Source organism: Pandoraea pneumonica (assembly GCF_049918595.1).
Classification (GTDB): Bacteria; Pseudomonadota; Gammaproteobacteria; order Burkholderiales; family Burkholderiaceae; genus Pandoraea; species Pandoraea pneumonica_A.
Genome location: NZ_JBNCRZ010000006.1, coordinates 115,344 through 171,225, shown reverse-complemented (window position 1 = coordinate 171,225; position 55,882 = coordinate 115,344). Strand labels below are relative to the sequence as shown.

Annotated in this window: 52 protein-coding genes (1 of these 52 running past the window's edge); 24 read left to right on the top strand and 28 right to left on the bottom strand. The window is 63.0% G+C overall.

What is annotated here, in order from left to right:
* Positions 1-32 precede the first annotated feature (32 nt).
* The 7 genes from ACPWR9_RS22580 to ACPWR9_RS22550 all read left to right on the top strand — a co-directional run bounded on the left by ACPWR9_RS22580 (position 33) and on the right by ACPWR9_RS22550 (position 6,783).
* Positions 33-590, top strand: a complete 558-nt coding sequence (locus tag ACPWR9_RS22580) for a ferritin-like domain-containing protein (protein ID WP_426301049.1) — start codon at positions 33-35, stop codon at positions 588-590.
* 63 nt (positions 591-653) lie between these two features.
* Positions 654-1,295 (top strand): response regulator, encoded by a 642-nt coding sequence (locus ACPWR9_RS22575; RefSeq protein WP_150681842.1) that lies wholly within the window; start codon positions 654-656, stop codon positions 1,293-1,295.
* A 12-nt stretch (positions 1,296-1,307) separates the two neighbouring features.
* Positions 1,308-1,739 (top strand): response regulator, encoded by a 432-nt coding sequence (locus ACPWR9_RS22570; RefSeq protein ID WP_426300904.1) that lies wholly within the window; start codon positions 1,308-1,310, stop codon positions 1,737-1,739.
* Positions 1,740-1,896: 157 nt separating this feature from the next.
* Positions 1,897-2,931, top strand: coding sequence for a methionine ABC transporter ATP-binding protein (locus tag ACPWR9_RS22565; protein ID WP_150681844.1), 1,035 nt, complete (start codon positions 1,897-1,899; stop codon positions 2,929-2,931).
* Positions 2,921-3,574, top strand: coding sequence for a methionine ABC transporter permease (locus tag ACPWR9_RS22560; protein ID WP_150681845.1), 654 nt, complete (start codon positions 2,921-2,923; stop codon positions 3,572-3,574). Before ACPWR9_RS22565 ends, ACPWR9_RS22560 begins: the two co-directional genes overlap by 11 nt.
* Before the next feature lie 68 nt (positions 3,575-3,642).
* Complete coding sequence (locus ACPWR9_RS22555) at positions 3,643-4,455, top strand: MetQ/NlpA family ABC transporter substrate-binding protein (protein WP_426300902.1); 813 nt, start codon at positions 3,643-3,645, stop codon at positions 4,453-4,455.
* A gap of 414 nt (positions 4,456-4,869) precedes the next feature.
* Positions 4,870-6,783: a GGDEF domain-containing protein gene (locus ACPWR9_RS22550; protein ID WP_426300900.1), complete on the top strand. Its 1,914-nt coding sequence runs from the start codon at positions 4,870-4,872 to the stop codon at positions 6,781-6,783.
* Positions 6,784-6,864: 81 nt separating this feature from the next.
* On the opposite strand, the gene ACPWR9_RS22545 is transcribed toward ACPWR9_RS22550, so the two are convergent.
* The 3 genes from ACPWR9_RS22545 to ACPWR9_RS22535 form a co-directional block, all read right to left on the bottom strand.
* A complete protein-coding gene (locus tag ACPWR9_RS22545) occupies positions 6,865-8,481 on the bottom strand; it encodes an APC family permease (protein WP_150681848.1) in 1,617 nt (538 codons plus the stop codon).
* Between the two features lie 299 nt (positions 8,482-8,780).
* The gene (locus ACPWR9_RS22540; protein ID WP_426300898.1) at positions 8,781-10,292 is read right to left on the bottom strand and encodes an NAD-dependent succinate-semialdehyde dehydrogenase; all 1,512 of its coding nucleotides are present in this window, start codon (positions 10,290-10,292) and stop codon (positions 8,781-8,783) included.
* A 232-nt stretch (positions 10,293-10,524) separates the two neighbouring features.
* Positions 10,525-12,075 carry a UbiD family decarboxylase gene (locus ACPWR9_RS22535; protein ID WP_426300896.1) on the bottom strand — a complete coding sequence of 517 codons (1,551 nt, stop codon included), beginning with the start codon at positions 12,073-12,075 and terminating at the stop codon, positions 10,525-10,527.
* Between the two features lie 569 nt (positions 12,076-12,644).
* On the opposite strand from ACPWR9_RS22535, the gene ACPWR9_RS22530 reads away from it, so the two are divergent.
* Positions 12,645-13,709 (top strand): transglycosylase SLT domain-containing protein, encoded by a 1,065-nt coding sequence (locus tag ACPWR9_RS22530; protein WP_426300894.1) that lies wholly within the window; start codon positions 12,645-12,647, stop codon positions 13,707-13,709.
* 183 nt (positions 13,710-13,892) lie between these two features.
* Here ACPWR9_RS22530 and ACPWR9_RS22525 read toward each other — a convergent pair whose 3' ends face one another.
* From ACPWR9_RS22525 to ribBA, 4 genes are all read right to left on the bottom strand, one after another.
* The gene (locus ACPWR9_RS22525; protein ID WP_426300892.1) at positions 13,893-15,095 is read right to left on the bottom strand and encodes a pyridoxal phosphate-dependent aminotransferase; all 1,203 of its coding nucleotides are present in this window, start codon (positions 15,093-15,095) and stop codon (positions 13,893-13,895) included.
* 88 nt (positions 15,096-15,183) lie between these two features.
* Positions 15,184-15,636, bottom strand: a complete 453-nt coding sequence (nusB, locus tag ACPWR9_RS22520) for a transcription antitermination factor NusB (protein WP_150681852.1) — start codon at positions 15,634-15,636, stop codon at positions 15,184-15,186.
* Positions 15,636-16,151, bottom strand: a complete 516-nt coding sequence (ribH, locus tag ACPWR9_RS22515; RefSeq protein ID WP_426300890.1) for a 6,7-dimethyl-8-ribityllumazine synthase — start codon at positions 16,149-16,151, stop codon at positions 15,636-15,638. Before ribH ends, nusB begins: the two co-directional genes overlap by 1 nt.
* A 142-nt stretch (positions 16,152-16,293) precedes the next feature.
* Positions 16,294-17,415 carry a bifunctional 3,4-dihydroxy-2-butanone-4-phosphate synthase/GTP cyclohydrolase II gene (ribBA, locus tag ACPWR9_RS22510; RefSeq protein ID WP_426300888.1) on the bottom strand — a complete coding sequence of 374 codons (1,122 nt, stop codon included), beginning with the start codon at positions 17,413-17,415 and terminating at the stop codon, positions 16,294-16,296.
* A gap of 240 nt (positions 17,416-17,655) precedes the next feature.
* On the opposite strand from ribBA, the gene ACPWR9_RS22505 reads away from it, so the two are divergent.
* Entirely contained in the window at positions 17,656-17,991 is a 336-nt protein-coding gene (locus ACPWR9_RS22505; RefSeq protein ID WP_426300886.1) for an ArsR/SmtB family transcription factor, read from the top strand.
* On the top strand, positions 17,991-18,488 hold the full coding sequence (locus tag ACPWR9_RS22500) for an SRPBCC family protein (protein WP_426300884.1): 498 nt from the start codon (positions 17,991-17,993) through the stop codon (positions 18,486-18,488). Before ACPWR9_RS22505 ends, ACPWR9_RS22500 begins: the two co-directional genes overlap by 1 nt.
* A 144-nt stretch (positions 18,489-18,632) precedes the next feature.
* Here the strand turns inward: ACPWR9_RS22500 and ACPWR9_RS22495 are convergent, their stop codons facing one another.
* The 6 genes from ACPWR9_RS22495 to ACPWR9_RS22470 form a co-directional block, all read right to left on the bottom strand.
* Complete coding sequence (locus ACPWR9_RS22495) at positions 18,633-19,334, bottom strand: ABC transporter ATP-binding protein (RefSeq protein WP_426300882.1); 702 nt, start codon at positions 19,332-19,334, stop codon at positions 18,633-18,635.
* On the bottom strand, positions 19,334-20,101 hold the full coding sequence (gene livG / locus ACPWR9_RS22490; RefSeq protein WP_426300879.1) for a high-affinity branched-chain amino acid ABC transporter ATP-binding protein LivG: 768 nt from the start codon (positions 20,099-20,101) through the stop codon (positions 19,334-19,336). Before livG ends, ACPWR9_RS22495 begins: the two co-directional genes overlap by 1 nt.
* On the bottom strand, positions 20,098-21,372 hold the full coding sequence (locus ACPWR9_RS22485) for a high-affinity branched-chain amino acid ABC transporter permease LivM (protein WP_426300877.1): 1,275 nt from the start codon (positions 21,370-21,372) through the stop codon (positions 20,098-20,100). The genes livG and ACPWR9_RS22485 overlap by 4 nt, the downstream gene beginning before the upstream one ends.
* An 8-nt stretch (positions 21,373-21,380) precedes the next feature.
* On the bottom strand, positions 21,381-22,304 hold the full coding sequence (livH, locus tag ACPWR9_RS22480) for a high-affinity branched-chain amino acid ABC transporter permease LivH (protein WP_150681860.1): 924 nt from the start codon (positions 22,302-22,304) through the stop codon (positions 21,381-21,383).
* A 104-nt stretch (positions 22,305-22,408) separates the two neighbouring features.
* A complete protein-coding gene (locus ACPWR9_RS22475) occupies positions 22,409-23,521 on the bottom strand; it encodes a branched-chain amino acid ABC transporter substrate-binding protein (protein WP_426300875.1) in 1,113 nt (370 codons plus the stop codon).
* A gap of 406 nt (positions 23,522-23,927) precedes the next feature.
* Entirely contained in the window at positions 23,928-24,833 is a 906-nt protein-coding gene (locus ACPWR9_RS22470; protein ID WP_426300873.1) for a LysR substrate-binding domain-containing protein, read from the bottom strand.
* Positions 24,834-25,018: 185 nt separating this feature from the next.
* Between ACPWR9_RS22470 and ACPWR9_RS22465 the strand changes: the two genes are divergently transcribed.
* Genes ACPWR9_RS22465 through ACPWR9_RS22455 form a run of 3 tightly spaced genes read left to right on the top strand, consistent with a single transcriptional unit; the run spans position 25,019 to position 26,795 of the window.
* Positions 25,019-25,228: a tautomerase family protein gene (locus ACPWR9_RS22465; RefSeq protein WP_023597244.1), complete on the top strand. Its 210-nt coding sequence runs from the start codon at positions 25,019-25,021 to the stop codon at positions 25,226-25,228.
* Positions 25,228-26,037: a 2-keto-4-pentenoate hydratase gene (locus ACPWR9_RS22460; RefSeq protein ID WP_426300871.1), complete on the top strand. Its 810-nt coding sequence runs from the start codon at positions 25,228-25,230 to the stop codon at positions 26,035-26,037. Before ACPWR9_RS22465 ends, ACPWR9_RS22460 begins: the two co-directional genes overlap by 1 nt.
* Entirely contained in the window at positions 26,034-26,795 is a 762-nt protein-coding gene (locus ACPWR9_RS22455; protein WP_426300869.1) for a 2-keto-4-pentenoate hydratase, read from the top strand. The genes ACPWR9_RS22460 and ACPWR9_RS22455 overlap by 4 nt, the downstream gene beginning before the upstream one ends.
* 129 nt (positions 26,796-26,924) lie before the next feature.
* Here ACPWR9_RS22455 and ribD read toward each other — a convergent pair whose 3' ends face one another.
* The 5 genes from ribD to hemL form a co-directional block, all read right to left on the bottom strand.
* Positions 26,925-28,022 carry a bifunctional diaminohydroxyphosphoribosylaminopyrimidine deaminase/5-amino-6-(5-phosphoribosylamino)uracil reductase RibD gene (gene ribD / locus ACPWR9_RS22450; RefSeq protein WP_426300867.1) on the bottom strand — a complete coding sequence of 366 codons (1,098 nt, stop codon included), beginning with the start codon at positions 28,020-28,022 and terminating at the stop codon, positions 26,925-26,927.
* Between the two features lie 6 nt (positions 28,023-28,028).
* Positions 28,029-28,547, bottom strand: coding sequence for a TPM domain-containing protein (locus ACPWR9_RS22445; protein ID WP_426300865.1), 519 nt, complete (start codon positions 28,545-28,547; stop codon positions 28,029-28,031).
* Between the two features lie 27 nt (positions 28,548-28,574).
* Positions 28,575-29,531 carry a TPM domain-containing protein gene (locus ACPWR9_RS22440; RefSeq protein ID WP_426300863.1) on the bottom strand — a complete coding sequence of 319 codons (957 nt, stop codon included), beginning with the start codon at positions 29,529-29,531 and terminating at the stop codon, positions 28,575-28,577.
* Between the two features lie 10 nt (positions 29,532-29,541).
* Positions 29,542-30,171 (bottom strand): LemA family protein, encoded by a 630-nt coding sequence (locus tag ACPWR9_RS22435; protein ID WP_426301047.1) that lies wholly within the window; start codon positions 30,169-30,171, stop codon positions 29,542-29,544.
* A 74-nt stretch (positions 30,172-30,245) separates the two neighbouring features.
* The gene (hemL, locus tag ACPWR9_RS22430; protein ID WP_426300861.1) at positions 30,246-31,550 is read right to left on the bottom strand and encodes a glutamate-1-semialdehyde 2,1-aminomutase; all 1,305 of its coding nucleotides are present in this window, start codon (positions 31,548-31,550) and stop codon (positions 30,246-30,248) included.
* A 436-nt stretch (positions 31,551-31,986) separates the two neighbouring features.
* On the opposite strand from hemL, the gene rnk reads away from it, so the two are divergent.
* Positions 31,987-32,412 (top strand): nucleoside diphosphate kinase regulator, encoded by a 426-nt coding sequence (gene rnk / locus ACPWR9_RS22425; protein ID WP_426300859.1) that lies wholly within the window; start codon positions 31,987-31,989, stop codon positions 32,410-32,412.
* Between the two features lie 138 nt (positions 32,413-32,550).
* Here rnk and ACPWR9_RS22420 read toward each other — a convergent pair whose 3' ends face one another.
* Positions 32,551-33,153 (bottom strand): phosphatase PAP2 family protein, encoded by a 603-nt coding sequence (locus ACPWR9_RS22420; RefSeq protein ID WP_426300857.1) that lies wholly within the window; start codon positions 33,151-33,153, stop codon positions 32,551-32,553.
* 590 nt (positions 33,154-33,743) lie between these two features.
* On the opposite strand from ACPWR9_RS22420, the gene ACPWR9_RS22415 reads away from it, so the two are divergent.
* On the top strand, positions 33,744-33,923 hold the full coding sequence (locus ACPWR9_RS22415) for a hypothetical protein (protein ID WP_426300855.1): 180 nt from the start codon (positions 33,744-33,746) through the stop codon (positions 33,921-33,923).
* A gap of 112 nt (positions 33,924-34,035) precedes the next feature.
* A complete protein-coding gene (gene mgtA / locus ACPWR9_RS22410) occupies positions 34,036-36,777 on the top strand; it encodes a magnesium-translocating P-type ATPase (RefSeq protein ID WP_426300853.1) in 2,742 nt (913 codons plus the stop codon).
* Positions 36,778-36,892: 115 nt separating this feature from the next.
* Here mgtA and ACPWR9_RS22405 read toward each other — a convergent pair whose 3' ends face one another.
* The 5 genes from ACPWR9_RS22405 to ACPWR9_RS22385 form a co-directional block, all read right to left on the bottom strand.
* A complete protein-coding gene (locus ACPWR9_RS22405) occupies positions 36,893-37,399 on the bottom strand; it encodes a hypothetical protein (protein ID WP_426300851.1) in 507 nt (168 codons plus the stop codon).
* Between the two features lie 84 nt (positions 37,400-37,483).
* The gene (locus tag ACPWR9_RS22400) at positions 37,484-38,011 is read right to left on the bottom strand and encodes a hypothetical protein (protein ID WP_426300849.1); all 528 of its coding nucleotides are present in this window, start codon (positions 38,009-38,011) and stop codon (positions 37,484-37,486) included.
* A gap of 25 nt (positions 38,012-38,036) precedes the next feature.
* Entirely contained in the window at positions 38,037-38,918 is an 882-nt protein-coding gene (dapA, locus tag ACPWR9_RS22395; protein ID WP_426300847.1) for a 4-hydroxy-tetrahydrodipicolinate synthase, read from the bottom strand.
* A gap of 77 nt (positions 38,919-38,995) precedes the next feature.
* Entirely contained in the window at positions 38,996-39,340 is a 345-nt protein-coding gene (locus tag ACPWR9_RS22390; RefSeq protein ID WP_426300845.1) for a hypothetical protein, read from the bottom strand.
* Positions 39,341-39,461: 121 nt separating this feature from the next.
* Positions 39,462-40,883 carry an aldehyde dehydrogenase family protein gene (locus tag ACPWR9_RS22385; RefSeq protein WP_426300843.1) on the bottom strand — a complete coding sequence of 474 codons (1,422 nt, stop codon included), beginning with the start codon at positions 40,881-40,883 and terminating at the stop codon, positions 39,462-39,464.
* Positions 40,884-40,983: 100 nt separating this feature from the next.
* Between ACPWR9_RS22385 and ACPWR9_RS22380 the strand changes: the two genes are divergently transcribed.
* The gene (locus tag ACPWR9_RS22380; RefSeq protein ID WP_426300841.1) at positions 40,984-41,973 is read left to right on the top strand and encodes a LysR family transcriptional regulator; all 990 of its coding nucleotides are present in this window, start codon (positions 40,984-40,986) and stop codon (positions 41,971-41,973) included.
* On the opposite strand, the gene edd is transcribed toward ACPWR9_RS22380, so the two are convergent.
* Positions 41,970-43,817 carry a phosphogluconate dehydratase gene (edd, locus tag ACPWR9_RS22375; protein WP_426300839.1) on the bottom strand — a complete coding sequence of 616 codons (1,848 nt, stop codon included), beginning with the start codon at positions 43,815-43,817 and terminating at the stop codon, positions 41,970-41,972. The genes ACPWR9_RS22380 and edd overlap by 4 nt on opposite strands.
* A gap of 193 nt (positions 43,818-44,010) precedes the next feature.
* Here edd and zwf point away from each other — a divergent pair, with 193 nt between their 5' ends.
* The 7 genes from zwf to ACPWR9_RS22340 all read left to right on the top strand — a co-directional run bounded on the left by zwf (position 44,011) and on the right by ACPWR9_RS22340 (position 52,355).
* The gene (gene zwf, locus ACPWR9_RS22370; protein ID WP_426300837.1) at positions 44,011-45,471 is read left to right on the top strand and encodes a glucose-6-phosphate dehydrogenase; all 1,461 of its coding nucleotides are present in this window, start codon (positions 44,011-44,013) and stop codon (positions 45,469-45,471) included.
* 77 nt (positions 45,472-45,548) lie between these two features.
* Positions 45,549-46,226: a 6-phosphogluconolactonase gene (gene pgl, locus ACPWR9_RS22365; protein WP_426300835.1), complete on the top strand. Its 678-nt coding sequence runs from the start codon at positions 45,549-45,551 to the stop codon at positions 46,224-46,226.
* On the top strand, positions 46,204-48,075 hold the full coding sequence (locus tag ACPWR9_RS22360; RefSeq protein ID WP_426300833.1) for a bifunctional transcriptional regulator/glucokinase: 1,872 nt from the start codon (positions 46,204-46,206) through the stop codon (positions 48,073-48,075). Before pgl ends, ACPWR9_RS22360 begins: the two co-directional genes overlap by 23 nt.
* Positions 48,076-48,184: 109 nt before the next feature.
* The gene (locus tag ACPWR9_RS22355; RefSeq protein ID WP_426300831.1) at positions 48,185-48,769 is read left to right on the top strand and encodes a MarR family winged helix-turn-helix transcriptional regulator; all 585 of its coding nucleotides are present in this window, start codon (positions 48,185-48,187) and stop codon (positions 48,767-48,769) included.
* 134 nt (positions 48,770-48,903) lie between these two features.
* Positions 48,904-49,113 carry a dodecin gene (locus ACPWR9_RS22350; RefSeq protein WP_150681882.1) on the top strand — a complete coding sequence of 70 codons (210 nt, stop codon included), beginning with the start codon at positions 48,904-48,906 and terminating at the stop codon, positions 49,111-49,113.
* 172 nt (positions 49,114-49,285) lie between these two features.
* Positions 49,286-50,785, top strand: a complete 1,500-nt coding sequence (locus ACPWR9_RS22345) for an AMP nucleosidase (RefSeq protein ID WP_426300829.1) — start codon at positions 49,286-49,288, stop codon at positions 50,783-50,785.
* 244 nt (positions 50,786-51,029) lie between these two features.
* Entirely contained in the window at positions 51,030-52,355 is a 1,326-nt protein-coding gene (locus ACPWR9_RS22340) for a gluconate:H+ symporter (RefSeq protein WP_426301045.1), read from the top strand.
* A gap of 99 nt (positions 52,356-52,454) precedes the next feature.
* Here ACPWR9_RS22340 and ACPWR9_RS22335 read toward each other — a convergent pair whose 3' ends face one another.
* The 3 genes from ACPWR9_RS22335 to ACPWR9_RS22325 all read right to left on the bottom strand — a co-directional run.
* Positions 52,455-53,708, bottom strand: coding sequence for an Hsp70 family protein (locus ACPWR9_RS22335; protein WP_426301043.1), 1,254 nt, complete (start codon positions 53,706-53,708; stop codon positions 52,455-52,457).
* A 149-nt stretch (positions 53,709-53,857) separates the two neighbouring features.
* Positions 53,858-55,246, bottom strand: a complete 1,389-nt coding sequence (locus ACPWR9_RS22330; RefSeq protein ID WP_426300827.1) for an MFS transporter — start codon at positions 55,244-55,246, stop codon at positions 53,858-53,860.
* A 191-nt stretch (positions 55,247-55,437) separates the two neighbouring features.
* Positions 55,438-55,882: the 3' portion of a cytochrome gene (locus ACPWR9_RS22325; protein WP_426300825.1), read on the bottom strand. Its footprint extends 749 nt past the window's final position; the window shows 445 of its 1,194 coding nt (coding positions 750-1,194); the start codon falls outside the window, past its right edge — the gene reads right to left on this strand; the stop codon is at positions 55,438-55,440.

Here is a 55,882-nt window from a genome sequence, read left to right as displayed (position 1 = left end):
AGCAACACGCCAAGACTTCGGGCAAGCACGCGATGAAAGGCAACGGTCATAGCGCTCATGCCGGTGAGGATTTCGAGATCGATGTCCGTGCCTTGCGCGAGCGTGCCCGTGAACACCTCGACGACGGCGCCGTGACGGAAGACTATCGTGCCGATCGCGACGCGGTCGTGCAGATGCTCAACGATGCGCTCGCCACTGAGCTGGTGTGCGTGCTGCGCTACAAGCGCCACCATTTCATGGCCACCGGCATTCACGCCGAGCCGGTCGCCGCAGAATTTGCCGAGCATGCGGCCCAGGAGCAGGATCACGCAGACCGCATCGCGACGCGTATCGTGCAGCTGGGCGGCGAGCCGGATTTTGCCCCGGACAGTCTTTCTGCGCGCAGCCACGCGGAATATGTCACGGGCAGCAGCCTGCGCGAGATGATTCGTGAGAATCTCGTCGCAGAACGGATCGCGATTGAGAGTTACCGCGAGATGATTCATTATTTGGGCGACCGGGATACCACGACGCGTCGTATGCTCGAGGAAATTCTGGCCGTTGAAGAAGAGCATGCCGACGATATGCGCGACTTGCTCGACCGGGAGTGAAGGTCATGGCGAACGCACCGAAGGGTAGCGACCGGACCGATGGGGACAGTCTCTGGAGCTTAGATGTCACTGACAATAAAAATTCTGATTGCCGACGACCACGCCATCGTTCGCACCGGCTTCAAGCAATTCATCGCGGACGAGTCGGACATGGAAGTGTTGGGCGAGGCAGCGAGCGGCGACGAAGTGATTCGTGCCGTGCGCGATACAGCATTCGATGTCGTGCTGTTGGATATCGCCATGCCTGATAAGAACGGTATCGACACCCTGCGCGTGATCAAGCAACTGCGGCCGCAGCAGGGGGTGCTGTTCTTGTCGACGTATCCGGAAGCGCAGTACGCAGTGAATCTGCTGCGCGCCGGTGCTAATGGCTATCTGATGAAAGATGCCGCCCCCGAGGAGATCATCCGCGCGATTCGCACGGTGGCGCGCGGCCACCGTTATGTGAGCGAAGTCACCGCGGATTTGCTCGCGCAGAAGCTCGACCAGCCCATCGACGAGCCGATGCACGAGCAACTCTCCGAGCGCGAGTTTCAGGTGTTCTGCAAACTCGCCCAGGGGCGCACCCCGACCGAAATCGCGGAGGAACTGCATTTGTCAGTGAAAACCGTGAGCACGTATCGCGCGCGCGTGCTCGAAAAGATGCATTTGAAAACCAATGCCGATCTGACGCTCTACGCGCTCAAGAACGGTCTGATCAGTTGATGAGAGGCAGTTATGTCAACCGGGAAGGCGACAACGCTCACGGGGTCCCGCTCTCCCCTTAAGGTGCTGTTGATCGAGGACTCTGCGGTCATTCGCGAGAGCCTGTCCGAAGCCCTCGGTTCGTCCGGGATGCTCGAGGTGACAGGCGTCGCGGAAACCGCCGACGACGCGGTGCGCACGCTTAAGGAGGATTCTTTCGACGCAGTGATCGTCGATATCCAACTGCGGCGCGGCTCGGGGATGGATGTGCTGTCCTACCTGCACGACGCCGGCCTTCTGCCGCATCTGATGGCGATCGTGCTTACCAATTACGCACTGGCCACCTACCGCAAGCGGTGCCAGCAGCTCGGTGTGCAGTATTTCTTCGATAAATCGCTCGAATTCGACCGCGTGATCGAGGTGCTAGACGATTTCGCGACGGGACGTCAGGCGTCCGCGACGTAATTTCCTAAAGCTTCTGTCGATTTCCCATATAAAGGGATCAAATTTTATTATTTTCAACTATTTAGATGCATGGGCTAAAATATCGCCTTTGCGCTAAATACCGGGTCAACGGCGGCGCACTGCGAGAGGTTTTGGCAGTGAGCTGCTATTTTTTTGCATGATCGAACTCCAGAACATTACCCAGCGCTTCGCTGGGCCCAAGGGGCCGATCGACGCGCTCTCCAATATCAGCCTGTCGATCGAGCGCGGCGAAGTTTTCGGCATCATCGGCCGAAGCGGCGCCGGCAAGAGCACGCTCGTGCGTGTGATTAACCTGCTCAACCGTCCGAGCGACGGCAGCGTTCGTGTCGAAGGGCAGGATCTGACGGCCTTGTCGTCCGATGAACTGCGTAAGGCACGCCGCCGCATCGGCATGATCTTCCAGCATTTCAATTTGCTCAGCTCGCGCACGGTGTACGACAACGTCGCGCTGCCGCTGGAGCTGGCGGGCCTGCCCGCGGCGGAAATTCGCGCGAAGGTGCTGCCGCTGCTCGAACTCGTGGGCCTGACCGCGCAGAAGGATCGCTATCCCGCGCAGATTTCCGGTGGCCAGAAGCAGCGCGTGGGCATTGCCCGTGCGCTCGCCAGCGAGCCGCAAGTGCTGCTCTCCGACGAAGCCACCTCGGCCCTCGATCCGGAAACCACGCGCTCGATTCTCGAGTTGCTCAAGCGTATTAACCGCGAACTCGGCCTGACCATCGTGCTGATCACCCACCAGATGGAAGTGATCAAGCAGGTGTGCGACCGCGTGGCCGTGCTCGACGCCGGTCGTGTGGTCGAACAGGGCCGCGTGATCGATGTGTTCCTGCGCCCGCGTCATGAAGTGACGCGCGCCATGATCGGCGATGTCATTGCGCAGGAATTGCCGCCCGGCGTGCGCGAGCGTATCGCATCGCGTATCGGCAATGGGCACGATCATTTGTACCGGCTCGCATTCTCGGGGGCAGGCGTCGATCAGCCGCTGCTCTCGGAAGCGATTCGCCGCTACGAGCTCGATTTCAATATCCTGCATGGCCAGATCGACGAGATCCAAGGGCAAGCATTTGGATCGCTCGCCGTGATGGCGGGCGGCACCCCGGCCCGTGTGGCCGAAGCCATGGCGTTCCTCGCCAGTCAAGGCGTCGTTGTCGAGGAGATGAGCCATGTGGAGTGAAATGTTCGACCTGTTTGTCTCGTCGTTCTGGGAAACGATCATCATGGTCGGCATCTCGGGCCTGATCGGGGCTGTCGTCGGCGTGCCGCTGGGCGTGCTGCTGTACCTGACCGATCGCAATGGCGTGCTGCAAAACCTGCCGACCAATCGCATCGTCGGCATTATCGTCAACGCCGTGCGCTCGACGCCGTTCATCATCTTGCTGGTCGCCGTGATTCCGTTCACGCGCCTGATCGTCGGCTCGTCGATCGGCACGATGGCGGCCGTGGTGCCGCTGACCATCGCCGCGGCACCGTTCGTCGCGCGTCTGGTCGAAACCGCGCTGCGTGAAGTCGACCGTGGGCTGATCGAGGCCGCGCAATCGATGGGCGCGACCACCGGCCAAATCGTCATGAAGGTGCTGTTGCCCGAGGCGCTGCCCGGTATCGTCGCGGGCCTGACCATCACGTTCGTGAGCCTGGTCGGTTATTCGGCCATGGCCGGTGCCATCGGCGGCGGCGGGCTGGGCGATCTTGGGATTCGCTACGGCTATCAACGTTTCCTGCCCGAAGTGATGATCACGGTGGTGTTGATCCTGATCGTCTTCGTGCAACTGGTGCAGACGTTCGGCGACTGGTTGGTGCGCCGTCTGAGCCATAAGTAAGTTCGGTTTTCATTTATAAAAACGTCGCCGGCGAACCGGCACTCACACACACACGCGAGGTTTTTCTCATGCAACGTCGTACGCTTTTCAAGCTGCTGGCCGGTGTCGGTGCCGCCACGGTTTTCGCCACGCAATTCGCCGCACCGGCCGCCGCTGCCGATGCCGTCAACCTGAAGGTCGGTGTGACGGGCGGACCGCACGCGCAGATTTTCGATGAAGTGAAGAAGGTCGCGGCCAAAGACGGCCTCAACCTCAAGGTCATCGAGTTCAGCGATTACGTGCAGCCGAACGCCGCCCTGTCGTCGGGCGACCTGGACGTGAACAGCTACCAGCACCAGCCGTATCTCGACGCGCAAGTGAAGGACCGCGGCTACAAGCTCGTGTCGATCGCCAAGACGGTGATCTTCCCGATGGGCGTGTATTCGAAGAAGATCAAGTCGCTGGCCGACCTGAAGGCGGGCGCGAAGGTGTCGCTGCCGAACGATCCGACCAACGGCGGCCGCGCGCTGCTGTTGCTGCAAAAGAACGGCCTCATCAAGCTGCGCCCGGACGCCGGTCTGAAGGCGACGCCGATCGATGTGATCGAGAACCCGAAGAAGCTGAAGTTCGTGGAACTGGATGCCGCCCAACTGCCGCGCTCGCTTGACGACGTGGATGTGGCTGTCATCAACACCAACTTCGCCATGGAAGCCGGTTTGAATCCGAAGCGTGATGCGATCGCCATCGAAGATGCCAATGGCCCGTACTCGAACGTGCTCGTCGTGCGCGCCGCCGACAAGGACAAGCCGTGGGTGGCCAAGCTGATCAAGGCCTACCATTCGCCGGAAGTGAAGGCGTTCATCGAGCAGAAGTTTGGCGGCTCGGTTGTGACGGCCTGGTAAGTCGGGTTGCATCGAGCGAGCGGCAAACGCTAGCGAGATTTCCCGAAACGGCAGCGCTTCACCGCGCTGCCGTTTTTTTTCGTCTGGACGAAGGCAATCGATGCGATGGGCTGACGGCGCATCGCCTGCCGCGGCGTGTGTGGCAATTCCGACACTGTCATGGTTTTGTCAAATTGCAGGGATAGCCTGTTAAACAACTAAAAGAGGGTGCCTGCGGGCGCCGTCACAAGACGCGGACATGGGCCTGAGAGCAGCGACCGCGAGCGTTGTACGGGGACCGGGTGAGAACGCCCATGGCATGCCATGGCGCAACGTCTCGCCCTCGGTGCGCAGGGGCGCACGATGCGACATGCCCGCACGACGCAATGCTGTTGGCATGACGCTCGCGCACCGCACCGACTTACGGAGTACCAGTTGAACCGTCCCCCGCCTGTTGCGATTCGTCCGTCGGAGCGCCTCAGTGCGTCCGCGACATCGCTCGATGCCTCTCCCGTTGGCGTTTCCGCAGCTGCGGCGGCGCTGGCCTCACTCTCCACCTACGATGAGCCCGACGAAGGCGTGATGCTCGCGCAACTGTGCGAGGGTATCGGGCTCACTTGCGTGTTTCAGCCGATTCTCGACTTCCGCACGTCGAGCGTCGCCGGTTACGAAGGGCTGGTGCGCGGCCCGGCGGGCACGTCGATTCATTCACCGCTGGCGCTGTTTGCCGCAGCGCGCCGCCATGGGTTGAGCGGCCCGCTAGAGTTGGCGTGCCGTCGCACGGTGCTGCGCGGCTTCGTCGATCAAGACTTGCCCGAGCGCCTGTTCCTGAACATTGGCCCGGTCACGCGCGCGCAACCCGGCGGCGGTGTGGTCGAATCGCTCGGCCTCGACGAAACGTTTGCGATGCTGCAATCGTTTCATCTACCTCCCGAGCGCGTCGTGCTCGAACTCACCGAACACGCGCCCACACTCGATATTGCAAGTACGCGCGCTTCGCTCGCCGCGTACCGGGCGCTGGGCTTCGAAGTGGCACTCGACGATATGGGCGAGGGCTATGCCAGCTTGCGATTGTGGTCGGAGCTGCGCCCCGATTACGTCAAGATCGACCGGCATTTCGTCGATGGCATCGATAGCGATACGGTCAAGCTTCAGTTCGTGCGCTCGATGCGCCAGATTGCCGAGACGAGCGGCACGCGCGTGATTGCCGAAGGTATCGAACACGCCGAAGAGCTTCAGGTGGTGCGCGATCTCGGGATCTTCCTCGGGCAAGGTTATTTCATTGCGCGTCCCGAAGCGCAGCCGCAGCGCGCCATCACGACGAATGTGCAAGACGTCGTGAACGAGCGCCGCGCGTATGTGCATCAGCAGCCGAGTCAACTCGGTGCGGGCAATGTCACGCTGGAGCGCATTGCTTCCTACGTGGCACCTGTCTCGCCGGACACGCGCAGTGAAGATGTCGTGGCGCGCTTCGAGAGCGATCCGGCATTGGAAGTGCTGCCGGTGGTGGAGCGCGATCGAGCGGTTGGGTTGATTGGGCGGGCGTCGTTGATTGGCCGGTTTGCGCGACCGTTCACCCGCGAGTTGTATGGCCGTAAGCCGTGTTCGGCGGTGATGGAACCGCGTCCGCTCACGTTCGACAAAGCGGCGCGCGTGGAAGATTTGAGCCGCATGATTGCCGAAGGGGCCAGTCGTCAGATCACGGCGGGCTTCATCGTGACCGATCAAGGGCGCTACTTCGGTGTCGCGCAGGGGCATGCACTCATGCGCCATATCACCGACATGCAACTCGATGCGGCACGTTACGCCAATCCGCTGACGCTGCTGCCGGGCAACGTGCCCATCGACGACTATATGGATCGCATGATCGGTGAGCGCCAGTCGTTTCATGCGTGCTACGTCGATCTGGATAACTTCAAGCCGTTCAACGATGTGTTCGGCTATCGGCGTGGCGACGATCTGATCCAGTTGGTGGCGCGCGTGTTGATGGCGGTGCGTAACCCCGAGCGCGATTTTCTCGGGCATATCGGCGGCGACGATTTTCTGATTCTGTTCCGCAGCCCTGATTGGGAAGCGCGTTGCCGAGAAGCGCTGACGCGCTTCGGTGAAGCCGTCTCGGAGTATTTCCACCCGGATCAGATTGCTGCGGGCGGCTTCGAAGCGGAGGACCGGCGCGGCATGGTGATTTTTCATCCGATCACGAGTTTGTCGATCGGGGTGGTGGCGGTGACGCCCGAGAGTTTTCCGTCGCACGTGGAAGTCTCCGCCGCCGCCGCCGATGCCAAGAAGATGGCCAAGCGTGCGCTCGGCAATAGCCTGTTTATTGAGCGCAGACGCGCACATCGGTGAACGCACTGGACAAAAAAAGCCCGCCGGTTGGCGGGCTTTTTCGTTGCGGTGCGGATCGTTTAGATCGTTTGCCTCACGGCTTTAGTGCGAGAGCGCAGGCATGCCATCCATGCTCGCGGCATCTTGTTCGCGCTCTTCTTCCAGATACGGGGTGCGCCAACCGGCACGCACGCCCCAGTGATAGAACGCGAGCGAGAACACGCCGACGATGACCATGTCCCAGCCGTACGGCAGCACGCCGAGGCCACCGAATTCTTTACTGCCGATGTACGAGAGCAGTGCCATGACCGGCAGATAACCGATGAGCCACCATGACGCCTTGAGGTCGTGCCCGAAGCCCTTCCACTTGTCTTTCGCCTGATAGTAGAAGTACACGGGCAGCGCGACGACGACCAGCACGATGATCTGGCCGGTCAACGGCCAACGGGCCCAGTACAGAATCAGCGAAGCGCACACGAAGGCGAACGGCGCGATGATCGACAGCCCCGGCAGACGCAGCGGACGATGCAGGTCCGGTGCGGCATGACGCAGCGCCATTACGCTGATCGGGCCCGTCAGGTACGAGATGACGGTAGCGACCGAAATCACGGCGGCGAGCGAGTCCCAGCCGCGGAAGAAGAACATGAACACGAACGAGATGGCGAGGTTGAACCACATCGCCGGACGCGGCACGCCATAGAGCGGATGCACGCGGCCGAAGATTGCGGGCATCGTGCGGTTGCGCTCCATCGCATAAATCATGCGGCTGGTCGTTGCCATGTACGTGGTGCCGGTGCCGCTCGGGCTCAGGAACGCGTCGAAGTAGAGCACGATCGCCAGCCAGTTCAGGCCGAGGGCAATCGCCAGTTCGGCGAACGGCGAGCTGAAGCTCACCATCTGCCAGCCACCCTTGAGGTGCTCGGGCGTGAGGGCGCCGATGTAAGCGACTTGCAGCAGCAAGTAGATGACGGTGGCGAGCAGGATCGAGCCGACCACGGCGAACGGGATGCTGCGGCCCGGGTCGCGCGCTTCACCGGCCAGATTCACTGGGCTTTGGAACCCGTTGAACGCGAACACGATGCCCGAGGTGGCCACTGCGGTCAGGACGGCGGACATGCCGTTCGGCGCGAAGCCGCCATGTTCGGCGAGCGTGAAGTTGCCCGGATGAAAACCGGCGACGATCAGCCCGGCGATGGTCAGCGCCGGGATCGCGAACTTGAACAGCGTGATAGCCGTGTTGGCGCGCGCGAAAAGCTTCACGCCCCAGTAGTTCAGCATGAAGTACACGATCACGAGCAGGGCCGAGAGCAGCAGGCCGCTGGTGGTGAGCGTGCCGTCGACGAACAACTGGTGGGCCCAGTCGTACGGCCACGTGCTCATATATTGGATCGAAGCCTCGGCTTCAATCGGAATGACCGAGACGATGGCGATCCAGTTGGCCCACGCAGCGATAAAGCCGACGAGACTACCGTGCGAATAACGCGAGTAACGCACCATGCCGCCCGACTCGGGGAACATGGCGCCGAGTTCGGCGTAGGTCAATGCAATGGCCAGAATGACGACGGCGCCGATGATCCACGCCAGCAGAGCCGCCGGGCCAGCGATCTTTGCCGCTTTCCAGGCACCGAACAACCAGCCGGAGCCGATGATCGAGCCAAGACCCGTCAACATCAGGGCGAACGGCCCGATGTTGCGCATGAGGGATGGGTTGTTATCCATTCGATGTCTTCTCCACGCCCGGGGGGAATAACGCGCGGGGGCCGATGAGGGCGGCGTGACGCGCTACGCGAGGGCGGACAATTGGGGTCGGAGTCGCGGTTTCGCGAAAAAAAGCGCGATTCTACCCGAGCCCGTCCCACTCTGTGGGACTTTGTAACACTTTGGACATTGCCGTCCGATGCACGATATTGCGCGAAAATGCGTGCAAGCCAGCGATGACGCGGTTCTCAGAGCGGGACAGTGCGTATTACAGATTATTAAAGGGTCGGATTCGGGGTCGGATTCGGGGGTGAATTGGCTTAGGTGGCGGCGAGGCAGAGATACTTCATTTCAAGGTACTCATCGATGCCGTATTTCGAGCCCTCGCGGCCCAGTCCGGACTGTTTGACGCCACCGAACGGGGCGACTTCGTTCGAGATCAGTCCGGTGTTGATGCCGACCATGCCGGCTTCGAGGGCTTCGGCCACTCGCCAGACGCGAGCGACGTCGCGAGCGAAGAAGTACGACGCCAGTCCGAAGTCGGAGGCGTTGGCCAGCCGGATGCCGTCCGCTTCGTCTTTGAACCGGAAGACGGGCGCCAGCGGGCCGAAGGTCTCCTCTTGCGCGACGAGCATGTCGGCGCTGGCGTCGGCAATGACCGTCGGCGCAAAGAAGCGGCCGTGCACCACTTTGCCACCGACGGTGATCCGTCCACCCTTGCTCACAGCATCTTCAACGTGGCGTTCGACCTTTTTCACTGCCGCGTCTTCGATCAGCGGGCCGATGGCCACGCCCGGTTCGAAGCCGTTACCCACGCGCAGTTTGCCTACGGCGGCGGTGAGCTTTTCTACGAAGGTGTCGTAGACGGCGTCCTGCGCGTAAATGCGGTTCGCGCAGACACACGTCTGACCCGCATTGCGGAATTTGGAGGCAATGCAGCCTTCAACGGCGGCATCCACGTCGGCATCGTCGAAGACGAGGAACGGGGCGAGACCGCCGAGTTCGAGCGCTACCTTCTTGATGGTGGGGGCGCACTGTTCCATTAGCTTGGCGCCGACCGGGGTGGACCCGGTGAACGACAGGTGACGCACCCGAGGACTGGCGGTGAGGACATCACCGACGTCGCCCGAGTGTTTGGACGTCACGATATTGAATACGCCCTTGGGCAGACCCGCCCGTTCGGACAATTCAGCCAGTGCTAGTGCCGAGAGCGGGGTGAGCCGAGCGGGCTTGACCACGATGGTGCAGCCGGCGGCAATAGCGGGCGCGATCTTGCGCGTGATCATCGCGATGGGGAAGTTCCAAGGCGTGATCGACACGCAGACCCCGATGGGCTGCTTGATGACGAACATGCGTTTGCCGCCTTCGGGCGAGGCGAGTACGTCGCCGTTCACGCGCTTGGCTTCTTCGGCGAACCACTCGATGAACGAGGCGCCATAGGCGACTTCGCCCTTGGCTTCGGCCAGCGGCTTGCCTTGTTCGGCGGTCATGATCGCGCCGAGATCGTCCTGTGCCTGCATGATCAGATCGAACCAGCGGCGCATGATGCGCGAACGCTCTTTGCCGGTTTTGGCACGCCAATCGGGCAGGGCGGTTTCGGCAGCGACGAGTGCGCGCTCGGTTTCCTTCGCGCCGAGATCGGCCACATGGGCAATGTCGACATCGGTCGCCGGATCGGCGACGGCAAAGGTGGCGTGGGAGTCGGCGGGCGTCCATGCGCCATCGATATAGGCGTCGGATTTGAGCAGGCTGGGGTCTTTCAGGCGGCTAAGTGCCGGGTGGGACAGATGGGCGGCGTGGCCCTTCGACTGGGAATGCGAGGCTTGCGACACGATAGCTCTCCTCTCGATGACCCGATAGCGCCAGGGGGGGGGCGCGCTACGCGGGGGGACGGAAACGGATACGGCTTGTCGGTGCGTGGTCGACGCGTAGGGCGTCGGTATTACGTCGTTGCCACGTAGGCGCCACGGGGTGGGCTACGTAGGTCGGTAACGCTGGGTGCCAGCTTACTCTAATGTCACTCGCGCTTTGTGACGGCGCGAGTGACAACAGGGGCAGTGGCGATTACAGGCCGAGGTCTCTATATAGAGTGGCCATGCGAGCGTCGACTTCTGCGGTCATTTCGATGGGACGTCCCCATTCGCGCGAAGTTTCCCCCGGCCACTTATTTGTCGCGTCGATGCCCATCTTGGAGCCCAGCCCTGCCACCGGCGAGGCGAAGTCGAGATAGTCGATAGGCGTCTGATCCACGAGCGTGGTGTCGCGCGTCGGGTCGACGCGGGTGGTGATCGCCCAGATCACTTCCTTCCAGTCACGGATATCGACGTCTTCGTCGACCACGACGATGAACTTCGTATACATGAACTGGCGCAGGAAGCTCCACACCCCGAACATCACCCGCTTGGCGTGCCCCGCGTAAGCCTTCTTCATCTGCACGATGGCCATGCGGTAGCTGCAACCCTCCGGCGGCAGGTAGAAGTCGGTGATCTCCGGGAATTGCTTTTGCAGCAGCGGCACGAACACTTCATTCAGCGCCACGCCCAGCACGGCCGGTTCGTCGGGCGGTTTGCCGGTGTAAGTCGAGTGGTAGACGGCGTTGCGGCGCATCGTGATGCGCTCGATGGTGAACACCGGAAACCACTCCTGCTCGTTGTAATAGCCGGTGTGGTCGCCATACGGGCCTTCGAGCGCGTGCGCATAACCGGCGGTCGCGCCGCGCGAGGGCGGCGGCGGTGCGCCGTTCGGCACTTCGGGCGGCTGGTCGGACGGATAAATGAAGCCTTCGAGCACGATTTCGGCACGGGCGGGGACACGCAACGACTCGAGACCCGGTGTCAGACACTTGCCGAGTTCGGTGCGGCTGCCGCGCAGCAGTCCGGCGAATTGATACTCGGAGAGCGTGTCGGGCACGGGCGTAACTGCGCCAAGCATGGTGGCCGGGTCGGCGCCGAGCGCCACCGCGATCGGGAACGGCTTGCCGGGGTTCGCTTGGGCAAACTCACGGAAGTCGAGCGCGCCGCCCCGGTGGGCGAGCCACCGCATGATGACCTGATTGCGGCCGATGACCTGCTGGCGATAGATGCCCAGATTCTGGCGCTTGCGATGCGGGCCTTTGGTAATGACAAGGCCCCATGTAATTAGCGGAGCGGCGTCGCCGGGCCAGCAAGTCTGGATCGGCAGGCGCGCCAGATCCACGTCGTCCCCTTCCCAAACGATCTCCTGGCATACCGGGCTGCTGACTTCTTTCGGTGCCATGTCCCAAACCGCCTTGGCCATGCTGAGCAATTTGCCCGCATCTTTCAGGCCACGAGGTGGTTCGGGTTCCTTGAGTGTCGAGAGAAGCTGACCGAGTTCGCGCAGCGAGCCCAGTGCGTTATCCCCATTTTCGACGCCCATGCCGAGCGCCACTCGTTCAGGGGTGCCAAACAAGTTGGCGAGCACGGGCATGTCGTAACCGGTCGGCCGCTCGAACCAGAGGGCAGGGCCACCCGCTTTGAGCACGCGATCGGCTAGCGCCGTCATCTCCAGCACCGGCGAGACAGGCACGTCTACACGACGAAGCTGCCCGGATCGCTCCAGTTGCGTGGTGAAGTCACGAAGATCGAGATATTTCATGAAACAAACGGTTACCAAAAAATTTTTACGGAATTCATACAGGCGCTGAAAACGACCGTTCGAATTCGTAAATGGGTGCGGTTTTGCCCCGTAAACGCAGGGTAGTGCGGGCCATTTTACCGGTCGACGGCCTGAAACGGCACGGCAAAACACCTGTTACAAATTACTTTTGGTAATGATTTTTGTGATTAATAGTATTGACGGATTATATATCGCTGCTACAATCCGCCCGTTGAATCCAGAAAGGCGGCTTCGATGACGGGTAGGCCAACCCGATCGAGCTTAGCGACAACTACAACATCGACGTGGATTTTCAGTGGCTGGTTTTCTCACCGAGGTCGGGAAACCAGTGTTTTAGGAAGCAGCGCGAGCGATAGCTCGTCAGCGCCAAAGATCTGAACAGATCGGCGCGCTGCGGCGGTAGTGGCATCGTTGATGACAAACACGATGCACCGCCTTTTTCCCTATGCCGTAAATGAGCACTTAACGGGATGCCTGGCGGGCATACCGGCTCGTTTCCTTACGCCGCGGGACCAACCCGTGGTGACGGCGTAACCGGAGTACGTAGTATGAAGAAGTCTGGTTTATCACCCTGGCTACTGGCCGCTGTCCGTGCGCTGCAAGCGCGTGGCGTGGCAACGGTAGCCGCGGCTCGCCGCGATTGGCGTCGCCTCGCATGGCACGGTGGCCGTGTTGGACTGTATACGTCCAGCGCAGTCGGCCTGGTCGCCGTGGTCGGCACGCTCGCGTTGTGGGCCCGACCGACATGGCGCGCCGATCTGGCGTCGCGTGTCAGTCCGCTGATAGAAGCAGCGACCGGTTCGGCCAACGCGGCCAACCGTGGTGCTGCTAACGGCAGCACTGTGGCGCAGGGCACACCGTCCGACGCCACGATGATGGCGCAAGCCGCACAACACGTGCCGTCGGCCGCAGTGCTGGCCGCTTATATTCCGAACCAGCGCGTGGCTGCCGATGCCCGTGCCGGTAAGGCGCTCGACACGCGCGAACAAGTCGCCGTGGCCGATTATCTGGCACGCCGTTATCGCGTGGCCGGTGACGTAACGGGTAATCTCGTGCGCGCCGCCTACACGACGGGCAAGGAAGTGGGCCTCGACCCGCTGCTGTTGCTCGCGGTCATGGCCATCGAGTCGGGTTTCAACCCGTATGCAGAAAGCACCGTTGGCGCACAGGGCCTCATGCAGGTCATGTCGAAGGTGCATCAGGACAAGCTGGAATACTTCGGCGGTCCGGAAGCTGCGCTGCACCCGCTGGCCAACATCAAGGTCGGTGCGTTGATTCTGAAGGAATGCATCGCACGTGGCGGTTCGCTCTCCGGTGGTCTGCGCCTGTATGTCGGCTCGACCAGCGCGGGCGACGGCGGCTACGGTGCGAAGGTACTGGCCGAACGTGATCGTCTGCGTGGTGTGGCCATGGGCCGTAAGATCTCGCCGAACGCGCCGCAAGCGCCGGTGATCGTCAGCTCGGCCAAGCCGGTCAGCAAGCCGGTCTCGGCAGGCAAGGCGGATGATTCGGCGGCAGAGTCGGCCCCGGCACCGAGCGCGACGGCAACGCCGACGGGCAAGGCAGCCGCAGCAGCCAAGCCGCTCGAAGCTGACGACAGCACGGCAGCGTGATCGAGCGATTGAGCCAGTAAGAGAAAGACGCACCCCGACCGGGTGCGTTCTTTTTTGAGACGCACAGCCCTATATATATAGAAGGGATGCGCGGACCAACAAAAAACCCATCGAAGCGATTCGATGGGTTTTTTGTTTTCTGCCGCTGGCCGCTTTGCGGCGATTCGGTAGTCGGTGGGTCAATCAACCGCCAGTGAAGACGCGCTCGATGCGCCCCATCGCTTCACGCAGCTTGTCGAGCGACGTGGCGTACGACAGCCGGATGTACTTGCGCGGTTCGGCAAAACCGAAGTCCAGTCCCGGTACCAGAACGACATCCGCCTGTTGCAGCAGCGCTTGCGTCAACCGATCGCTGTCGCCTGCATCCGGGTGCTGAACCCCCGAACCATCGGCGTAGACATAGAACGCACCGTCCGGCATGACAGGTACCTTGAAGCCAAGACGCTCAAGCGCCGGCACCACGTAATCGCGGCGACTCCGGAAGGCATCCTTGCGCGCTTCGTAAATCGCCAGCGTGTCGGGGCGGAAGCAGGCGACTGCCGCATGTTGTGCGACCGCAGACGGGCAGATGAAAAGATTCTGCGAGAGTTTCTCGAACGTGGGCACCAGCGAGGGCGGCACCACCAGCCACCCCAGACGCCATCCCGTCATGTTGAAGTACTTGGAGAAGCTGCTCACCACCAGCACATCGTCGCCGAAGCTGAGTGCCGTCGTCGGTTTGCCGTCGTAGCTCAGCCCCTGATAAATCTCGTCGACCAGCGTGAAGCCACCTCGTGCGCGCACCGTCTTGACGATGCGCCCCAGCTCGGCGGCTTCGATGGACGTGCCGGTCGGGTTCGACGGCGAGGCGAGCAGCACCCCGCGCGTGGCCGGACCCCAATGCGATTCGATCCGCTCGGCGGTCAACTGAAACCGCTCGGCAGGGCCGGACGGAATCAGCACCGGCTTGCCGTCGAACGTCGAGACGAAATGGCGATTGCACGGATAACACGGATCCGGCATCAACACCTCGTCGCCCACACCCACCAACGCAGCACAAGCGAGCACGAGTGCGGCAGAAGCGCCAGCCGTCACCACGATGCGCGACGGATCCACGTCCACCCCGTAGTAACTACGGTAGTAGTCGGCGATCGCCTCGCGCAGCGCAGGCAAGCCCATTGCACTGGTGTATTGGGTGCGGCCGTCGCGCATCGCTTTCGCCGCTGCCTCGATAACTTGCTCGGGGGCGGTGAAGTCGGGCTCGCCGATGCCCATATGAATCACGTCGTGACCAGCTTTCTCGCGCAGGGCCGCTTGCTTGGCAAGCTCCATGACATGGAACGGTGCGATGTCGTCGACACGTTGAGCCAGTGTCAGCGCGGGGGCGAGGTCGGGCGTGCGGTCCATAGCGGCGGGCGGGGGGAGGGGAGTGGTGGCGGGGGAATGCGGGCAGGGCTTTACCGGCGAGGTTCGTCGCCGGCAAAGCCCTGAAACATCAGGCGCTCTTGCCGCGGCCGCCGTTGCGATTGGCGGCGACTTCGTCCGGGCGTACTTCGGCCGCGAACTTGTCGAGCACGCCGTTCACGAAGCGGTGACCGTCCGGGCCGCCGAAGGTCTTGACGACTTCGACTGCCTCGTTAATCACGACACGGTACGGAACGTCCTGAAGATGAATCAGTTCGTACGCACCGGTGATGAGCGCAGCGTGTTCAATGGGCGAGAGTTGCGCTGCCGGTCGGTCCAGATAGGGCTGGAGTTGTTGCGACAAGGCATCTGCCTCGCGGATGCTGCCGTACAGCACAGCTTCCAGCAGGGCGTGGTCTGCTTTGTCATAGCCGGGAGTGGAGCGCAGGTGAGCATCGATCTCACTTGCGTGACCGCGCGAAATCAGCCATTGATACATGCCTTGCAACGCAAATTCGCGCGCGCGGCGGCGAGCACTCTTCATTACCGATCTTCCTCTTCTTCGTCTTCGTCTTCATCCGCATCGTCGTCGCCGTTCAGTGCATCAAGGGCTTCGAGCAAATTGGCCATTTCCACCGCCACGCGGGCCGCGTCGCGACCCTTTTCGGCGGCGCGCACTTCGGCCTGTTCGTCGTTTTCGGTCGTCAGCACCGCGTTCGCGATGGGGATACCGAAATCGAGGCCGATGCGCGTAATGCCGGCACCGCTTTCGTTCGAGACCAGCTCGAAGTGGTACGTTTCGCCGCGAATCACCGCGCCCAGCGCGATAAGTGCGTCGAACTGACCGCTTTCGGCCATCTTCTGCAATGCCAGCGGGATTTCCAGCGCGCCGGGCACCGTCACGAGCAACACGTCGTCGCCGTCGACACCCAAGCGGTCGAGTTCGGCGACAGCGGCGTCACGCAATGCCGTGCACACGGCGTCGTTGAAACGCGACTGCACGATGCCCACGCGAAGGCCTTCACCGTCGAGTTCCGGCTGGTATTGTCCGATGTCCATAATGGGCTTCCTTAAAAAAGTACCGTCCAGGCGGTGCGGCCTACGTTGTGCCGGCGAGTCCGTTTCGGGCGCCGCTCGGCGTTGTCACACCCTGCCGTCGTTCGACAGCCGGGCAATGATTCAGTGTTGCTCAGACAACCGTTCAGGCAACTTCGGCGCCAGGCATCGGCTGGAAGCCGGTGACCTCGAGGCCATAACCTGCCATGTTGGGAATCTTGCGCGGGTTCGAGAGCACTCGCATTTTACCGACACCCAGCTCGCGCAAAATCTGTGCGCCGACGCCGTGTGTGCGGAAGTCCACCGGGCGGCGCTTGGCGCGCGCGGCCTTTTCGGTCTCGTCGAGTGCTTCGAACTGACCAAACAAGTGTTCCGGCGTTTCAACGCAGTTGAGCAGCACGACCACGCCTTTGCCCGCTTCGGCAACGGCTTGCATGGCGCCTGCCAGCGTCCACGAGTGGGTCGATACACCGGTTTCGAGCAGGTCGAACATCGAGAGTGGCTCGTGCACACGCACCAGCGTTTCGTCGGCCGGTGACGGCGTGCCGCGCACGAGCGCCAAATGCGGGGCGCCGCTGGGCTTGTCGCGATACAACGTGGCCTGGAACGGACCCCATGCGGTTTGCATTTCGCGCGTGGCGACCGTCTCGATCATCGATTCGGTGCGGCTGCGGTAATGAATCAAGTCGACAATCGTGCCGATCTTGATGTTGTGTTGTTCGGCGAATTCCAGCAGTTCCGGCAGACGCGCCATCGTGCCGTCGTCGTTCATGATCTCGCAGATCACCGCGGCGGGCGTCAGTCCGGCCATCGCTGTCAGATCGCAGCCGGCTTCGGTGTGGCCGGCGCGCACAAGCACGCCGCCAGGCTGCGCCATGATCGGGAACACGTGACCCGGCTGGACGATGTCTTCCGGACGCGCTTCCTTGGCGATCGCCGTCTTCACGGTATGCGCGCGGTCGGCGGCCGAGATACCGGTGGTCACACCCTCGGCGGCTTCGATCGACAGCGTGAATGCGGTGCCGTACTGCGTGCCGTTGCGATAGGTCATCAACGGCAGGTTGAGTTGTTTGCAGCGCGCCTGCGTGAGCGTGAGGCAAATCAGCCCGCGCCCGTACTTCGCCATGAAATTGATGGCTTCCGGAGTCGCGAACTCAGCTGCCATGACGAGATCGCCTTCGTTCTCGCGATCTTCTTCATCGACGAGAACAACCATGCGGCCGGCCTTAAGCTCGGCAATGATTTCTTCTGTAGTGGCCAACGGCATAGCGGGCAACGCGGGGGCTGAATTTGGAAAGGCTCTATTCTACGCCAAGCCGGTGCACGGCTGCGGCCGATTCTCGCGTCAAATCGCCCCGAAAACCGGAGAAGGGCGACATTTGCGGCGCCATCTGTGGCGATTGTCGGAAGATTCTTCCGCGTGAGCGGCGAGCGTCCGTATCGGCATCGGGGAATGAATGAAACAAAGGTGTTGACCTAAGTAATTTCGATCACTATAGTTAGGCACATGACTAACCATTCCACGCCTCTCGATCAGATCTTTCGTGCGCTGTCGGATCCAACTCGGCGGGCGGTCGTTGAGCGCCTGACGTTTGGACCGGCATCGGTGAGCGAACTGGCGCGACCGTTTTCGATGGCATTGCCGTCGTTCTCGCAGCATTTGAACGTGCTGGAGGAGTGCGGGCTGGTCGTTTCGACCAAAGACGGTCGCGTGCGCACTTACGCGCTGGAGACCGAAACCTTGGCCGGCGCGCAGGACTGGCTGCAATTGCAGCGTGACAAGTGGACGCGCCGCCTCGATCAACTCGACAACTACCTGCTGCAAATGAAGGAGACACCCTAATGAGCCACGCGAATCTTTTCTCGATCGACCCGAAGCTTGATCTGGTACTTGAACGCTATGTCGACGTGCCGTGCGAGCGCGTGTGGGCCGCTTGGACGCAGCCGGATCACCTCAAGAAGTGGTTCACGCCTGCGCCGTGGCAGACCGTCGAGTGCGAGATCGATCTGCGCCCGGGTGGCCGTTTCTTCACGATGATGCGCTCGCCTGAGGGGCAACAATTCCCCAACGTCGGCTGCTATCTGGAAGTGGAAGAGAATTCGCGTCTGGTGTGGACCAACTCGGTACTTCCGGGCTTCCGTCCGGCACCTGCGCCGGTGGCCGAGCATGGTGGCTTCCATTTCACGGCGGCCGTGTTGATGGAAGCGCACGGCAAGGGAACCCGCTACACGGCGATCGCCATGCATGGCGACGAGACCACACGCGCGCAGCACGAAGCGATGGGCTTCCACGACGGCTGGGGCAAGGCGCTCGACCAGTTGGTCGAGCTGATGAAGTAAGGCGCGATGCAGGGTTGACGCCGGAGCACCGACGTCGGCGAACGGCAGCCGCACAAAAAAAGGGACACGCCCGAAAGCGTGTCCCTTTTTTCATGACCATGCGACGCCACCGCTCACGCGGCCGCCGCACTCGTCATCCCGCCATCACGCGCCGAGATACGCGCGCTTGATGTCGTCGTTGGCCAGCAAGTTGTCTGCCGAATCGGCAAGCACCACGCGACCGGTTTCGAGCACGTAGCCGCGATCGGCCACATGCAGCGCCTTGTTCGCGTTCTGCTCCACCAGAAACACCGTCACACCTTCCTCGCGAATCGTGCGGATGATGTCGAAGATCTGCGCGATCACCAGCGGCGCGAGGCCGAGCGTCGGCTCATCGAGCAGCAGCAGACGCGGACGACTCATCAGCGCGCGCCCGATGGCGAGCATTTGCTGCTCGCCGCCCGACATCGTGCCCGCGCGCTGTTTGCCGCGCTGTGCGAGCCGCGGAAACAGCTTGAAGACGTGCTCCATGCCCGCTTCGATCTCGTCTTTCGATCCGAAGAACCCGCCCATCTTGAGGTTCTCGATCACGGTCAGACTCGGAAACACGCGACGGCCTTCCGGCGAAATCGCCATCCCCATGCGCATGATTTCGTGCGTCGGGCTGGCGGTGATGTCATTGCCTTCGAACATCACGCGACCGCTCGATGCACGCGGCGTGCCGCATACCGTCATCATCAGCGTGGTCTTGCCCGCGCCGTTACTACCGATGAGCGTGACGATCTCGCCCTTGTTCACTTCGATCGAGACGCCCGAGAGCGCTTCGACGGCCCCGTAATGGGTGTGGATCTGTTCCAGCTTCAGCATTATTCCTCCCCGAGGTAGGCCTTGATGACGCGCGGATCGTTGCGCACCTCGTCGGGCTTGCCGGTCATGATCGGCTTGCCGTGTTCCATCACCAGAATTCGGTCGGAGACGCCCATCACGAGACTCATGTCGTGTTCGATCAGCAGCACCGAGATGCCGAACTCATGCCGCAGGTTGTCGACGAGTTGTTGCAACTCGATCTTTTCCTGCGGATTGAGACCGGCAGCCGGCTCATCGAGCATGAGCAGACGCGGCTCGGTAATCATGCAGCGCGCGATTTCCAGACGGCGTTGATGCCCGTAAGAAAGCGTGCCCGCCTCGCGATTGGCCACCGCAGTCAGTCCGAGACGATCGAGCCAGTGTTTGGCACGTTCAAGCGCGGTACGCTCGGCGCGGCGGAAAGCGCCCGTCGAGAACAGCCCTTGCAGAAACCCGCTATGCACACGCATATGCTGTGCGACGAGCAGGTTCTCGACCACGGTCAGTTGACGGAACAGGCGAATGTTTTGGAACGTACGCACCAGTCCGCGACGCGCCACCATGTGGCTCGGCAGCCCGGTGATGTCGCTGCCGTCGAGCGTGATCGAACCGCCGGTGGGGCGATAGAAGCCACCCACGCAGTTGAACACCGTCGTCTTGCCAGCGCCGTTCGGGCCGATGATCGCGAAGATTTCGTTCTTGCGGACGGCGAACTCGACGCCGTCCACGGCAAGCAGACCGCCGAAGCGCATCTGCAAGCCGGAGAGTTTCAACAGGTCTGCACTCATTGCGGCAACTCCACATGCGGACGCGTCGCGGGCAGCAAGCCCTGCGGACGCCACATCATCATCAGCACCATCACCAGACCGAAGATCAACATGCGGTACTCGGCGAAACCGCGCGCCACTTCCGGCAGCACGGTGAGCAAGATGGCCGCGAGAATCACGCCGACCTGCGAACCCATGCCGCCCAGCACGACGACGGCGAGAATCAGCGCCGATTCGATGAACGTGAACGACTCGGGGGTGACGAGCCCTTGCCGCGCCGCGAAGAACGCACCGGCCAAACCCGCGAACGAGGCGCCCAGCGTGAACGCCGAGAGCTTGATACGCGTGGGGTTCAACCCGAGCGAGCGGCAAGCGATTTCGTCTTCGCGCAGCGCTTCCCACGCACGACCGATCGGCATGCGGATCAGACGGCTGGTGACGAACAACGTGAAGCCGACGAGCACGAACGCGAGCAGGTACAGGAAGATCACCATGTGCGAGCCGCTGTACGGCATGCCGATCAACTCGTGGAAGGTCTTCGCACCTTCGACGCTCGACGAACGTGCCATTTCGAAGCCGAACACGCTGGGCTTCGGAATACCCGACACGCCGTCCGGGCCGCCCGTAATGCTCGTCAGGTTGTTGAGCAACAGGCGGATGATTTCACCGAAGCCGAGCGTCACGATGGCCAGATAGTCGCCACGCAAGCGCAGCACCGGGAAGCCGAGCAGGAAGCCGAACGTGGCCGACATCAGCGCGGCGAGCGGCAGGCATTCCCAGAAGGTCAGGCCGAAGTACTGGTTGAGCAGTGCATACGTGTAACCACCGACCGCATAGAAGCCGACGTAGCCCAGATCGAGCAGACCGGCGAAGCCTACGACGATATTCAGGCCGAGGCCGAGAATGCAGTAGATGAGCGCGAGCGTGGCAACGTCCACCGCGCCGCGCGAGCCGACGAACGGCCACACGAGCCCGATGGCGAGCAGCACCCACATCGCGAGCACTTGCTGACGGCGCCCCAGCGCGGGCACCGACGGCAGCTTCACGGCGCGCTTGGAGCGCAGCAGCATCGGCTTGATCATCTGGAACACGAAGACGATCGCCGCGGCAATCCACACCGGGCGCCAGTGCTGTTCGAGCACGACCTTGTAGCCGTCGAGCTTCAATTGCAGGCCCAGGATAGGGGCCGTGAGGATGATCGTCACGAGCGTGGCGATGACCGCGCCCTTGAGCGTCTCGCCGGCCGGCGCGCGGTTGACGGCGCCGGATTTGAGCGTGAGTTGTTGTGTCATGGTCGACCTCAGACTTTCTCGATGTCGGGCTTGCCCAGCAGGCCGGTCGGGCGGAACAACAGCACCAGCACCAGCAGGCCGAAGGCCACGACGTCTTTGTACTCGGAGGGCATGTAGCCCGATGCAAGCGTTTCCGCCAGCCCCAGCAGCACGCCGCCCAGCATGGCGCCGGGAACGCTGCCGATACCGCCGAGCACGGCGGCCGTGAAGGCCTTGATGCCGGCAATGAAGCCGATATACGGATTGAGCTTGCCGATACTCAGGCCGATCAGCACGCCACCTACGGCCGCGAGCATCGCACCGAGAATGAACGTGAACGAGATCACGCGATTCGTATCGATGCCGAGCAGGTTCGCCATGCGCATGTCTTCTGCGCAGGCGCGGCACGCACGGCCCATGCGCGAATTCGCGATGAACAGTGTGAGCGCAATCATCAGTGCAACCGTCACACCCACGATCAGCATGCGACCGTAGGGAATGGTCACAGTGAAGTCGCCCATCGGAACATCGAGCGCACCCGAGATCAGCATCGGCACGGACACGTCACGCGCGCCCTGACCGATCTGCACGTAGTTTTGCAGGAAGATGGACATACCGATCGCGGAGATCAGCGGTCCGAGGCGAGGTCCGCCGCGCAGCGGGCGATACGCCACCCGCTCGATCGCGAAGCCGTACAGGCCCGTGATCAGCACCGATACCAGCAGCGCTGCACCCAGCACGAGCGGCAGGGGGTAGCCCGCAGCCGTACCGATGGCAGTCAGTGTGACAAGCCCGACATAGGCGCCGATCATGTAGATCTCGCCGTGGGCAAAGTTGATCATGCCGATGATGCCGTAGACCATTGTGTAGCCAATGGCAATCAACGCGTAGATCGCGCCCAGCGTCAGGCCATTGACCAGTTGCTGGGCGAGCTGTGGAAGAAATTCGTTCATGCGGGAAGCCTCGCGACGTGCGGGGGCCGAGCGCGAATGCGCGCCGCCCGCCGAGGTCGGCGGGCGGCAGGGGGTGATTCGCTGGCCTTTAAAGCGTCAGGGAATCAGTTGGCGGCGGTCTTGGTCGCGTCCTTGTGCCACGTGTACACGACGAACTTGAACGACTTCAGATCGCCGGCAGCATCGTAGGCGACTTTGCCGATCGGCGTGTCGAACGTGTTCTTGTGCAGGTAGTCGGCAACCTTCTCCGAGTCGGTGCTCTTCGCGCCAGCAATGCTCTTGGCGATCAGTTGCACGCCCGTGTAAGCCGGCATCTGGAACGGACCGTTCGGATCGCGCTTGGCGTCGGCGAAGGCCTTCACCAGCTTGGCGTTGGCCGGGTCGGCAGCGAAGTCGGCCGGCAGCGTCACCAGCATGCCTTCCGACGACGGACCGGCGATTGCCGTCACGTCCTTGTTACCCACGCCTTCCGGACCCATGAACGTGGCCTTCACACCTTGCTCGCGTGCCTGACGCAGCAGCAGACCCATTTCCGGGTGGTAGCCGCCGAAGTACACGAAGTCGACGCCTTGTGCCTTGAGCTTGGTGATGACAGCGGAGTAGTCCGAGTCGCCAGCGTTAATGCCTTCGAACAGCACGACCGGAATCTTGGCAGCGTCCAGGTCCTTCTTCACCGAGGTGGCGATGCCCTGACCGTACGACTGCTTGTCGTGCAGCACGGCAACCTTCTTCGGCTTGACCTTGTTGATGATGTACTGAGCGGCTGCCGGGCCTTGCTGATCGTCACGACCGATCGTGCGGAAGATGAAGTGGCGCTTCTTGCCTTCGGTCAGTTGCGGGGCCGTGGCCGACGGGGTGATCATCACCACGCCTTCGTTTTCGTAGATGTCCGATGCCGGAATCGTCGAACCCGAGCACACGTGACCGATCACGTATTTGATCTTCTGGCTGACGATCTTGTTGGCGACTGCGACGGCCTGCTTCGGCTCGCATGCGTCGTCCATCATGACCGCTTCAAACTTGTTGCCGTTGACACCGCCAGCCGCGTTGATTTCTTCGATGGCGGTCAGTGCGCCGGCCTTGACCATGTCGCCGTATTGGGCAACCGAGCCGCTGAACGGGCCGGCGATGGCGATTTTGACGGTCTCAGCGTTGGCGGCCGTACCGATGAAGGCGAGCGCAGCGGCGACGAACAGGGATTTGTGACGGAACTGCATTGTGGACATCTCCTTGATTTGTATTTTTTTGACTACCCGAATCTGCGGTGGTCTAAAGCGACTGCTGAACCTGTTGGTATTCGATCATTCCCACCCCGTGAGGTACGAACGATGCGCCATGTTAGCGTAATACGGAGTCCAATTGGAACCACTATCCCAAGCCCTCTGGAAACCCGCATGGATAAAGGATTTCAAAGGGGTCGGATGGCATTTCTCGGAGTCGTCACAACGACACTCCGTAGTACTACGCAGATAGGTGCAGCGCAGCATGGCGAGTCTTCATATAAATCGGGGCCACGATGACTCGCGAACGGTATTCGGGCATCTGCACATTTTGGATACAATCCGCCGACCAGTGGATTCCAAAGTTTTTCGCTTTGCATCCGATTGCGTATATTCCGGCCCTTCACATCGTCAATGCATGACGATGGTTGCGTGACTGCCGAATCAACGCGAGAAACGCAGCGAGAATCGGTGACGTGTCGTCGCGCCGATACATACAGTTCAGTTCGATGGAGCGAAGCCGTTGCGATTTGAGCGGCCGGTACACCACACCGGGCAGTCGCAGATTCGCCGCCGACTCCGTCGTCACACAAATGCCAAAGCGGCTTGCCACCAGCGCAATCGACGTCACCACATCCTCCGCTTCCTGCTCGACGCGCAGCGTCACCCCCTCGGCACGAAACGCTGCCGCAACTTCTTCGGCCAGCCCCGGCATCGGGGCGTTCGGATAAAGAATCATCCTTTCATTATCGAGGTCGGCGAGCGAGAGCGACGCCCGCTTGCACAGCGGGTGCCCTTCGTAGAGCGCGACGAGAAACGGCTCGCGGTGAATCCAATCGACGGCGATATCCGGCTCGTCCGGAATCAAGCGGTTGAAACCGATGGCGATGCGCCGCTCGCGCAATGCGGCGATCTGCTCGGCCTTCGACAAGTTGTGCAGACCGATCTTCACTTCCGGCCGCGCCGTGTGAAAGCTCGCCAGCAGTCGCGGAATCACATTGAGAATGCCCGAACTGAAGATGCCGACGTCGAGCCGGCCGATGTAGCCTTCGCCAGCCAAGCGTGTCTGTTCTTCGGCGCGACGCGCGAGCGACAGAATATTGGGCACCTCGGCGAGCAGCGTCTGCCCGGCGGCCGTGAGCGTTGCGCCCTTGGGCGTGCGTACAAAGAGTTGTGTGCCCAACTGCGCTTCGAGCGCCTGAATGTGACGCGTGAGCGGCGGCTGCGCCATGTTCAGACGCTCGGCCGCGCGGCCGAAGTTGCCTTCTTCGGCCACGGCCAGGAAGTACCGCATTTGCTTGATGTCCACGCTGCCCCCAAATCCGTTGATGCAAACTCAATACCGAAATGGTATCGGATTCTGGAAAAATGGTATTGGACGGTATCTCTTGGCGCGCGCATCATTGCCCGTCGAAGCCGCGCTTGTTGCCGCCGTTTCCAAAAAGCCATTCGGCGCCACACGGCAGCCACACGGCAATTTCCGAGGACAGGGTCATGCCTATCGTACATATCAATCTGGTGGAAGGTCGCGACGACGCCACCGTCAAAGCCTGCGTCAAGGCCGTGGCACGCACCGTGCACGAGACGCTGGGCGCACCGCTCGAATCGATTCGCGTCTATGCGACGCAAGTGCCCGCAGCCCACTGGGCCGTGGGCGAGCGCACCAAGGACGAGCCGGCAGCACCGGCCAAGGCAGGCGCGTAATGACGACAGACGCTCAACGTTTGCAACAGGCTGCCGACGCACTCGTCGAAGCCGAACGCTCGCGCCGTTTCATCGCCCCGTTGCGCGAGACGTTCGCGCCGCTGTCGATTGAAGACGCGTACGCCATCCAGCGCATCAACACCGAACGCCGCCTGGCAGCGGGCCGTCGCATCGTCGGCTGCAAAATTGGCCTGACTTCGGTCGCCGTGCAAAAGCAGCTTGGTGTGGATCAGCCCGACTTCGGCATGCTGTTCGACGACATGGGTTACGGCGATGGCGAACCCATCTCGGCGTCGATTCTCACGCAGCCGAAGATCGAAGCCGAGATTGCCTTCGTGATCGGGCGCGATCTGACGGTCGACAATCCCGGCCAGCTCGATGTCATCAACGCCATCGAATACGCCTTGCCGGCGCTCGAAATCGTGGGCAGCCGCGTGGCCGACTGGAACATTCGTATTACCGACACCATCGCCGACAACGCCTCGTCGTCGGCCTATGTGCTGGGCAACACGCCGAAGAAACTCTCGCAGTTCGACGTGCGTCTGTGCGGCATGGTGATGGAACGTCGCGGTGAGCCGGTGTCCGTGGGCGCGGGTGCCGCGTGTCTGGGCAGCCCGATCAACGCAGTCGTGTGGCTGGCCCGCACCATGGCCGCCGTGGGCACGCCGCTCAAGGCGGGCGATCTGGTGCTCTCGGGCGCACTCGGCCCGATGGCGGCTGTGACGCCGGGCGATATCTTCGAGACCCGTATCAACGGCCTGGGCTCGGTCCGCGCCGTGTTTGAACCCGCCAGCGAGGCCGCACGATGAGCCATATCCAGGACTACGCCAAGCTGCTCGACGACGCCGCGCATCACGCGCACGAAGTCGAGCAGTTCGATACCGACAACCGTCTCTCGCTCGACGACGCTTATGCCATTCAGGCCGCCTCACTCGCGCGCCGTGCCGCACGTGGCGAGACGCGTGTCGGCGTGAAGATGGGCTTCACCAGCCGCGCCAAGATGGTTCAGATGGGCCTCTCGGACGTGATCTGGGGCCGTCTGACCTCGGGCATGCAAGTGGAAGAGGGCACCGCGATCGACTTCAAGCGTTTCGTGCATCCGCGTGTCGAACCCGAGATCGCTTTCATCCTGAAGAAGCCGCTGGAAGGCAACGTCACGGGGCCGCAGGCGCTTGCGGCCGTTGAAGCGATTGCACCGGCCATCGAAATCATCGATTCGCGCTACAAGGACTTCAAGTTCACGTTGCCGGAAGTGATTGCCGACAACGCGTCGTCGAGCGGTTTCGTGATTGGCGCGTGGCATGATCCGCGTACCGATTTCTCGAATCTCGGACTGGCCATGACGATCAATGGCCGCACGGTGCAGGTGGGTTCGACGGCGGCGCTGCTCGGCCATCCGCTGCGCTCGCTGGTGGCGGCTGCGCGTCTGTCCGCTGCGGCCGGTGAACCGTTGCAAGCCGGTTGGATCGTGATGGCGGGCGGGGCGACGCCAGCCGAGTACATCAAGCCGGGGCAGTACGTGTCGGTGGAAATGGAAACGCTGGGCAGCGTGGGCTTCCACGTCTAAGCGCAAAGCGCTGGGCGATGCGTCGCTGATTGACGTTCGCGCAGGGACAACCGAAGCAAAAAAGAAGCGGGGCGTGTCGAGATGACACGCCCCGCTTTTGCTTTCCCAACGCTGACGCGCCGTGTGGCGTCAGGTTCGCTTGATGCGCGCCATGATGCGCAGATCGTTTTCGATCATGCGCACGTCCGAGAACGTGAGCGGAATCTTGTCGTCGAGCGACGTGAGCGCGGGCAAATTGAACATGCCCTGAGCGTCGCCGACGATGCACGGCGCGAGATACGTCAGCAGTTCGTCCACGCAGTGCTCGCGCAACAACGAGCCGTTGAGCTTGAAGCCCGCTTCGACGTGAAGCTCGTTGATTTGCCGCTCGCCGAGCGCGCGCATCAAGGCGGGCAATTCGACCTTGCCGCTGGCGTTGGGCAGGTCCAGCACATCGACGCCTTGCTCGCGCAGACGTGCCACGCGCTCGGCGTCGCCATTCGCGCAAACGACGAGTGCATTGCCATCGGCAAGCACTTTGGCGGTGAGCGAGATGTCCAGTCGAGAATCGACAATGATGCGCAGCGGTTGGCGCGGTGTTTGCACTTCGCGCACCGTCAGCGACGGGTCGTCCTCGCGCACCGTGCCGATCCCCGTGAGGATTGCGCACGCGCGAGCGCGCCACGCATGGCCGTCCGCACGCGCGGCAGGCCCGGTGATCCATTGACTCACGCCGTTGTGCAGCGCCGTCTTGCCATCGAGGCTTGCCGCCACCTTCATGCGCACCCACGGCGTGCCGCGCGTCATGCGGGCGACAAAACCGATGTTGAGCTCGCGCGCCTCCTGCTCGAGCAGGCCGCAACGCACTTCGATCCCGGCATCGCGCAGCATCGTCAGGCCACGTCCCGCGACGAGCGGGTTCGGATCTTCCATCGCGGCGATCACACGCTTGACCCCCGCTTCGATCAACCCTTTCGCGCAGGGCGGCGTGCGACCGTAATGACTGCACGGCTCCAGCGTGACGTAGGCCGTCGCGTCGCGCAACGATTCGCCACGAGTGCGGGCGTCTTTCATCGCCTGCACTTCGGCGTGGTCTTGACCGGCCGGTTGCGTGAAGCCTTCGCCGATGACCCGGCCTTCGTTCACGATCACGCACCCCACGCGCGGGTTCGGTGCGGTGGTGAACATGCCGCGCTCGGCCAAAGCCAGCGCGCGGCGCATGTAAGCAAAATCCTGTTCCGAGAACATGGTCCGTCAGATCATCAGCGGCCGGTCGGTCAAGGCATTGTCCGGGGCCGCGCCGGCATGCGCCGGCAAGTGTTCGCGCGCAATGCCGCGCAAGGTGTTCAGGGCGTCGAGCACGCTCGGAACATACTGATCGTCGCGAAAACCGGCGCTCATCTGCGCGACCACGGTGTCCCACGTGCGCGGTGAAACCAGCGCGTTGACACCTTTGTCGGCGATCAGCTCGATATCGTGATCGGCTAGGTTGATGTACAGCAAAATGCCCGTGCGCTCGCCCGTGTGAGCGATGCCGAGTTGACGAAACAGTTGCAGCGCACGCTGGCGGCAGGTGTGGCCTTGCCAGACCGCGCCGAGCGGCATTGCCGCTTCGATCACCAGACGAATCTCGCAGCGATGATCGGTTTCCGACTCACGGATAGCGGCTTCGAGCGTATCGAGCGCCTTATCCGAGAAGAGCCAGCGGGCATGCGCGCGCCACGTGCCCAGATGGCGCAGCCAGCGCGAGAGATTGTGTTGCCGCTGTTGCATCGCGATTTCCTCGTGTGCCATCGCCGCTCACCAGTTCCCCGACGAGCCGCCGCCGTCGAATCCGCCGCCGCCTCCGCCGCCAAAACCACCACCGCCGCCGCCGCTGTCGCCGCCACCGCCGCGTCCCCAGCCACCGAGACCGCCAAGGCCGCCGCCGATGCCGCCACCCAAACCGCCGCCAAAGCCACCCGGACCGATGCGCCCGCGCTGACCGGTCAACACGCGTGAGCGCAGGTCGTTCGGATCATCCAAAGCACCGGGCAGGCCGGGGCCTTTGAAGCGCCGGCGGCTTTCCATGATCACCACCATCGCAATGATGAAGATGATGAACAGCAGCGGTGCAAAGTCGGACAAATCGGAATGCGGCGCGCGCGTCGACGGCAACTGCGGCGCAGGCAACGCTTCGTTGTTCATCGCCGCTTCGACGGCCGCGACACCCGCGGCGAGACCGCCGAAGAAGTCGCCGTTGCGAAAGTGCGGTGCCATCACGTCGCGCAGGATACGTCCCGAGATGGCGTCGGTGAGCGAGCCTTGCACACCGCGTCCGACTTCGATGCGCATTTTGCGCAAGTCGTTCGGATTGTTCTTCGCGATGAGCATGATCACGCCGTCGTCCACCCCCTTGCGACCGGCCTTCCAGGCATCCGCCACGCGAATGCTGTACTGGTCGATGGTCTCGGGGGCGGTGCTGGGCACCATCAGCACGAAGATCTGGCTGCCGCGCTGCTGTTCGTACTGTGCGAGCTGCGTCTCAAGGGCATTGCGCTGATCGGGCGTGAGGGTGCCCGTCAGGTCGGTCACGCGTGCGGTGAGCGCGGGCACCGCAACGAGCGACTCGGCGCCGGCCGGCAGCGCCAGCCAGCACAGACTGGCCAGCGCCAGCGCCCACAGCAGGTGCGCGAGGCCGCGCCCCGACCACAGTGAGACACCGCCGGTGCGCGAGCCCCACGGCAGCGAAGTACGACGCATCAGGACGTCAGCCATGACCCGATCCTCAGAACTTGACCGTCGGGGCTGTCGAAATCGCTTTCTCGTTCTCGACCGTGAAGTTGGGCTTCGGACCGTAGCCGAACATCTTTGCCGTCAGGTTGTTCGGGAACTGGCGCACGTAGACGTTGTAGTCCTGCACCGATTGAATGTAGCGATTGCGTGCCACCGTAATGCGGTTCTCGGTGCCTTCCAGTTGCGATTGCAGATCGCGGAAGAGGCCGTCGGCCTTCAGGTTCGGATAGTTTTCCGAGACCGCCATCAGGCGCGAGAGCGCACCGGAGAGTTCACCCTGTGCTTGCTGGAAGCGCTTGAATGCCTCCGGATCGTTGAGCGTTTCCGGCGTGACCGTGATGCTGGTCGCCTTGGCGCGGGCATTGATCACATCGGTGAGCGTGGTTTGCTCGTGCGTGGCGTAGCCCTTGACCGTATTCACCAGGTTCGGCACCAGATCGGCGCGGCGCTGATATTGGTTGACGACTTCGCTCCACGCGGCCTTGACGGCTTCGTCCTTGACCTGAATGTCGTTGTAACCGCAGGCGGACAGGAACGACGTGAGGAACGCCAGCGCCAGCCAGCGTGCGAACGTGCCGCGGCGGGCGGCGAACGTCTGACGGAACTTTGTCGGCAGCAGCATGAGCATGATGTGTGTCCTTGTTTTAAGCAGACGGAGTGAATCGTTATGGCGATGCAGCGGTGCTATCGGGCGAATCAGGCGATGGCCTTGAACGCGGCGCGGGCGGCGTCCAGCGTAGCTTCGAGCACCGTGTCGTCGTGCGTGGCCGAGACGAAGCCCGCTTCGAACGCGCTCGGGGCGAGATAGACGCCACGATCGAGCATCGCGTGGAAGAACTTGTTGAAGCGCGGCACGTCGGACGTGGTCACTTCGGCGAAGCTGGCGGGCACATTGGCTCGGAAGTACAGGCCGAACATACCGCCAACGCTGTCGCCCGAGAACGGCACACCGGCGTCTTGCGCGGCATCGACGAGACCGGCGACCAGCTTCGAGGTGCGCTTGGAGAGTTCTTCATAGAAGCCAGGCGCTTGAATCAGCTTGAGCGTGGCCAGTCCGGCGGCTACGGCGAGCGGGTTGCCCGAGAGCGTACCGGCTTGATACACGCCACCCAGCGGGGCGAGGTGCGCCATGATGTCGCGGCGTCCGCCGAAGGCTGCGGCGGGCATACCGCCGCCAATGACCTTGCCCAGACACGTCAGGTCGGCGGTGATGCCGTAAAGCGCTTGTGCGCCGCCCAGACCGACGCGGAAGCCGCACATCACTTCGTCGAAAATCAGCACGGCGCCGTGCGCGGTGCACAGCTCGCGCAGCGTTTGCAGGAAGTTGCGCGAGCCGCGCACGAGGTTCATGTTGCCGGCGACCGGCTCGACGATCACCGCGCCGATCTCGCCGCCTTGCTGCGCAAACAGTTCGCGCAGTTGTTCGACGTTGTTGTACTCCAGCACGAGCGTGTCGCGCGTGACTTCGATGGGCACACCGGCCGACGACGGGGCGTTGCGGGTCGAATCGGCAAAGGTCAGCAGGCCCGACCCGGCCTTGACCAGCAGGCTGTCGGCGTGGCCGTGATAGCAGCCTTCGAACTTGACGATCTTGTTGCGGCCCGTGAAGCCGCGTGCCAGACGCAGCGCGCTCATCGTGGCTTCGGTGCCCGAGGACACCAGACGCACCTGCTCGATGGACGGCACCAGACGGCAGATTTCTTCGGCCATCACGACTTCGGCTTCCGTCGGTGCGCCAAAGCTGAAGCCCTGCGCCATTGCGGTTTGCACGGCAGCGACGACTTCAGGGTGCAGATGGCCCACGATCATCGGGCCCCACGAGCCGATGTAATCGATGAAGCGCGTGCCTTCGGCGTCCCACATGTACGGACCTTGTGCGCGGGCGATGAAGCGCGGCGTGCCGCCGACCGAGCGGAAAGCGCGTACGGGTGAGTTCACGCCGCCCGGAATGGTTTGCTGGGCGCGTTCGAAAAGGGCGTCGTTGGTAGTGTGTGCGGACATGACTTCTGCTTTACCTGATGGGGCCGGCTTGGCGACGCGTGGCGGCGCACAGTGCGGTGCAGTGCAACGGGTACGTCTGGCGTCGGTTTGCCGGCATGGAAGATGAAGTTTACGGCGCGCCGATGACCGGCATTTGTCGCGCTGCGCAATGAATGGCGGGAGCCTTCAAGGGTGCGCTGGCAGGCGCCGGTCGGCGGCGTCGAATGCGTCGATTCTAGCGGATGCGGGGCCAATCAGGCCAATATGCCCGGTATACGGGGCCGGGAGGGGGGCCGGGAGGGCGCCGGGCGAGCGGTAATGCCACGGTGCCCGGATGCGCCCGATGCACGCGCTAGCCCGGCTGACAAGGGCTTCTCGTGGGGCGGGGCATCTGTTAGATTGAGGGCCACACTTTCAATGGCTTCAACCAACGTTAAGGAAAACAAGGCCCATCGACATGTCCACCGTCAATTCTCACCGTCCTCCGATCACTGTCTCGACACTCGACCTTGACCGCCTCGAAGCGCTCATGGCGCAGGCCCCGCGCGCGGCATTGCCGTATGTGGAGGCACTCGAAACAGAGCTCGCCCGGGCAAGCGTCGTCGAACCCGAGCAAATGCCGGCCGATGTCGCCACGATGAATTCGGTGTTGCGCTACCGCGATCTCGCCACGCAGCAGGAACATCGCGTGACGCTCGTGTATCCGCAGCATCTGGCGGCCACGCAAGGCGGTATTTCGGTATTGGCACCGGTTGGCAGCGCGCTGCTTGGCCTGCGTATCGGCGAGTCGATTCACTGGCAGGTGCCGGGCGGCCATTTGATCGAGCTCGAACTGCTCGGCATCGATTTCCAGCCTGAAGCCGCTGGCGAGTACCATCGCTAATTCATATCTCCGCAGCACCATTGGGAGATTCGGATCTCCCGAGTCTCCCAACCTTCTCCGCGCAGCACCTCAGCAGTTTTCCCGTAGTCACTCGCAATTCCCCGCAAAGCCCCCACGATTGTTCAGAAGCTTTAGGGCTCAACGACGCAGCCAGCCGCGTGCAATCGGCCACGCCAGCAAACGCCGGTAAATCCCTTCGAAGATCGCCGCCACGATGCGGCTCGTCTCGCGGGCACTCGCCGTGCGCATGATGAGCGCGACCACAATCGAGACGCAGAACCCGCCGAGCATGTCGACCGGCCAGTGCACGCCGAGATAGACGCGCGCCCAGCACACCGGCAGCGCGCACAGCAGCAACAGCTTGCCAAGCCCGCGCGGCGAACGCGCAGCGGTGCCCATCAGCACGAAGGCCGAGGTGAACATGATCGACGCGTGGTTGCTCGGGAACGCACTCGTGGGGGCATGGGCGAGCAGGTTGGTGCCCAGACCCACAACGAACGGCCGCGGTTCGAACCATGCCAACCCGATCACGAAGTTGATCAGCAGCACAAGCCCGACACCCAACAGACCGTGCACTGCGCCTTCGCGATCGCGTCCGCCCGCCAGCCAAAGGATGACGAGACCGGCTGGCAGCAGCAGGATCAGGTATTTGGCAAGGAAGATGGCGAGGGCCAGTTCGCCGTCGCTGACGTTCGGCGCGGCATTGATGGCCAGGAAGAGGGCGCGATTGAGTTGTTCCATTAGGCGTCGAGGGGCGAGAAGTCCGCACCGGTCGCCCGAGGCAATGCGCTGGCCAAACGGGGTGCCGGCGCATCGACGGCCGCCGGCAGGCGGTTTATGACGAAAGCATGACAGCGATTCTGGACGAACCGCCGCGTCGAGGAAAGTGACTTTTGTCATCATTTTGTAACACGTTGATTTCTCACTTTTCTTTCGACGCTCTCGGGGGTAAAATCGCGCCGTCATAGCTCTCAGGAGATCCCTCCGTGGACAGTTGTTCTAGTGGTAGTTGCCGGTCGACGCAGGTCGACACCATCACCGCGAGTTAGTCCCCGGGTATCTTCCCGCCGCTGACTCGCATTTGTCGGGTTGGCGCGCACCTCTGACGTACGTTTCGATTGTCTTGCTCATTGCCGTTTTGCCGTTGTGGCGAAGCCGGGCAGGGCAAGTGCGAAGCTGACCGTCGTTCGTAGCACGCTCCCTTATTAGTTTTACGTCTGCCGTTCGGGCTGTCCTTTGCCCCGCAACGCCGGTTCGTTCGTGTTCGCGCAAGCCCACGAGCCGACCGCGTGTGCCGGGCCGGGTGGTGCCGCGCGGCCGGGAGATTCATCGTGTTCCGTTACTCCATGACCCTTCGCGGAGGCAATCCGCAAGCCCTGATGCTGCCCACCGAGTGCCTGCATCACTATCACGTCGACCATCAGGCGCAAATCGACGCGCAAGCCCCGCACGGCTCGCGTCTGCGCCAGTGGTGGCGTGCCGTGACACGCAAGGCCACGCCGTTGCGCTAAGCCGGGGGCGTTTTATCGCGCGTATTCCTGCGCAACCCACCAAAACTAGCCTGCGGGCGCTGGCCGGTCGAACGAGACCGGGTGGCGCCCGTGCCCCTTCAGGATGTATCCGATGCAACAAACCCTCACGCTCAGCGAGCGTCTGATTACGGTGCTCGGCGCGCGCCTCGGCCTGCGCTTTTTCCGCCGTCGCGACATGCTCGAAACCCTCGACGCGCCAGCCCACGGCCACGAGGCACCACCCGGTCTTGCCGACGCGGCGCGCGTGGCCGGCCCCGACCTGCTCGCGCGCCTGCACACCACCCGCGAGGGACTCTCCGACGACGAAGCCGCGACCGTTCGCGCGCATGTCGGCACCAATGAAGTCGAGCACGAAAAGCCGCTGCCCTGGTGGCTGCATCTCTTCCACTGCTACCGCAATCCGTTCAACCTGCTGCTCTCGATTCTGGCGGCGGTGTCGTATGCGACCGACGACACCGAGGGAACGATCATCATCGCGTCGATGGTGATCATTTCCACGGTGTTGCGATTCGTGCAGGAAGCGCGCTCGAACAAAGCGGCCGAGAAACTCAAGGCGATGGTGAGCACCACCGCCACGGTGCTGCGCCGCGAATTCGATATCAACGGCGACGCTGCGGCCCGCCAAGGCGCACGTGCCGCGCGCATGGGTCGCGAAATTCCGCTGGCCGAACTCGTGCCCGGCGACATCGTGTTGCTCGCGGCAGGCGACATGATTCCGGCCGACGTGCGCATTCTGGCCGCGAAAGATCTCTTTATCTCGCAGTCGGCGCTCACCGGTGAGGCGTTGCCCGTCGAGAAGTTCGCCCACGTGTGTGACGAAGGCGGCAGCAATCCGCTCGCTTACGACAATCTCGCGTTTATGGGCACGAACGTCGTCAGCGGCTCCGCCACCGCCGTCGTCGTCGCGACCGGCGCTCGTACGTTCTTCGGCTCGCTGGCGCAGCGCGTCACGGCGCAACAGCGCACCGTCACGTCGTTCCAGCAGGGCGTGAACCGGGTGTCGTGGGTGCTCATCCGCTTCATGCTGGTGATGACGCCCATCGTGTTGCTGATCAACGGCTTCACCAAGCACAACTGGCTCGAGGCGTCGCTCTTCGCGCTGTCGGTGGCCGTGGGCCTCACGCCCGAGATGCTGCCGATGATCGTGACGGCTACGCTTGCGAAGGGCGCCGTCGTGCTCTCGCGCAAGAAGGTGATCGTCAAGCGGCTCGACGCCATTCAGAATTTCGGCGCGATGGACGTGTTGTGCACGGACAAGACCGGCACGCTCACGCAGGACAAAATTTGTCTGGAGCGTCACACCGACGTGTGGGGCCACGCCTCGGAAGACGTGCTCGAGTACGCCTACCTGAACAGCTTCTATCAAACGGGCCTGAAGAACCTGCTCGACGTGGCGGTGCTCGATCACGGCGAATTGCACCAACGGCTCGACGTGGTGAACCGTTATCGCAAGATCGACGAAATTCCGTTCGACTTCCAGCGCCGTCGCATGTCGGTGGTGGTCAGCGAGAACGGCGAGCATCACGAGTTGATCTGCAAGGGCGCGGTCGAGGAAGTGATGGCCGTGTGCGACCGCGTGCAGCATGGCGCGAATGTCGAGCCGCTCACGCCCGACGTGCTGGCCCGCTTGCGCCGCGTCACCGCTGATCTGAACGCCGAAGGTCTGCGCGTCGTGGCCGTGGCAACGCGTCACCTGCCGCCCGTGCAGGAAAGCTATGGCATTGCCGACGAGCGCGAACTCGTGCTGGTCGGTTACATCGCGTTTCTAGATCCGCCCAAAGAATCGACGGCGCCCGCCCTCAAGGCGCTGGCCGCGTCGGGTGTTGCCGTCAAAGTGCTGACCGGCGACAACGACCTCGTGACCGCCAAGGTATGCCGTGAAGTCGGCCTCAAGGTCGACGGCTGCGTGCTCGGCGACGAGATCGAAAACATGAGCGACGACGAACTGGCCAAGACCGTCGAGCGCGCCAACGTGTTCGCGAAGCTCACCCCGGCGCATAAGGAGCGGTTGGTGCGCATGCTGCGCGCCAATGGGCACGTCGTGGGCTTCATGGGCGACGGCATCAACGACGCCCCGGCCCTGCGCGCGGCCGACATCGGTATTTCGGTGGATACCGCGGTCGATATCGCCAAGGAAGCTGCCGATCTGATCCTGCTGGAAAAGAGCCTGATGGTGCTGGAGCAGGGCGTGATCGAAGGACGCCGAACGTTCGCGAACATGCTCAAGTACATCAAGATGACGGCCAGCTCGAACTTCGGCAATGTCTTCTCGGTGCTGATCGCCAGCGCGTTTCTGCCGTTCCTGCCGATGTTGCCGCTGCAACTGCTCACGCAGAACCTGCTCTACGACCTGTCGCAGACGACCATTCCGTTCGACAACGTCGACCCCGAGCAGCTCACGCAACCGCAGCGCTGGAACCCGGCCGATTTGTCGCGCTTCATGATCTTCTTCGGCCCGATCAGCTCGATTTTCGACGTGCTGACATTCGTCGCGTTGTGGCATCTGTTCGGTGCCAATAGCGCAGAGCATCAAACGCTGTTCCAGTCGGGCTGGTTTGTCGAAGGGCTGCTCTCGCAGACGCTGATCGTTCACTTGATTCGCACGCGCCGCATCCCGTTCGTGCAAAGCCGTGCCGCGTGGCCGTTGTTGATGATGACCGGCGCCGTGATGCTTATCGGTCTGATGCTGCCGATGTCGCCGTTCGCCGACACGTTCAAGATGCAGGCGCTGCCGCTTGCGTACTTCCCGCTGCTCGCCGCGATTCTGCTCGCCTACGCGGTGCTTACGCAGATGATGAAGGGAATGTTCGCGCGGCGCTTCGGCTGGCAGTAGGCCGCATCAGTGCGGAGTCAATCAGCGCGGCGTGACTCACCGCAATGCAAATGCCCGGCGCGACAAACCATCGCGACCGGGCATTTTTCATACGTTAGCGAAGCTGACGTCGAGATCAGTAATCGTCCACCCAGCGTCCCGCCACGCGATCGAAGTGCTGCTTTCGACCCGCAAACACATCGCGGTCGTCGTCCAACTCTAGCGTGACATCGAGGGCACCGTCGTTATCGCGCTTGGCGCTGCCGAGCGGGTCGTTGCAGCACAGCCAGAGCGAAACGTCCGACGGCATGCCGTCGACGCGAAACGACTTGTGCTTGCCGATCAGAAACGGCTCGCCGGTCTCGCCGAAGCGGCCGATCAACTGGCCCATCAGCGCATCGGAACCGTGATACGGATACTCGTCGTCACCCGCCACCTTGTGCAGATACGTCGCGCCGGAGTTCGGGGTGCGTCCGTCGGCGTCACGTCGGCCGAACTTACGGTCGTCGGTGCGGGTGCACCATTCGCCCGAGGCTCGCAAAATCACTTTCGGGGCCGACTGTGCGCCGATGCGATACCCCGTGTCCTGCCAGCCTTCAGTGGCCGATACCTTCACACGCTTGTTAATGCGATCTGTCGTCATGACACGCTCCATCGTTGACGGGGGGCCAAAAATGGAATGCGGCGCAATGCGGGGCTATGTTGACTCGTGCTACGCAGCTTGCGGCTAATGCGAGTGTAGACGCGCGACTTCAGCGGGTGAAGCAAAGTGACCGAGACCTGACTCCAAACGGCGCGTGGATGACATCTCGATGCCGAGTTCGGCATACACCTCGTCGAGCGCTTCGCGCGGGCCGATGAGGAGCGCCGTGGTTTGCCCATCGGCATCGGCGACCAGACTCACGAGTGTTTGCCCCTGACACGTCTCGCGTGCGCTGACAAAGCGCGCCGCCGTTAGCGCGGCGAGGGTAGCAAAGCGCTCCGCCTGCACTAGCCCGGTGATGAGAAACATCGGCTGTGCAGCGCCGGTAGCGCGGGGCGCGAGGCGGATATTCGTGCCGTCGCTGTGCGCACCGAGGGCGGCGAGCAGCTTGTCGCGGCCCTGCGCCCCGAGCACGCAGTAGTCGCCGTGCACCCAGCGCGAGATCGTGTTGCCGGTAATGCCGGTGGCATAGGCCAGCCGCGCGAGCGTGGTACCCGAGAGCTTGATGAGCAGGCGCGCGACGGTGCGGTGGCGTTGTTCGATGTCATCCATAGCGAGTGTCCTCAGATCAGGGCGGTCAGAACGCCATCGTCACTTCGAGCTGAGCGTCGATGTCTTTGCGCAGGGCGGCGCTGCACGGCATGAGTGGGCGGCGCACTGTCGGCGCGCAAAGTCCAAGCGAAGCCAGCGCGGCTTTGATCGCCACCGGGTTCGGTTCCGCGAACAGGCGCCGGATCAGCGGCTTCATGCCGTTGAACAGCGTGTTGGCGTGCGCCATGTCGCCTTCGCGCACATAACGGAACAACTTCAGATACAGATCGGGTCGGATATGCGCGGCAGCGGAGATGCCACCGGAAGCGCCCGCTTGCAGCGCAGCGAGCCACTGCATGTCGTCGCCGCACATCACGCGCATGGTGGTTTGCGAGGGCAGATGGACGAGTGGATGCGCGTCGCATTCCTTGATGCAGGGGAACGACTCGTGTGCCGCTAGCTCGCGAATGGTGTCCACACCCAGCGTGACGCCGGTGCGCAGCGGCACGTTGTACAGCACGATCGGCTTGCGCGTGCCTGCGGCCAGCGTGCGGTAGTGCCAGAGAATGCCCTCTTGCGAAGGACGCAGATAGTAGGGCGGCGGCACCAGATAACCGGCGAGCGGCAGGTCGTCGAGATGACGAATCTGGCGTGCGGCGTTGGCGGTGTCGGCGGCACCCACACCGGCGAGCACCGGCGTGTGGCCGTTGGCGTGATGACATGCGGTCTCGGCGAGCCAGCGGCGCTCGTCGTCGGTGAGCAGTGTGCCTTCACCAGTGGTGCCTGCGACGACCAATCCGTTCACACCGGCAGCAAGGTAGTAGTCGACCAAACGGCCAAAGCCGTCGTAGTCGATGGTGGCGCCGTTGGCACCGGTCATGGGGGTGACGAGCGGAATCCACACCCCTTCGAAGATGGCAGTGTTCATAACGAGAGAGTCAGTAACGACGGCCCGCTTTCCATTGGGTACGACGGGCGTTTAAGTCCGGATGTGGCCGAGGGCGATCAGACGGCCGGGCGCAAGCGAAGCGCGCCGAATTCAGCTTCGGGCAGCGACTGCATCACGACGTGCATGGCATGCGAGGCTTCAACGCGGGGCAGGGCGATCGACACGACGGCGGCGGTATCGCGCCGGATCGGGCGAATCGTCTCGACGCGCCACGGCAGCGGCAGACTCATCGCGAGCGTGACGGCCAGCGTGGAGACGGCGGCGCGGCTCAGCGTGATATCGAGCGTGGCGTCGAGGCGCGCACGCGGGGTGTGGCGGTTGCGCTGGCGAGCGGCAGGTACCGCAGGTGCGAGATAAGCACCGGGAGGTTCAAGACTGGCGCGTTGAGCGAGCGTAGGCATGGCAGCGTGTCGGCGAGCGACTAAAGTGACAACGAGGCCAGTCTAGGGATGGGGAGATAAAAATGGCGTCAAGATTCTTGACGCCATCAAAGGGGGGCTGCGCGCAGGCGCTTTTACGCTTTTACTGTGCGCTGAGGAACGCTTGCGGTTCGAGAAACGCCTCTAATCCGTAGGTGCCGTATTCGCGGCCAATACCCGACTGCTTGAAGCCGCCAAACGGTGCGGCAGGCTCATGGTTGAGTGTGTTGACCATCACGCGACCCGCTTCGATCCGCGCAGCGACTTCGCGTGCGCGGGCGTTGTCCGCGCCAAACACATACGCCTGCAAGCCGTAGAGCGTGTCGTTGGCGATGGCAATTGCGTCTTCGATATCGCGATAGGCAATGATCGACAGCACCGGGCCGAAGATTTCTTCGCGAGCGATGCGCATGTCGTTCGTCACGTCGCTAAATACCGTGGGTCGCACGAACCACCCGGCGTCGATGCCCTCCGGTCGCCCTTCACCGCCAGCGATCAAACGGGCGCCTTCATCGATACCCACGCGAATGTAGCCCTGCACGCGCTCCCATTGCTTGCGGTTCACCATCGGACCGACGGTGGAGTTCGGATCGTGCGGGTCGCCCGCTTGCGTGCGTGCGGCTTCTTCCGCCACGCGGGCTTCGAATTCTGCGAGCCGGTGCTGCGCTACGAGAATGCGCGTGCCTGCAATGCAAGCTTGCCCGCTGTTCATGAAGCCTGCGCCGAGCGCCATCGGCACCACTTCGTCGAAGTTCGCATCATCGAGCACGATGAACGGGGACTTGCCGCCGAGCTCAAGCGTCACGCGTTTCAACGTGTCGGCGGCTGAACGCAAAATGGTTTTACCGACAGCGGTAGATCCCGTGAACGAAATCTTCGCGATATCGGGGTGGCTGCTGATCTCCGCGCCGACCGTTTCACCACGGCCCGTGACGATGTTGAAAACACCGCGTGGCAGGTCGGCCGCGTGCAATGCCTCGGTCACGATACGTGTCTGAATCGCACTCAATTCGCTGGGTTTGAGGACTGCCGTGCAGCCCGCCGACAACGCTGCGGCGAGCTTGCCGCAGATGAAGCCCGCATCGCTGTTCCACGGGGTGATAAGTCCGGCAACGCCGAGCGGTTGCATCACGACTTCGGCAGTCCCCGCCGTACGCGTGAACGAGTAGTTCTCCAGCACCTTGGCGGCTTGGAGCAGCACATCGCTTGCGTGCTTCGCCATCCATCCGGCGCGCGAGATCGGCGCGCCGTATTCTTCGACGATGGCATCGAAGAGATCGCTCTCACGCGCCAACACAGCGGCATGCATGCGTTTGAGCATATCGATGCGCTCGCGCTTGCTGGTGCGCGAGAACGCCGGAAATGCGCGTTTTGCGGCGGCAATGGCGTCGCGTGCGTCTTGTGCGTCGGCGAGGCGTACACGGCCGATCACTTGTTCGGTGGACGGATTGATGAGGTCGAAGGGTTCATCGCCGTGCGGGGTGACGAAGGCGCCGTCGATATAAATCTTGTCGATGATTTGCATGACTGCTCTCGGTGTGGGGGGATGACGATTCATCATAGGCGCGGCGCATTGTGTTGAGTAGCCGTACAATCTGGCACGTCACGTTGAGAGATTTAGGACAATGAAAACCTCCGGTCTGAGCGAACTCGAAGCGGTCCTGGCGGTGGCGCGTCATCGCAATTTCCGCGCGGCGGCGAACGAGATGGGCGTCTCGACGTCGGCCCTGAGTCATGCCGTGGCGGGGCTGGAGGCGCGCATCGGCGTGCGGCTCTTTAATCGCACAACGCGCAGCGTGTCGCTCTCGGCGGCGGGTGCGCAGTTCGTCGACAGCGTGGCGCCCGCGCTGTCCACCATTCGTGTGGCCATTGAACAGGCAGGCAGCTTTCGCGACACGGTGTCGGGCGTGCTGCGGATCAATACATCGGCGGGTGCGGCGCGCGTGGTGATGCCGATTTTTCTCGAATTCCTGTGTCGATATCCGGAAATGAAGCTCGATATCGTCACCGAGGGAAAGATGATCGATATCGTGGCGGGCGGGTTCGATGCGGGCATCCGGCTCACGGAGGCGGTGCCGCAAGACATGGTGGCCGTGCCCTTCGGTGGTTCGCTACGCTTCGCTGTCGTCGGAAGCCCGGACTACTTCACGCGTCACAAGCCGCCCCGCGCCCCGTCCGATCTGCTGGCCCACCCGTGCATCCGCATGCGGATGCCGAGCGGCGTAATTTATCACTGGGAATTCGAGCGTCACGGGGAGGCCGTGCGCGTCGACGTGGATGGGGTGCTCACGCTCGATGAACCCGACCTGATGCTGCAAGCGGCGCGCGCGGGGCTAGGGTTGGCGTATTTGACCGAATGGAATGTCGAGGCCGATCTGCAAGCGGGCACGCTGGTGCGCGTGCTTGAACCGTGGACGCCGCCGCTCGATGGCGTGAGTTTGTACTATCCGAGCCGTCGTCATGCGCCCGCAGGCTTGCGAGCGCTCATCGAAATGATCCGCGAGCAGGCGGCGGTGGAGCGGCAACGCGGTGCGCAGAAGGCACGGCCCGCCGCCACCGCCAAGCCTCGTCGAGTGCCTCGCAGTACGCGCAAAACACTCGACAAGCACGATTAGGACCCCGCCGGATAATCGGCGTCGTTGAACAGCACGCAGGCACCATGAGGCGCAGCGCCTACGTTGTTGCGGAACAAGCCGAAGACGTTACGCCAAGGGTCGAACGCGCGTTGCGGCACCGGTTCGGGCGTGCGTGCCGCCAGCGTCGCGTCGTCGACTTCCACGTGCAGCACGTTGTTTTCGCAGTCGATCGAGATGATGTCGCCGTCTTGCACGCGTGCAAGCATGCCGCCTTGCTCGGCTTCGGGCGACAGATGGATGGCCGCTGGCACCTTGCCCGACGCGCCTGACATGCGTCCGTCGGTGACCAGTGCCACGCGATGGCCTTCATCCTGCAAAAGACCCAGCATCGGCATGAGCTTATGCAACTCCGGCATGCCGTTCGCGCGCGGGCCTTGAAAGCGGACCACGACGACAACGTCGCGCGTGAGTTCGCCCGCCTTGAACGCGGCCTGCGCCGACTCCTGATCGGGAAACACACGGGCGGGGGCGCGCACGTTCTGATGCTCCGGTTTGACAGCGGACGACTTGATCACCGCGCGGCCGAGATTGCCCGCGAGCATGCGCAAACCACCTTCGGTCGCAAACGGTCGCGAGGCCGGGCGCACGATGTTTTCATCGAGGCTTTGCGCCGGGGCATCCTGCCAAGAGAGCACGTCGTCGCGCAGCGTCGCCTCTTGCGTGTAGGCGCGCAAGCCGTGACCCATCACGGTCGTCACGTCGTTGTGCAAGAACCCGGCGTCGAGCAATTCCCGAATCAGGAAGTTCAGCCCACCGGCCGCGTGAAACTGATTCACGTCGGCCTTGCCGTTCGGATACACGTGTGCGAGCAACGGTGTGACGTCGGAGAGTTCAGCGAAGTCTTGCCAGTCGAGCAAAATGCCGCCCGCATGGGCCATGGCGACGAGGTGCAGTGTGTGATTGGTCGAGCCGCCGGTGGCAAGCAAGCCGACGACGCCGTTGATGAAGGCTCGCTCATCGAGAATATGCGAGGTATTGATGCCGGACTTGGCCAGCGCCACTGCGCGTGCCGTGGCCGCCTGCGTGAGCGCGTGGCGCAGCGGCGTATGCGGATTCACGAACGACGCGCCCGGCAAATGCAGTCCCATGAACTCCATGAGCATCTGATTGCTGTTGGCCGTGCCGTAGAACGTGCAGGTGCCTTCCGTGTGATACGCCGCAAGTTCGCTGTCGAGCAGCGCAGCACGGTTCACGCGACCGGCCGCAAATTCCTGACGAATACGCGACTTCTCGTCGTTCGGCAGCCCCGAGGGCATCGGACCGGCGGGGGCAAACACCGCGGGTAAATGACCGAACGCCTGCGCGCCGATCACCAAGCCCGGCACGATCTTGTCGCACACGCCAAGGAACATCGCCGCGTCGAACATCTGGTGCGAGAGCGCGACGATAGCGGCCATGGCGATCACGTCGCGCGAAAACAGCGACAACTCCATCCCTGCGTAGCCTTGCGTCACGCCGTCGCACATCGCGGGCACGCCGCCTGCGACTTGAGCGCTCGCGCCGTGCGCGCGCGCGGCTGACTTGATCACATCCGGAAATTCGACGAACGGCGCGTGCGCCGAGAGCATGTCGTTGTAGGCGGTGACGATGCCGATGTTGGGCGAGCGCTCGCTACGGATTTTCAGACGATCGTCGGCAGGGGCGGCCGCCAGTGCGTGGGCCAGATTTGCGCAGCCGAGCGACTCACGCCCGGGCTGGCCCTTGGTGGCGCGCTCGACACCTTCTAGATAAGCCTGCCGAGACTTTCGGCTGCGTTCGATGAGGCGCTCAGTCACGCGCTTGACCACCGGATGCAACGACACATTGTGCGAAGACTGGGACATGGTGATTCCGGGAGGTTGTGGGCGGGTGGCTTTGTAGTCAAAGCACGAGTTTTTGTTGAATTGCAGTGTAGTTAAACTACAATGCAGTGTCAAAGTCGCGCTTTCCCAGTGACGTCCGAAATCGCCTGCAACGCCGGAAACCTAAGTGGCGCGGGTGATTTCACGTTCCGACCGCACGGAGTCCACGCTCTCCATGACCACGCCTTCACCCTATACCTTTGTTTTGTTCGGCGCCACCGGCGATTTGTCGCTACGCAAGGTGCTGCCCGCCCTGTTTCGCGCGTTCTGTACCGGCGAGTTAGACGACGTCGGCAATATCCTGGCCGTCGCCCGCAGCCCGATGGACGCGCAGGCGTATCACGCGTGGTGCGAGCAACACGTGCGCGCGCATATCGGGGCCGATGTCTGGGACGAGGCGCAATGGAAGCGCTTTCTCGCCACCATCGACTACATGCCCCTCGATCTGGGACGCAAAGCCGAGTTCGACACGCTGGCCGAACGGCTGGCCAAACGCGAGGGTGTGCGCATTTTCTATCTGGCGACCGGGCCGTCGCTGTTCATTCCGATTTGCGAAGGCTTGCACAGCGCGAAGCTCAACGAGAATGGCCGCATCGTGCTCGAGAAGCCGCTCGGCCATGATCTCGCGTCGTCAGTCGCGATCAACGATGCCGTCGGCGCGATCTTCCGTGAAGACCAGATTTATCGTATCGATCACTACCTCGGGAAAGAGGCGGTGCAGAACCTGCTCGCGTTGCGCTTCGGCAATGCGATTTTCGAGCCGATGTGGCGTCGCGATCTGATCGAAAGCATTCAGATCACCATTGCCGAGGAACTGGGCGTGGAGGGACGGGGCGAGTTCTACGAGCAGACGGGCGCGTTGCGCGACATGGTGCAGAACCACTTGCTGCAATTGCTCGCCATCGTCGCGATGGAGCCGCCATTTGCCATGGACGCCGACGCCGTGCGCGACGAGAAGCTGCGCGTGTTGCGCTCGCTGCGTGCGCTCGACGACGACACCGTGGCGCGCAATGTGGTGCGAGGGCAGTACGGCGCGGGGGCCATCGGCAAGACGGCCGTCCCGGCCTACACCGACGAGCCGGGTGTGCCGTCGGACAGCCAGACCGAAACCTTCGTCGCGCTCAAGGTCGAGATCGACAATTGGCGCTGGGCGGGCGTGCCGTTCTTCCTGCGCACCGGTAAGCGGCTGGGCGAGCGCGTCGCGGAGATCGTGGTGAACTATCGCGCCACGCCGTATCCGCTGTTGGGCGAAGCGACGGCGCATGCGGGCGCTAACCGTCTCGTCATTCGCTTGCAGCCGAACGAATCGATGCGCCTCTACTGTCTGGCGAAGCAGCCGGGCGAGGGTATGAATCTGCAATCGGTGCATTTGGATCTGGCGTTCGACCAGTTCTTCAAGGGGCACCGCATGGACGCGTACGAGCGTTTGTTGCTCGATGTCATTCACGGACGACTTGCGCTGTTCGTGCGGCGCGACGAGCAGGAGCAGGCGTGGCGTTGGGTGGCACCGATTCAGGCGTACTGGGCGCGTCAGCACAAGGGGCCAAAGCGTTATGCCGCCGGTACGTGGGGGCCGCCCGCCGCGAGCGCACTGCTCGCGCAATACGGCACTTGCTGGGTGGAAGAGGACAACTGAGCGAGGACAACACGGCGCGGGCGTTGCCAGGCAGCGAGCTTGGCCGACCGGCGCCCAAGCGCAAGGAGACACACAACATGATCCACTGGCGGACATATCCGACCCGCGAAGCGCAGGCCCATGCGTTGGCCAACGCCGTTGTGGCCGGGTTGGACGAAGCGCTGACGATTCGCCCACGCGCGCTGCTCGCGCTGTCGGGCGGCACGAGCCCCAAGCCGTTTCTCGCGCAACTCGCGCGCCTGCCTGTGGCATGGCGCGACATCAACATCACCCTCGTCGACGATCGCTGGCTTCCTGATGCGCATGCCGACAGCAACGCCCGGTTGATCGGCGAAACGTTGCTGCCGGGCGCCAAGGGCGCGCAGTGGCTGCCGCTAGTCGATACGACCGCCGACGCCGAGCTGCAAGTGCGCACGCTCAACGACACTTGGACGCATGGTGTGCCACAAGTCTGCGTGCTTGGCATGGGCGAAGACGGTCACACGGCATCGCTCTTCGCGGACGCGCCACAGTGGCACGAGGCCATCACGACGCAAGAAAAGTTTGTGCTCGTGCAGCCGCAGCATGCCCCTTACACCCGCGTGTCGTGGTCGCTATCGGCGCTGGCTGCGAGCGAGCGGCTGCTGTTGCAGATTCAGGGCAAGGCCAAGCGCGCTGTTCTCGAAGCCGCACAGGCGCAGCCGCAGGACAACGCCATCTCCCGACTGATTCACCGTGAAGGAGTGAAGATCGATGTCTTCTGGAGTGAGGAATAACCCCCCGCACGTGAGCGGCCCGCGGCTGCTCGCCGACATTGGCGGTACCAATGCGCGGTTCGCACTCGAAATCGCGCCGGGCGATCTCGTTGAAATTCGTGACTATGCTTGCGACGACTATGCCGGTGTGCCGGAAGTCATTCGTGCCTATCTCGATGAAGCCGATCACGCTGAACCTGTACGCCATGCGGCGATCGCGATTGCCAATCCGATCGAGGGCGACGAGATCCAGATGACCAATCGAGACTGGCACTTCTCGATCGAAGCCACGCGTCGTGCGCTGCGGTTCGAGACGTTGCTCGTTGTGAACGACTTCACCGCGTTGGCGATGGCGTTGCCGTATCTGACGGAAGCGCAGAAGCATCAGGTCGGCGGCGGCGAGCCTCGACCGAACGGCGTGCTCGGCCTGCTTGGCCCGGGCACCGGCGTGGGCGTGTCGGGGTTGATTCCCGCCGGCGATCGATGGATTGCGCTAGGCAGCGAAGGGGGGCACACCACGTTTTCCCCGGCGGATGAGCGCGAGGTCGACGTGTTGCGCTATGCGTGGCAGCACTTCGAACATGTCTCGTTCGAGCGTTTGGTCGCTGGCCCCGGGATGGCGCTGGTTTATCAAGCGTTGGCCCTGCGGGCGAAACAACGTGTCGAAGCGCTCGAAACCCCGGATATCGTGAAACTCGCGCAGGACGGCGACGCCCTTGCGCGCGAGACGGTCGATTGCTTCTGCGCCATGCTCGGCACGTTGGCTGGCAATGTCGCCGTGTCGCTGGGCGCAGTCGGCGGCGTGTATCTGGGCGGCGGTGTGATTCCCAAGCTCGGCAAGCTGTTCGAGGACTCGCCGTTCCGGGCGCGGTTTGAGGCCAAGGGGCGCTTCGAGGCCTATCTGAAGAAGATTCCGACGTTCGTCATTACCGCCGATCACCCTGCATTTCTCGGCACGTCGGCGATTCTTACCGAACAGTTAGGCACCCACGCGACAGGCGCGGGCGCGTTGATCGACCGTTTGCACCGCCTGCGCGACCGTCTGAGTCCGGCGGAGCAACGCGTTGCAGAGCTCACGCTCAAGCAGCCGCGTGCGCTGCTCGCCGAGCCGGTGTCGGAGATCGCGCGTCTGGCGCGTGTCAGTCAGCCGACCGTCATCCGGTTCTGCCGCAAGCTGGGTTGTCAGGGGTTGTCGGATTTCAAACTCAAGTTAGCGGGTGCGCTCACGGGCACGCTGCCGGTGCGTCACGGGCAAGTGCACGTGGGCGATACCGCAGCCGAGTTCAGCGCCAAGGTGCTCGACAACACGGTTTCGTCGATTCTGCAACTGCGCGAGCATCTCGACGCGAAAACCGTCGAGGCGGCGGTGTCGCTGCTCGACGGGGCACGTCGTATCGAGTTCTATGGATTGGGCAACTCAGGCGTGATTGCGCAAGACGCCCATTACAAGTTCTTCCGCTTCGGCATGCCGACGATTGCCTATGGCGACCCGTATCTGTTGCAGGCGTCGGCAGGCTTGCTCAGCGAGGGCGACGTGGTGGTGGCGATCTCGGCATCGGGGCGCTCGACTGACCTGAACCGTGCCGTGGATATTGCGATCGGACGCGGTGCGAAGGTCATCGCCCTGACATCGCGCAATTCGCCCCTCGCGCGCAAGGCCACGTTGGTGCTGCCGAACGATCATGTCGAGACGATGGGCGCGCACGTGACGATGATCGCGCGTATTTTGCATCTGGCGGCGATCGATGTGCTGGCGGTGGGCGTGGCGATCCGGCGTGCAGGCCCGGGGGCGCAGACGGCTGGGGAAGGGGCGCTTGACTGGCTCGGCCACGGCAGCGGGCAGGACGGCCCGAACGAGGCTGCCGCGTAATGTGCTGGTGGCGCCGGTGTCGGCGGGCGGTGTCAGCCAAGGAGTCCGACGTAATTGTTTGGTCGCTTGATAAACGTAAACATGTTTATCATAATGCGGCTCTATGAAAATGACCGATTCCGCCCAACGTTTCGGCTTTCTCGTCGCAGACGTTCAACGTCTGTACGGGCGCCGCTTCGAGCAGTTTGCCCAGCGCACACTGCCGATGACGCGCGCGCAGTGTCGCCTGCTGGTCTATCTCGCCGACAATCGCGGCGTGAGCCAGACCGTGTTGGCCGATATTCTCGAAGTCCCACCGCAGAGCCTGGCGCGCTCGCTTGAGCGCATGGAAGAGGCCGGTTGGGTGCGCCGCCGCCCCGATGCGCGCGACCCGCGCCTGAATCGTCTATACGTCACGCGAGCGGCGGTCGAGCAACTGACCGTGGCGCGTGCGCTCTCCGACGAAGTGCGCAACGAAGCGCTGAGCGGGCTGACCGCGTTCGAGACCGTGCAACTGATGCAGCTACTGCAAAAGGTGCGCCGCAATCTTTCTAGCGTGGTGCCTAAGCCGCTCGACACGGTCGTACCGGCGGCGCTGCGCGGACCCGATGCGCTGGGCAATCCGCATGACGCTGCGCACGACGCGCACGCTGAGCGCATCGACGACGAAGGCGACGGCGACGACAGCGCCGTCGTAGATTCCCCGCGGTCCTGACGCAAGACCCTCCCCACAGTGTTGTCGGACAAGCCCGACTTGTCGCGCGCAGGGCATGCGCGTAGGGTGAGACGTTCCTGACGGTTTATGACGTTTTGTGACGTTTTACTCCAACAACCTCTTGGGAGGCAGTCATGACGCAGCATGTCTATAAGCAGATCGAACTCACCGGCTCGTCCACGAAGTCTATCGACGACGCTGTCAAAGGGGCCATCGAGCGTGCGAGCAAGACCTTGCGCAATCTGAACTGGTTCGAAATCACGGAGACGCGCGGGCATATCGAAGACGGCAAGGTCGCGCACTGGCAGGTGACGCTCAAGGTCGGCATGCGTCTGGAGGACTGACGCCGGTTGCGGGAAAGGCGTTCGCGGTGGGCGGGAATCGGGACGGAATCGGGATGAAATCGAGACCGAATCACCGCCAAATCGGCGCAAAACGCCGTGCCGCGAGCGTCATACAGTCGTGTCACAATAGGCGCATACTCGACATCATGAAAAAGACAGAAGAGGTTTGCGCATGTCCGAACAAGAACCGGTCCACGCCACCCGATCGATCTCTGACCCGGTGGAAGCGGTCGCCTACCTGAAGACGATCTACGACGCCAACACCGCTTATCTGCGTGCGGCATTCGAGCGATTTTCCACTGAGAAGGAATCGGCGCGCCGTGTAAGCGCGCACTATCCTTTCATCCGCATCACCACCGAAGACATCACCCAGCTCGACAAGCGCCTGTCTTACGGCTTCGTGTCGGGCCCGGGCAGCTATCAGACGACAGTCACGCGTCCCGATCTCTTCGAGAGCTACTACATCGAACAGTTGCGTCGCCTTGCCCATAACCATGGGGTGGCATTCGAGGTGGGCGTGTCCGACGAGCCGATTCCGGTGCACTTCGCCTATCGAGACGGCGTGTATCTGGAAGGCGATCTCGACCAGTCGCACCTGCGCGCCATGCGCACCGTGTTCGACGTGCCCGATCTCGCGACCATGGACGACAGTATCGTCAACGGCACGCGCGATCCGCTGCCCGACGAAATTCTGCCGCTCGCGTTGTTCACCGCGCCGCGCGTCGACTACTCGCTGCACCGACTGCGTCACTACACGGCGACGTCGCCCGAGAACTTCCAGAATTACGTGTTGTTCACCAACTACCAGTTCTACATCGACGAGTTCGTCGAGCTGGGCCGCGAGTTGATGAGCGCGACCGACGACCCGGCGCTGCGCGAGTACCGCAGCCAGTACCTAGCGTTTGTCGAGCCGGGCAATGTGATTCATTGGAACCAGAACATCGCGGTGCGCGAGTCGGAGGGCACGCCGCCGCCGCGGCTGCCGCAAATGCCTGCGTATCACCTCGTGCGCGCGGACAACACCGGTATCACGATGGTGAACATCGGCGTCGGCCCGTCCAACGCCAAGACCATCACCGATCACATTGCCGTGCTGCGCCCGCATGCGTGGGTGATGCTAGGCCATTGCGCGGGCTTGCGTAATTCGCAGCGGCTCGGCGACTACTGCCTGGCGCACGGCTATGTGCGTGAAGACCATGTACTCGACGATGATCTGCCGCTGTGGGTGCCGGTGCCGCCTCTGGCCGAAGTGCAGGTGGCGCTTGAGCGTGCCGTGGCCGACGTGACGCAACTGGACGATTTCGAACTCAAACGCGTGATGCGCACGGGCACGGTGGTGACCGTCGATAACCGTAACTGGGAGCTGCGCGATCACCGCGAGCCGGTGCAGCGAATGAGCCAGAGCCGCGCGATTGCGCTCGATATGGAAAGCGCGACCATTGCCGCGAACGGTTTCCGCTTCCGTGTGCCGTACGGCACGCTGCTCTGCGTGAGCGACAAGCCGTTGCACGGCGAGTTGAAGTTGCCGGGCATGGCTGACCGGTTCTATCGCGAGCGGGTCGATCAGCACTTGAAGATCGGCGTGAAGGCCATGGAGTTGCTGCGCGATAACGGTCTGGACCGTCTGCACAGCCGCAAACTCCGCAGTTTCAACGAAGTCGCGTTCCAGTAACGCACTCGGCGGCGGCGATGTTTCGACACCTGAAACTTGCCGCCGCACCCCGCCTGCCCCGTGTCACGGGGCGTTGCGCCCCTTGCGTGCAAGCGGCCGCCACGAGTAGCACAATGCCTGCGCACACCGGTTCGATGCCGCCTCCCCGCGTGCGTCGCGCCGGTGTTTTTGTTTCTCGTCATCAAGGATCATCGTGGAGCTAGTCAACCACGTCGTGCCCTGGGCAGCGCACGACACGCGTCTAATGCTGTCCTGCCTCGTCGGCCTCGTCGCCATCATTCTTTTCATCAGCGCGCTCAAACTCTCGCCGTTCCTGTCGATTCTGCTCGGCACGTTCATCGCGGGGCTAGGCGCAGGCTTGCCGCTCGATGCCGTCGCAAGTGCCTTTAGCAAGGGCGCGGGCGGCATTCTGGGCGATGCGGGCATGATCATCGCGCTGGGTGCCATGCTCGGTGCGCTCATGGCGGATACCGGCGCGGCCGATCGTATCGTGACCGTATTGCTGACCTTCGCCAAAGGCCGCGCATTGCCGTGGATGATGGCGGTGGTGGCGATGATCATCGGCTTGCCGTTGTTCTTCGAAGTGGGTCTCGTGATGATGGTGCCGATCATTTTCGTGATGGCACGCCGCGCGAACACGCCGATTCTGCGCGTGGCCATCCCGGCACTCGCGGGCATGACCACGTTGCACGCGCTGGTGCCGCCGCATCCGGGGCCGCTGATCGCCGTGTCGGCACTGCATGCTGACCTTGGCATGACGATGGGGTTGGGGCTGCTGATTGCGATTCCGGCGGTGATTCTGGCCGGTCCGCTGTACGGCATGTGGCTGGCGCCGCGTTTGCATGTGGAGGCGCCGCAGCAACTGGGCGATCTCTTTACGAAGCGTGATGACGATTTCGCGCCGCCGCCGTTTGCCGCAGCGCTGTTGGTGATCTTGCTGCCCGTAGTGCTGATGCTGGGCCGCACGCTGGCGAAGGTGGCGCTCACGCCTGAGACGCCGATCTTCGAAGCGCTCGACTTCCTTGGTGAGCCGATCATCGCGCTGGCGTTGACGGTCGTGGTGGCGATTGTTGTGCTGGGCTGGGGCCGTGGTTTGCCGCGTGCCCGCGTCGGCGAAACGTTGCGTCGCGCGTTGCCGCCGATTGCGGGGCTGTTGCTGACGATTGGCGCTGGCGGTGGTCTGAAGCAAGCGTTGGTGACGGCAGGTATTGCGACGACCATCGGCAAGGTGGCCGTCGGCACGCACATGCCGCTGATTCTGCTGGCATGGCTGATTGCGGTGGCGTTGCGTCAGGCGACGGGATCTGCAACGGTCGCAACGACCACAACCGCTGGCATCGTCGCACCGCTGGTGATGCATCTGCCGCCGGTGCAGGGCTCGCTGATCGCGCTGGCGATTGGGGCAGGGTCGGTGTTCTTCTGCCACGTCAACGACGCGGGTTTCTGGATGGTGCGCGAGTACTTCGGCCTGAAGCTCAAGGAGACGCTGTGGGTTTGGTCGGTGTTGCAGACCATCGTCTCCGTCGTGGGGCTGGTGATGACGCTACTGCTTTGGCAGATTTTGGTGTGATGTTTGCGCCCGCGTCCCCCTGACGCGGCGAGCAATAAAAAAGCGCGCTGACCGTGAGGTCGCGCGCTTTTCTTTATTGCCGTGTCGCTACTGGATGGCTTACGAAAACACCCGCTTCGCGTGAATGCCGAGCCCAAGCGCCACGCTGGCGAGGCGGTCGCCGAAGACGGGCGTCGCATTGGGGAAGGCCGCGCACATCGCGCTGGACAGGCAGCGCAAGCCCGTCGAGCCGCCCGTGAAGTACAGCGCATCGACGTCTTCGGCACGCAGCCCCGCGAGCGACGCCGTATGCACCGCGCCTGCCGTGATGCTGGCGATCTCGTCGCTCACAGCATCGACCAGCCCGGTTTCCGAGAACGCCACGCCGAGTTCACGCTCGATGACCGCGAGGTCGATGCGGGTGTCGCCGCCAGCAGCTACCGCAATCTTCGCGTCTTCCGCATGCCCGACCAGTGCGTGGCCGAGGCGTTGCTCCACCGTGCGCATCAGGCGGCGATGGTGCGCCGGGTCCGCGTACAAATGAGCGGTAAGCGCCAGTTCACCGGCGCGCTTCGGCGTGTAGACCGTATTGATCAGGTGCCACGTGGCCAGATCGAAGTAAATGCGGTTGGGCACTTCCTTGCCGTCCGGGCCGAGCGCTTTGTAGCCGAGCTCGCGCAGAATCGTCGCGAGCTCGATACGGCGGTCGAAGTCCGTCCCGGCAATGTGCACGCCGTGGTGGGCGAGCACATCGTCTTTACGTTCGAGATGGCGGGCGCGATCCGGGCCGACGCGCACGAGCGAAAAGTCCGACGTACCGCCGCCGATGTCCACGACGAGCACTTGCTGCTCTTCGGTGAGCCGGGACTCGTAATCGAAAGCGGCAGCAATCGGTTCGAACTGGAAATGGACGTCTTGGAAGCCCACATCGCGAGCGCTTTGTTCGAGCGAGCGTTGCGCGGCAGCGTCCGCTTTCGGATCATCGTCGACGAAGAACACCGGGCGGCCCATCACCACTTGGCGCAGGTCGCTGCCGTCGGATTTGACGGCGTGCGTGCGCAGGTGGCGTAGGAACGTGCCGATGATGTCGATATAGCGCATCGCCGAGCCGTTGCCGAGATCGGTGGTGCTTTCGATGAGGGAGGAGCCGAGCAGGCTTTTGAGCGAGCGCATCAGGCGCCCGTCGTAACCGTCGATGTAGTCCGCGACGGCCTGGCGGCCGAACGTGGCGCGGCCACCTTCGTCGGCGTTGAAGAACACGGCCGTCGGCAGTGTGCCGTAGCCGGCTTCGAGCTCGACCAGGCGCATGGCGGCACCGTCGCGGACAGCGACGGCTGAATTCGAAGTGCCGAAATCGATGGCGCAGAAACTCATGGTATTGCGGCTCATGCAGGCGAGCCGTAAAAGGTCGGCAGTGTAGCACGGCCGGGCGGCCGGCCAAATTTAGTGTCCCAAGATATCCACAGGCGGCCCTTTACGACCCGTTGCGCCCCCTTACGACCCTTTGCTGCTCCTGACGCCGATTACCCATGCGATGCCTTGGCAGGCGGCTGCGCGGCGGGCAGCGTGCGCAGGCTGCTGACCACGGCGGCCACGGCCGCAAACACCGCCGCGACATACAGCGACGCACGCGTGCCGTAACCCTGCGGTGCCACGCTGAAGATAAGCGCGACAAGGGCTGCCCCCGTCGTTTGCCCGGTGAGCCGTGCGGTGCCCAGCATGCCGCTGGCGCCGCCGCTGCGATGGGCGGGGGCGGCGGTGAGCATCGCATAGTTGTTAGGCGACTGGAACAGCCCGAAGCCGAAGCCGCACAGCGCCATGCGCCAGACGATGTCCCACGACTGGGGTTGCGCGGGCAGCATGGCCAAGGCGAGCAAACCGAGCGCGAATGCCGTCATGCCGATCGCACCGAGCAGGCCGGGCTTGTAGTGCTCGAGCAGGCGTCCGGCGAGCGGGGCGACCACGGCGATGGTCAGCGGCCACGCCGTCATCAGCAGGCCGGTCTGCACGTGGTCGAAACCCAGCGAATCTTGCAAATAGAAGGGCAGTGCGACGTACGCGAGCATTTGTGCGCAGAACGACGCCATCGACGTGCAGATCGATAGGCCGAAAATCGGAATGCGCAACAAGTCGACGGGCAGCAGCGGCACCGGCTGTGTGCGCTGACGCCGCACGAAGATCGTGCCGATGATGACCGCGGCGACAAGCTCGACGGCAACGAGCCAGCGTTCCTGTCCGTGGCCGAACGAGTCGATGCCCGAGATCAGTAGCCCGAAGGTGAGGGCGCTGAGCAGCGCGCCGGTCCAGTCGAAGGCGTGCGAGGCGCGGATGCTGTCGGGCAGCGAGCGCATGGCGATGGCCAGCGCGATGATGCCGAGCGGCACGTTGATGGCAAAGAGCCACGGCCAGTGCGCGATGGAGAGGATACCGGCGGCGAGCGTCGGCCCGGCCGCGGACGAGACCGCGACGATCAGCGAATTGAGGGCAACGCCGCGTCCGAACCACGCGCGCGGGTAAATCATCTTCACGAGTGCGCTGTTCACGCTCATGATGCCGGCCGCGCCGAAGCCCTGGGCGACGCGCGCGAGCGTGAGCGTCACGAGCGAATCGGAGAGTGCGCAGGCGAGCGATGCCAGCGTGAACAGTGCTAATCCAACCGTATAGACGCGCCGGTAGCCGACGATTTCACCGAGCGCGGCGAGTGGCAGCAGCGAAATGGTGATGGCGAGTTGGTACGCGTTGACGATCCAGATCGAGGTGGCGGGGCTGGCGTTGAGATCGCGCGCGATGGTCGGCAGGGCGACGTTGGCGATGGCGCTGTCGAGCACCGACAGCGAAATGGCGAGCATGACGGTCGCGATGGCCCAGACCCGGGCGGGCATGGGCATGCCGTCGGCATAGTTTTCTGACATGAGAGCAGCGAGGGGCGAGACGGCCGTCGCGTCGGGTGAAGCGGGCGACGCGCCCGGCGAAAGCGCCATCGTGCCCGAAATTGGGTAGTAGGGCGTCGATCACCCGGAGAGCCTTATAGGCAAAGGGGTGTTGATTTCGACGGGTTGTTTTATCTGATGGAATGTAAATTTCAACAGATAAAACGCGTCGTTTAGTCGTGTCCGAAGCGAGCGATGCGAGCGTTGGCAAGCGGGTGATACCCCGTGCCCTTGGCTAGCGTGAGAAGGTCGGGGGCGTTGGCGAGGATCGTCTGCACACCAATGGCTGCGATGGTGCTCGCGGGGGAGCGCCCCGGGCAGGCGTGCGGCCCTTGTCCGAATGTCCATGCGGTGTCGGCATGATGGAAGGGATGGGGCGGATTGGCGGATGCGTGCGCGGCGGCAAGCACGACGAGCACCACGTCACCACGCGCCAGTTGGCGCTCACAGATCACGGCGGGCGTGTGCAGGAAGCGTCGCGTGTTCTGGACGGGCGGGTCGAAGCGAATGACGTCGCCCACGGCGGCGATGGCGGTGGAGAGATGTGCCGGTGTTGCTGGCGTTTGCGGTACAGGCGCCGTAGAGGGCGGAGCGTCGGCACGCGCGAGTCGACGAAGT

Bases quoted from the DNA above. Each gene is read 5' to 3' on its own strand.
- ACPWR9_RS22580 (WP_426301049.1), top strand. From the start codon at position 33: ATGAAAGGCAACGGTCATAGCGCTCATGCCGGTGAGGATTTCGAGATC.
- ACPWR9_RS22575 (WP_150681842.1), top strand. From the start codon at position 654: ATGTCACTGACAATAAAAATTCTGATTGCCGACGACCACGCCATCGTT.
- ACPWR9_RS22570 (WP_426300904.1), top strand. From the start codon at position 1,308: ATGTCAACCGGGAAGGCGACAACGCTCACGGGGTCCCGCTCTCCCCTT.
- ACPWR9_RS22565 (WP_150681844.1), top strand. From the start codon at position 1,897: ATGATCGAACTCCAGAACATTACCCAGCGCTTCGCTGGGCCCAAGGGG.
- ACPWR9_RS22560 (WP_150681845.1), top strand. From the start codon at position 2,921: ATGTGGAGTGAAATGTTCGACCTGTTTGTCTCGTCGTTCTGGGAAACG.
- ACPWR9_RS22555 (WP_426300902.1), top strand. From the start codon at position 3,643: ATGCAACGTCGTACGCTTTTCAAGCTGCTGGCCGGTGTCGGTGCCGCC.
- ACPWR9_RS22545 (WP_150681848.1), bottom strand. From the start codon at position 8,481: ATGGATAACAACCCATCCCTCATGCGCAACATCGGGCCGTTCGCCCTG.
- ACPWR9_RS22535 (WP_426300896.1), bottom strand. From the start codon at position 12,075: ATGAAATATCTCGATCTTCGTGACTTCACCACGCAACTGGAGCGATCC.
- ACPWR9_RS22530 (WP_426300894.1), top strand. From the start codon at position 12,645: ATGAAGAAGTCTGGTTTATCACCCTGGCTACTGGCCGCTGTCCGTGCG.
- ACPWR9_RS22525 (WP_426300892.1), bottom strand. From the start codon at position 15,095: ATGGACCGCACGCCCGACCTCGCCCCCGCGCTGACACTGGCTCAACGT.
- nusB (WP_150681852.1), bottom strand. From the start codon at position 15,636: ATGAAGAGTGCTCGCCGCCGCGCGCGCGAATTTGCGTTGCAAGGCATG.
- ribH (WP_426300890.1), bottom strand. From the start codon at position 16,151: ATGGACATCGGACAATACCAGCCGGAACTCGACGGTGAAGGCCTTCGC.
- ribBA (WP_426300888.1), bottom strand. From the start codon at position 17,415: ATGCCGTTGGCCACTACAGAAGAAATCATTGCCGAGCTTAAGGCCGGC.
- ACPWR9_RS22505 (WP_426300886.1), top strand. From the start codon at position 17,656: ATGACTAACCATTCCACGCCTCTCGATCAGATCTTTCGTGCGCTGTCG.
- ACPWR9_RS22500 (WP_426300884.1), top strand. From the start codon at position 17,991: ATGAGCCACGCGAATCTTTTCTCGATCGACCCGAAGCTTGATCTGGTA.
- ACPWR9_RS22495 (WP_426300882.1), bottom strand. From the start codon at position 19,334: ATGCTGAAGCTGGAACAGATCCACACCCATTACGGGGCCGTCGAAGCG.
- livG (WP_426300879.1), bottom strand. From the start codon at position 20,101: ATGAGTGCAGACCTGTTGAAACTCTCCGGCTTGCAGATGCGCTTCGGC.
- ACPWR9_RS22485 (WP_426300877.1), bottom strand. From the start codon at position 21,372: ATGACACAACAACTCACGCTCAAATCCGGCGCCGTCAACCGCGCGCCG.
- livH (WP_150681860.1), bottom strand. From the start codon at position 22,304: ATGAACGAATTTCTTCCACAGCTCGCCCAGCAACTGGTCAATGGCCTG.
- ACPWR9_RS22475 (WP_426300875.1), bottom strand. From the start codon at position 23,521: ATGCAGTTCCGTCACAAATCCCTGTTCGTCGCCGCTGCGCTCGCCTTC.
- ACPWR9_RS22465 (WP_023597244.1), top strand. From the start codon at position 25,019: ATGCCTATCGTACATATCAATCTGGTGGAAGGTCGCGACGACGCCACC.
- ACPWR9_RS22460 (WP_426300871.1), top strand. From the start codon at position 25,228: ATGACGACAGACGCTCAACGTTTGCAACAGGCTGCCGACGCACTCGTC.
- ACPWR9_RS22455 (WP_426300869.1), top strand. From the start codon at position 26,034: ATGAGCCATATCCAGGACTACGCCAAGCTGCTCGACGACGCCGCGCAT.
- ribD (WP_426300867.1), bottom strand. From the start codon at position 28,022: ATGTTCTCGGAACAGGATTTTGCTTACATGCGCCGCGCGCTGGCTTTG.
- ACPWR9_RS22445 (WP_426300865.1), bottom strand. From the start codon at position 28,547: ATGCAACAGCGGCAACACAATCTCTCGCGCTGGCTGCGCCATCTGGGC.
- ACPWR9_RS22440 (WP_426300863.1), bottom strand. From the start codon at position 29,531: ATGGCTGACGTCCTGATGCGTCGTACTTCGCTGCCGTGGGGCTCGCGC.
- ACPWR9_RS22435 (WP_426301047.1), bottom strand. From the start codon at position 30,171: ATGCTGCTGCCGACAAAGTTCCGTCAGACGTTCGCCGCCCGCCGCGGC.
- hemL (WP_426300861.1), bottom strand. From the start codon at position 31,550: ATGTCCGCACACACTACCAACGACGCCCTTTTCGAACGCGCCCAGCAA.
- rnk (WP_426300859.1), top strand. From the start codon at position 31,987: ATGTCCACCGTCAATTCTCACCGTCCTCCGATCACTGTCTCGACACTC.
- ACPWR9_RS22420 (WP_426300857.1), bottom strand. From the start codon at position 33,153: ATGGAACAACTCAATCGCGCCCTCTTCCTGGCCATCAATGCCGCGCCG.
- mgtA (WP_426300853.1), top strand. From the start codon at position 34,036: ATGCAACAAACCCTCACGCTCAGCGAGCGTCTGATTACGGTGCTCGGC.
- ACPWR9_RS22405 (WP_426300851.1), bottom strand. From the start codon at position 37,399: ATGACGACAGATCGCATTAACAAGCGTGTGAAGGTATCGGCCACTGAA.
- ACPWR9_RS22400 (WP_426300849.1), bottom strand. From the start codon at position 38,011: ATGGATGACATCGAACAACGCCACCGCACCGTCGCGCGCCTGCTCATC.
- dapA (WP_426300847.1), bottom strand. From the start codon at position 38,918: ATGAACACTGCCATCTTCGAAGGGGTGTGGATTCCGCTCGTCACCCCC.
- ACPWR9_RS22390 (WP_426300845.1), bottom strand. From the start codon at position 39,340: ATGCCTACGCTCGCTCAACGCGCCAGTCTTGAACCTCCCGGTGCTTAT.
- ACPWR9_RS22385 (WP_426300843.1), bottom strand. From the start codon at position 40,883: ATGCAAATCATCGACAAGATTTATATCGACGGCGCCTTCGTCACCCCG.
- ACPWR9_RS22380 (WP_426300841.1), top strand. From the start codon at position 40,984: ATGAAAACCTCCGGTCTGAGCGAACTCGAAGCGGTCCTGGCGGTGGCG.
- edd (WP_426300839.1), bottom strand. From the start codon at position 43,817: ATGTCCCAGTCTTCGCACAATGTGTCGTTGCATCCGGTGGTCAAGCGC.
- zwf (WP_426300837.1), top strand. From the start codon at position 44,011: ATGACCACGCCTTCACCCTATACCTTTGTTTTGTTCGGCGCCACCGGC.
- pgl (WP_426300835.1), top strand. From the start codon at position 45,549: ATGATCCACTGGCGGACATATCCGACCCGCGAAGCGCAGGCCCATGCG.
- ACPWR9_RS22360 (WP_426300833.1), top strand. From the start codon at position 46,204: ATGTCTTCTGGAGTGAGGAATAACCCCCCGCACGTGAGCGGCCCGCGG.
- ACPWR9_RS22355 (WP_426300831.1), top strand. From the start codon at position 48,185: ATGACCGATTCCGCCCAACGTTTCGGCTTTCTCGTCGCAGACGTTCAA.
- ACPWR9_RS22350 (WP_150681882.1), top strand. From the start codon at position 48,904: ATGACGCAGCATGTCTATAAGCAGATCGAACTCACCGGCTCGTCCACG.
- ACPWR9_RS22345 (WP_426300829.1), top strand. From the start codon at position 49,286: ATGTCCGAACAAGAACCGGTCCACGCCACCCGATCGATCTCTGACCCG.
- ACPWR9_RS22340 (WP_426301045.1), top strand. From the start codon at position 51,030: ATGCTGTCCTGCCTCGTCGGCCTCGTCGCCATCATTCTTTTCATCAGC.
- ACPWR9_RS22335 (WP_426301043.1), bottom strand. From the start codon at position 53,708: ATGAGTTTCTGCGCCATCGATTTCGGCACTTCGAATTCAGCCGTCGCT.
- ACPWR9_RS22330 (WP_426300827.1), bottom strand. From the start codon at position 55,246: ATGTCAGAAAACTATGCCGACGGCATGCCCATGCCCGCCCGGGTCTGG.